58 protein-coding genes and 2 tRNA genes (1 of these 60 only partly in view) are annotated in these 55,302 nt (G+C 66.8%); 29 read left to right on the top strand and 31 right to left on the bottom strand.

The annotated features are described in order from the left end of the window. From BST15_RS07440 to leuC, 3 genes are all read right to left on the bottom strand, one after another. Positions 1–607: HU family DNA-binding protein (locus BST15_RS07440; RefSeq protein WP_083070884.1), on the bottom strand; the 607-nt coding region annotated here is incomplete at its 3' end. Between the two features lie 188 nt (positions 608–795). Then, entirely contained in the window at positions 796–1,392 is a 597-nt protein-coding gene (leuD, locus tag BST15_RS07435) for a 3-isopropylmalate dehydratase small subunit (RefSeq protein WP_046187787.1), read from the bottom strand. Positions 1,393–1,420: 28 nt separating this feature from the next. After that, positions 1,421–2,839, bottom strand: a complete 1,419-nt coding sequence (leuC, locus tag BST15_RS07430; protein WP_046187806.1) for a 3-isopropylmalate dehydratase large subunit — start codon at positions 2,837–2,839, stop codon at positions 1,421–1,423. Positions 2,840–2,893: 54 nt separating this feature from the next. Here leuC and BST15_RS07425 point away from each other — a divergent pair, with 54 nt between their 5' ends. After that, complete coding sequence (locus tag BST15_RS07425; protein ID WP_046187786.1) at positions 2,894–3,595, top strand: IclR family transcriptional regulator; 702 nt, start codon at positions 2,894–2,896, stop codon at positions 3,593–3,595. Between the two features lie 37 nt (positions 3,596–3,632). Next, positions 3,633–4,133 (top strand): PPOX class F420-dependent oxidoreductase, encoded by a 501-nt coding sequence (locus BST15_RS07420; RefSeq protein ID WP_046187785.1) that lies wholly within the window; start codon positions 3,633–3,635, stop codon positions 4,131–4,133. A 58-nt stretch (positions 4,134–4,191) separates the two neighbouring features. Here BST15_RS07420 and BST15_RS07415 read toward each other — a convergent pair. The 4 genes from BST15_RS07415 to BST15_RS07400 form a co-directional block, all read right to left on the bottom strand. Beyond that, positions 4,192–4,264 (bottom strand) — tRNA-Glu (locus tag BST15_RS07415). 73 nt (positions 4,265–4,337) lie between these two features. Beyond that, positions 4,338–4,409, bottom strand: a tRNA-Gln gene (locus BST15_RS07410). 99 nt (positions 4,410–4,508) lie between these two features. Next, positions 4,509–5,981, bottom strand: coding sequence for a glutamate--tRNA ligase (gene gltX, locus BST15_RS07405; RefSeq protein WP_046187784.1), 1,473 nt, complete (start codon positions 5,979–5,981; stop codon positions 4,509–4,511). Continuing rightward, positions 5,978–6,766: a fumarylacetoacetate hydrolase family protein gene (locus BST15_RS07400; protein WP_046187783.1), complete on the bottom strand. Its 789-nt coding sequence runs from the start codon at positions 6,764–6,766 to the stop codon at positions 5,978–5,980. Before BST15_RS07400 ends, gltX begins: the two co-directional genes overlap by 4 nt. 151 nt (positions 6,767–6,917) lie before the next feature. On the opposite strand from BST15_RS07400, the gene BST15_RS07395 reads away from it, so the two are divergent. From BST15_RS07395 to thpD, 5 genes are all read left to right on the top strand, one after another. Next, on the top strand, positions 6,918–8,174 hold the full coding sequence (locus tag BST15_RS07395; RefSeq protein WP_046187805.1) for an MFS transporter: 1,257 nt from the start codon (positions 6,918–6,920) through the stop codon (positions 8,172–8,174). Next, positions 8,171–8,710, top strand: a complete 540-nt coding sequence (gene ectA, locus BST15_RS07390; protein WP_442928565.1) for a diaminobutyrate acetyltransferase — start codon at positions 8,171–8,173, stop codon at positions 8,708–8,710. Before BST15_RS07395 ends, ectA begins: the two co-directional genes overlap by 4 nt. 184 nt (positions 8,711–8,894) lie before the next feature. Continuing rightward, a complete protein-coding gene (gene ectB, locus BST15_RS07385) occupies positions 8,895–10,172 on the top strand; it encodes a diaminobutyrate--2-oxoglutarate transaminase (RefSeq protein ID WP_046187781.1) in 1,278 nt (425 codons plus the stop codon). Continuing rightward, the gene (locus BST15_RS07380) at positions 10,169–10,576 is read left to right on the top strand and encodes an ectoine synthase (protein WP_046187780.1); all 408 of its coding nucleotides are present in this window, start codon (positions 10,169–10,171) and stop codon (positions 10,574–10,576) included. The genes ectB and BST15_RS07380 overlap by 4 nt, the downstream gene beginning before the upstream one ends. Continuing rightward, positions 10,573–11,475 carry an ectoine hydroxylase gene (gene thpD, locus BST15_RS07375; protein ID WP_046187779.1) on the top strand — a complete coding sequence of 301 codons (903 nt, stop codon included), beginning with the start codon at positions 10,573–10,575 and terminating at the stop codon, positions 11,473–11,475. The genes BST15_RS07380 and thpD overlap by 4 nt, the downstream gene beginning before the upstream one ends. A 25-nt stretch (positions 11,476–11,500) precedes the next feature. On the opposite strand, the gene BST15_RS07370 is transcribed toward thpD, so the two are convergent. Further along, positions 11,501–12,304, bottom strand: coding sequence for an IclR family transcriptional regulator (locus tag BST15_RS07370; RefSeq protein WP_046187778.1), 804 nt, complete (start codon positions 12,302–12,304; stop codon positions 11,501–11,503). 122 nt (positions 12,305–12,426) lie between these two features. Here BST15_RS07370 and BST15_RS07365 point away from each other — a divergent pair, with 122 nt between their 5' ends. Genes BST15_RS07365 through BST15_RS07315 form a run of 11 tightly spaced genes read left to right on the top strand, consistent with a single transcriptional unit; the run spans position 12,427 to position 21,264 of the window. Further along, the gene (locus BST15_RS07365; RefSeq protein ID WP_046187777.1) at positions 12,427–13,866 is read left to right on the top strand and encodes a Rieske 2Fe-2S domain-containing protein; all 1,440 of its coding nucleotides are present in this window, start codon (positions 12,427–12,429) and stop codon (positions 13,864–13,866) included. Beyond that, positions 13,863–14,489 (top strand): 3-phenylpropionate/cinnamic acid dioxygenase subunit beta, encoded by a 627-nt coding sequence (locus tag BST15_RS07360; protein WP_083070883.1) that lies wholly within the window; start codon positions 13,863–13,865, stop codon positions 14,487–14,489. Before BST15_RS07365 ends, BST15_RS07360 begins: the two co-directional genes overlap by 4 nt. After that, on the top strand, positions 14,486–14,746 hold the full coding sequence (locus BST15_RS07355) for a hypothetical protein (protein ID WP_046187776.1): 261 nt from the start codon (positions 14,486–14,488) through the stop codon (positions 14,744–14,746). The genes BST15_RS07360 and BST15_RS07355 overlap by 4 nt, the downstream gene beginning before the upstream one ends. Continuing rightward, a complete protein-coding gene (hcaB, locus tag BST15_RS07350; RefSeq protein ID WP_046187775.1) occupies positions 14,743–15,558 on the top strand; it encodes a 3-(cis-5,6-dihydroxycyclohexa-1,3-dien-1-yl)propanoate dehydrogenase in 816 nt (271 codons plus the stop codon). Before BST15_RS07355 ends, hcaB begins: the two co-directional genes overlap by 4 nt. A gap of 4 nt (positions 15,559–15,562) precedes the next feature. After that, positions 15,563–16,291, top strand: a complete 729-nt coding sequence (gene phtC, locus BST15_RS07345; RefSeq protein WP_046187803.1) for a 3,4-dihydroxyphthalate decarboxylase — start codon at positions 15,563–15,565, stop codon at positions 16,289–16,291. Next, positions 16,288–17,037 carry a protocatechuate 3,4-dioxygenase subunit beta gene (gene pcaH, locus BST15_RS07340; RefSeq protein WP_046187802.1) on the top strand — a complete coding sequence of 250 codons (750 nt, stop codon included), beginning with the start codon at positions 16,288–16,290 and terminating at the stop codon, positions 17,035–17,037. Before phtC ends, pcaH begins: the two co-directional genes overlap by 4 nt. Further along, a complete protein-coding gene (gene pcaG, locus BST15_RS07335; RefSeq protein ID WP_046187774.1) occupies positions 17,030–17,578 on the top strand; it encodes a protocatechuate 3,4-dioxygenase subunit alpha in 549 nt (182 codons plus the stop codon). Before pcaH ends, pcaG begins: the two co-directional genes overlap by 8 nt. Continuing rightward, positions 17,575–18,774, top strand: a complete 1,200-nt coding sequence (pcaB, locus tag BST15_RS07330; protein ID WP_046187773.1) for a 3-carboxy-cis,cis-muconate cycloisomerase — start codon at positions 17,575–17,577, stop codon at positions 18,772–18,774. Before pcaG ends, pcaB begins: the two co-directional genes overlap by 4 nt. Then, on the top strand, positions 18,771–19,928 hold the full coding sequence (gene pcaDC, locus BST15_RS07325; RefSeq protein ID WP_046187772.1) for a bifunctional 3-oxoadipate enol-lactonase/4-carboxymuconolactone decarboxylase PcaDC: 1,158 nt from the start codon (positions 18,771–18,773) through the stop codon (positions 19,926–19,928). The genes pcaB and pcaDC overlap by 4 nt, the downstream gene beginning before the upstream one ends. After that, the gene (locus BST15_RS07320) at positions 19,925–20,593 is read left to right on the top strand and encodes a 3-oxoacid CoA-transferase subunit A (RefSeq protein ID WP_046187771.1); all 669 of its coding nucleotides are present in this window, start codon (positions 19,925–19,927) and stop codon (positions 20,591–20,593) included. Before pcaDC ends, BST15_RS07320 begins: the two co-directional genes overlap by 4 nt. Further along, positions 20,590–21,264 (top strand): 3-oxoacid CoA-transferase subunit B, encoded by a 675-nt coding sequence (locus BST15_RS07315; protein WP_046187770.1) that lies wholly within the window; start codon positions 20,590–20,592, stop codon positions 21,262–21,264. Before BST15_RS07320 ends, BST15_RS07315 begins: the two co-directional genes overlap by 4 nt. A gap of 36 nt (positions 21,265–21,300) precedes the next feature. Here the strand turns inward: BST15_RS07315 and BST15_RS07310 are convergent, their stop codons facing one another. Both BST15_RS07310 and serA read right to left on the bottom strand, forming a co-directional pair. Beyond that, on the bottom strand, positions 21,301–22,317 hold the full coding sequence (locus BST15_RS07310) for a 3-isopropylmalate dehydrogenase (RefSeq protein ID WP_046187769.1): 1,017 nt from the start codon (positions 22,315–22,317) through the stop codon (positions 21,301–21,303). Further along, on the bottom strand, positions 22,314–23,900 hold the full coding sequence (gene serA, locus BST15_RS07305; protein ID WP_046187768.1) for a phosphoglycerate dehydrogenase: 1,587 nt from the start codon (positions 23,898–23,900) through the stop codon (positions 22,314–22,316). The genes BST15_RS07310 and serA overlap by 4 nt, the downstream gene beginning before the upstream one ends. A gap of 255 nt (positions 23,901–24,155) precedes the next feature. Here serA and BST15_RS07300 point away from each other — a divergent pair, with 255 nt between their 5' ends. The 3 genes from BST15_RS07300 (at position 24,156) to BST15_RS07290 (ending at position 26,867) form a co-directional block, all read left to right on the top strand. Beyond that, positions 24,156–24,626 (top strand): DUF4262 domain-containing protein, encoded by a 471-nt coding sequence (locus tag BST15_RS07300; protein WP_046187767.1) that lies wholly within the window; start codon positions 24,156–24,158, stop codon positions 24,624–24,626. Positions 24,627–24,652: 26 nt separating this feature from the next. Beyond that, positions 24,653–26,086, top strand: a complete 1,434-nt coding sequence (locus tag BST15_RS07295; protein ID WP_046187766.1) for a phytoene desaturase family protein — start codon at positions 24,653–24,655, stop codon at positions 26,084–26,086. Between the two features lie 193 nt (positions 26,087–26,279). After that, entirely contained in the window at positions 26,280–26,867 is a 588-nt protein-coding gene (locus BST15_RS07290; RefSeq protein WP_046187765.1) for a hypothetical protein, read from the top strand. Between the two features lie 128 nt (positions 26,868–26,995). On the opposite strand, the gene ilvC is transcribed toward BST15_RS07290, so the two are convergent. The 5 genes from ilvC to BST15_RS07265 form a co-directional block, all read right to left on the bottom strand. After that, positions 26,996–27,997 carry a ketol-acid reductoisomerase gene (gene ilvC / locus BST15_RS07285; RefSeq protein WP_188108957.1) on the bottom strand — a complete coding sequence of 334 codons (1,002 nt, stop codon included), beginning with the start codon at positions 27,995–27,997 and terminating at the stop codon, positions 26,996–26,998. 55 nt (positions 27,998–28,052) lie between these two features. Further along, positions 28,053–28,565: an acetolactate synthase small subunit gene (ilvN, locus tag BST15_RS07280; protein ID WP_046187763.1), complete on the bottom strand. Its 513-nt coding sequence runs from the start codon at positions 28,563–28,565 to the stop codon at positions 28,053–28,055. Beyond that, on the bottom strand, positions 28,565–30,439 hold the full coding sequence (locus tag BST15_RS07275; protein ID WP_083070882.1) for an acetolactate synthase large subunit: 1,875 nt from the start codon (positions 30,437–30,439) through the stop codon (positions 28,565–28,567). Before BST15_RS07275 ends, ilvN begins: the two co-directional genes overlap by 1 nt. Positions 30,440–30,640: 201 nt before the next feature. After that, positions 30,641–31,495 carry a metal-dependent hydrolase gene (locus BST15_RS07270; protein WP_046187761.1) on the bottom strand — a complete coding sequence of 285 codons (855 nt, stop codon included), beginning with the start codon at positions 31,493–31,495 and terminating at the stop codon, positions 30,641–30,643. Beyond that, a complete protein-coding gene (locus BST15_RS07265) occupies positions 31,492–32,142 on the bottom strand; it encodes a TetR/AcrR family transcriptional regulator (RefSeq protein WP_052751350.1) in 651 nt (216 codons plus the stop codon). Before BST15_RS07265 ends, BST15_RS07270 begins: the two co-directional genes overlap by 4 nt. Before the next feature lie 155 nt (positions 32,143–32,297). On the opposite strand from BST15_RS07265, the gene BST15_RS07260 reads away from it, so the two are divergent. Further along, entirely contained in the window at positions 32,298–32,636 is a 339-nt protein-coding gene (locus BST15_RS07260) for a PH domain-containing protein (RefSeq protein WP_046187801.1), read from the top strand. 27 nt (positions 32,637–32,663) lie between these two features. Here BST15_RS07260 and BST15_RS07255 read toward each other — a convergent pair whose 3' ends face one another. Further along, on the bottom strand, positions 32,664–33,479 hold the full coding sequence (locus BST15_RS07255; protein WP_046187759.1) for a DoxX family protein: 816 nt from the start codon (positions 33,477–33,479) through the stop codon (positions 32,664–32,666). A 133-nt stretch (positions 33,480–33,612) separates the two neighbouring features. Between BST15_RS07255 and BST15_RS07250 the strand changes: the two genes are divergently transcribed. Next, positions 33,613–34,734 carry a PQQ-dependent sugar dehydrogenase gene (locus BST15_RS07250; RefSeq protein WP_046187758.1) on the top strand — a complete coding sequence of 374 codons (1,122 nt, stop codon included), beginning with the start codon at positions 33,613–33,615 and terminating at the stop codon, positions 34,732–34,734. Positions 34,735–34,747: 13 nt separating this feature from the next. Here BST15_RS07250 and BST15_RS07245 read toward each other — a convergent pair whose 3' ends face one another. From BST15_RS07245 to tenA, 3 genes are all read right to left on the bottom strand, one after another. Further along, entirely contained in the window at positions 34,748–35,722 is a 975-nt protein-coding gene (locus BST15_RS07245; protein ID WP_046187757.1) for an IS481 family transposase, read from the bottom strand. Positions 35,723–36,095: 373 nt separating this feature from the next. Next, positions 36,096–37,598: an Asp-tRNA(Asn)/Glu-tRNA(Gln) amidotransferase subunit GatB gene (gene gatB, locus BST15_RS07240; RefSeq protein ID WP_046187756.1), complete on the bottom strand. Its 1,503-nt coding sequence runs from the start codon at positions 37,596–37,598 to the stop codon at positions 36,096–36,098. 38 nt (positions 37,599–37,636) lie between these two features. Further along, a complete protein-coding gene (tenA, locus tag BST15_RS07235) occupies positions 37,637–38,305 on the bottom strand; it encodes a thiaminase II (protein WP_046187755.1) in 669 nt (222 codons plus the stop codon). 36 nt (positions 38,306–38,341) lie between these two features. On the opposite strand from tenA, the gene BST15_RS07230 reads away from it, so the two are divergent. Next, positions 38,342–38,728, top strand: a complete 387-nt coding sequence (locus BST15_RS07230) for a DUF2237 family protein (RefSeq protein WP_046187754.1) — start codon at positions 38,342–38,344, stop codon at positions 38,726–38,728. Positions 38,729–38,746: 18 nt separating this feature from the next. Here the strand turns inward: BST15_RS07230 and BST15_RS07225 are convergent, their stop codons facing one another. The 4 genes from BST15_RS07225 to gatC form a co-directional block, all read right to left on the bottom strand. Further along, positions 38,747–39,085: a hypothetical protein gene (locus BST15_RS07225; protein WP_234708178.1), complete on the bottom strand. Its 339-nt coding sequence runs from the start codon at positions 39,083–39,085 to the stop codon at positions 38,747–38,749. Positions 39,086–39,185: 100 nt separating this feature from the next. Further along, positions 39,186–40,217, bottom strand: coding sequence for an ATP-dependent 6-phosphofructokinase (locus BST15_RS07220; RefSeq protein ID WP_046187752.1), 1,032 nt, complete (start codon positions 40,215–40,217; stop codon positions 39,186–39,188). 100 nt (positions 40,218–40,317) lie between these two features. Further along, complete coding sequence (gatA, locus tag BST15_RS07215; protein ID WP_046187751.1) at positions 40,318–41,799, bottom strand: Asp-tRNA(Asn)/Glu-tRNA(Gln) amidotransferase subunit GatA; 1,482 nt, start codon at positions 41,797–41,799, stop codon at positions 40,318–40,320. Then, complete coding sequence (gene gatC / locus BST15_RS07210) at positions 41,796–42,095, bottom strand: Asp-tRNA(Asn)/Glu-tRNA(Gln) amidotransferase subunit GatC (protein ID WP_046187750.1); 300 nt, start codon at positions 42,093–42,095, stop codon at positions 41,796–41,798. The genes gatA and gatC overlap by 4 nt, the downstream gene beginning before the upstream one ends. Before the next feature lie 102 nt (positions 42,096–42,197). On the opposite strand from gatC, the gene BST15_RS07205 reads away from it, so the two are divergent. After that, positions 42,198–42,863 carry an ACT domain-containing protein gene (locus BST15_RS07205; protein ID WP_046187749.1) on the top strand — a complete coding sequence of 222 codons (666 nt, stop codon included), beginning with the start codon at positions 42,198–42,200 and terminating at the stop codon, positions 42,861–42,863. 7 nt (positions 42,864–42,870) lie between these two features. Here the strand turns inward: BST15_RS07205 and ligA are convergent, their stop codons facing one another. Continuing rightward, a complete protein-coding gene (gene ligA, locus BST15_RS07200) occupies positions 42,871–44,961 on the bottom strand; it encodes an NAD-dependent DNA ligase LigA (protein WP_046187748.1) in 2,091 nt (696 codons plus the stop codon). A 33-nt stretch (positions 44,962–44,994) separates the two neighbouring features. Here ligA and BST15_RS07195 point away from each other — a divergent pair, with 33 nt between their 5' ends. Beyond that, positions 44,995–45,390: an MmcQ/YjbR family DNA-binding protein gene (locus BST15_RS07195; RefSeq protein WP_046187747.1), complete on the top strand. Its 396-nt coding sequence runs from the start codon at positions 44,995–44,997 to the stop codon at positions 45,388–45,390. Positions 45,391–45,415: 25 nt separating this feature from the next. Here BST15_RS07195 and BST15_RS07190 read toward each other — a convergent pair whose 3' ends face one another. After that, positions 45,416–46,429, bottom strand: coding sequence for a uroporphyrinogen decarboxylase/cobalamine-independent methonine synthase family protein (locus BST15_RS07190; RefSeq protein WP_046187746.1), 1,014 nt, complete (start codon positions 46,427–46,429; stop codon positions 45,416–45,418). A 56-nt stretch (positions 46,430–46,485) separates the two neighbouring features. On the opposite strand from BST15_RS07190, the gene BST15_RS07185 reads away from it, so the two are divergent. Next, the gene (locus tag BST15_RS07185) at positions 46,486–47,115 is read left to right on the top strand and encodes a sensor domain-containing protein (RefSeq protein ID WP_046187745.1); all 630 of its coding nucleotides are present in this window, start codon (positions 46,486–46,488) and stop codon (positions 47,113–47,115) included. A 5-nt stretch (positions 47,116–47,120) separates the two neighbouring features. On the opposite strand, the gene BST15_RS07180 is transcribed toward BST15_RS07185, so the two are convergent. Further along, complete coding sequence (locus tag BST15_RS07180) at positions 47,121–47,486, bottom strand: DUF4345 family protein (protein ID WP_046187744.1); 366 nt, start codon at positions 47,484–47,486, stop codon at positions 47,121–47,123. Between the two features lie 25 nt (positions 47,487–47,511). Continuing rightward, positions 47,512–48,156: a TetR/AcrR family transcriptional regulator gene (locus BST15_RS07175; protein ID WP_131701166.1), complete on the bottom strand. Its 645-nt coding sequence runs from the start codon at positions 48,154–48,156 to the stop codon at positions 47,512–47,514. A 172-nt stretch (positions 48,157–48,328) separates the two neighbouring features. Here BST15_RS07175 and BST15_RS07170 point away from each other — a divergent pair, with 172 nt between their 5' ends. Further along, positions 48,329–51,253: a DUF3500 domain-containing protein gene (locus BST15_RS07170; RefSeq protein WP_052751346.1), complete on the top strand. Its 2,925-nt coding sequence runs from the start codon at positions 48,329–48,331 to the stop codon at positions 51,251–51,253. After that, positions 51,240–52,073, top strand: coding sequence for an SDR family oxidoreductase (locus tag BST15_RS07165; RefSeq protein ID WP_234708179.1), 834 nt, complete (start codon positions 51,240–51,242; stop codon positions 52,071–52,073). Before BST15_RS07170 ends, BST15_RS07165 begins: the two co-directional genes overlap by 14 nt. 10 nt (positions 52,074–52,083) lie before the next feature. Here the strand turns inward: BST15_RS07165 and mnmA are convergent, their stop codons facing one another. From mnmA to BST15_RS07145, 4 genes are all read right to left on the bottom strand, one after another. Continuing rightward, the gene (mnmA, locus tag BST15_RS07160; RefSeq protein ID WP_046187743.1) at positions 52,084–53,157 is read right to left on the bottom strand and encodes a tRNA 2-thiouridine(34) synthase MnmA; all 1,074 of its coding nucleotides are present in this window, start codon (positions 53,155–53,157) and stop codon (positions 52,084–52,086) included. Further along, complete coding sequence (locus tag BST15_RS07155) at positions 53,154–54,338, bottom strand: cysteine desulfurase family protein (RefSeq protein WP_046187742.1); 1,185 nt, start codon at positions 54,336–54,338, stop codon at positions 53,154–53,156. Before BST15_RS07155 ends, mnmA begins: the two co-directional genes overlap by 4 nt. A gap of 62 nt (positions 54,339–54,400) precedes the next feature. Beyond that, positions 54,401–55,219: a lysophospholipid acyltransferase family protein gene (locus BST15_RS07150; RefSeq protein ID WP_083070881.1), complete on the bottom strand. Its 819-nt coding sequence runs from the start codon at positions 55,217–55,219 to the stop codon at positions 54,401–54,403. Beyond that, on the bottom strand, positions 55,216–55,302 hold the final stretch of the coding sequence (locus BST15_RS07145; RefSeq protein ID WP_046187741.1) for a GNAT family N-acetyltransferase. It continues 780 nt past the right edge of the window; the window shows 87 of its 867 coding nt (coding positions 781–867); its start codon lies off the right edge, out of view — the gene reads right to left on this strand; its stop codon occupies positions 55,216–55,218. Before BST15_RS07145 ends, BST15_RS07150 begins: the two co-directional genes overlap by 4 nt.

Here is a 55,302-nt window from a genome sequence, read left to right as displayed (position 1 = left end):
CCGGAGCCTTGGTGGCTGCCTTCTTGGCCACAACCTTCTTGGCCGGAGCCTTGGTAGCTGCCTTCTTGGCCACAACCTTCTTCGCCGGAGCCTTGGTCACGACCTTCTTGGCCGGAGCCTTGGTGGCTGCCTTCTTGGCCACAACCTTCTTGGCCGGAGCCTTGGTGGCTGTGGCCTTGGTGGCCTTGGTCGCCTTCGTTGCCTTGGCCACGGTCTTCTTTGCGGCGGCCTTGGTGGCCTTCTTGGCCGGGGCCTTCTTGGCGGCTTTCGCGGCGGTGGCGCTGGCGCCAGCGCCACGCTTGACGGCGAGGCCCTCGGACGGGACACGCTGCGCGCCCGAAACAATTGCCTTGAACTGCGCGCCGGGCCGGAAGGCGGGAACGGACGTCGGCTTCACCTTGACCGTTTCACCGGTGCGGGGATTGCGGGCGACGCGCGCGGCGCGACGGCGACGCTCAAAGACGCCGAACCCGGTGATGGTGACGCTCTCACCCTTGTGGACGGCGCGCACAATGGCATTGACGAAATGCTCGACGGCCTCGGTCGCCGACCGGCGGTCGGTGTCCAATTCCTTTGTGAGCACCTCGATGAGCTCTGCTTTGTTCATCCAATCCCTCCGAGACCAGTGGCCCTACTTGAGCCGACTAGAGCACACGGTAAACCCTGATAGCACTGATATCCAAGAGCCACGCGCAATTTCAGATGAGATTATGGGCGAATTCGGCAATCCGGTTACCGCCCTTAGACGCTGACGAGAGCGCCACGAAGACCGGAATTCAGCTCCGGCACAGGCCCTCAAGAAGTGGGCAGCGTGCGCGGTTTCCACTCCGGACGAGCCGCTTCGAAAGAATCGATCTGATCGAGTTTCCGCAGCGTAAGGCCTATATCGTCGAGACCTTCGGACAGTCTCCAGGCGGTGTAGTCGTCAATCGTGAACGCCACCACCACTGTTCCAGCGGTGATATTCCGATCTTGAAGATTGACAGTGATTTCCAGCCCGGGGCTCTGCTCGATAACTTTCCACAGCAGTTCCACATCATCTTGGGCAACCTGGGCTGCCAGCAGGCCCGCCTTGCCGGCATTGCCGCGGAAGATGTCGGCGAATCGCGAGGAGATGACCACCCGGAACCCGTAGTCGAGCAGCGCCCACACCGCGTGTTCACGTGACGACCCGGTGCCGAAGTCCGGCCCGGCCACCAGGACCGAACCCTGGTCGAAAGGGCTGAGATTCAGCACGAAGGACGGATCGGTGCGCCAGGTGGCGAACAGGCCGTCCTCAAATCCCGTCCGGGTGATCCGCTTCAAATAGACCGCCGGAATGATTTGGTCGGTGTCGACATTGGACCGCCGCAGCGGAACTCCGATTCCGGTATGGGTGTGGAAAGCTTCCATGACTAGGCTCCTTTAAATACCGTGTCGGTCAGTTCAAGTCGGAGGGGGACGACAGCGTCCCGCGGACGGCGGTTGCGGCGGCCACCACCGGCGACACCAGATGGGTCCGACCGCCCTTGCCCTGCCGCCCCTCGAAATTGCGATTGGACGTCGACGCCGAACGCTGTCCCGGCTCCAGCTGATCCGGGTTCATCCCCAGACACATCGAGCAGCCGGGCTGGCGCCATTCGGCCCCCGCCGCGGCGAAAACCTCGGCAAGCCCTTCTTCTTCGGCTTGATTGCGCACCCGCATCGAACCCGGAACCACCAGCATCCGCACTCCGTCGGCGACCCGCCGCCCGCGCAGCACACCGGCCACCGCCCGCAGGTCCTCGATGCGGCCGTTGGTGCACGACCCGACGAAGACGGTGTCCACCGCGACGTCGCGCATCGGCGTCCCCGGCGCAAGGTCCATGTACGCCAATGCCTTCTCCGCGGCGCGCCGCTCGTCCTCGTCGTTGATCGCCTCCGGGTCAGGCACCGCAGCACCCAGCGGGATCCCCTGGCCCGGGTTGGTGCCCCATGTCACGAACGGGGTCAGCGCATCCGCGTCCAGGTGGACCTCGGCGTCGAAGCTGGCCCCGGGGTCGGTGCGAAGACTGCTCCAATACGCCACCGCGGCGTCCCAATCCGCGCCGGTAGGCGCATGCGGGCGGCCCCGCAGATACTCGTAGGTGGTCTCATCGGGAGCGACCATGCCGGCGCGGGCGCCGGCCTCAATGCTCATGTTGCAGATAGTCATACGGGCCTCCATCGACAGAGCCTCGATGGCACTGCCCCGGTACTCGATGACATAGCCCTGACCGCCGCCGGTGCCGATCTGGGCGATCACCGCCAAGATGATGTCCTTGGCGGTCACTCCCTCGGCAAGCTGACCATCGACGTTGACCGCCATGGTCTTGAACGGCTTCAGCGGCAGCGTCTGGGTGGCCAGCACATGCTCGACCTCAGAGGTACCGATACCCATTGCCAGCGCTCCGAATGCGCCGTGCGTGGAGGTGTGACTGTCGCCGCAGACCACCGTTGTGCCGGGTTGGGTGAGCCCCAGCTGCGGCCCGATGATGTGCACGATGCCCTGATCGATGTCGCCCATGGGATGCAACCGGATACCGAACTCGGCGCAATTGTGCCGCAAGGTCTCGACCTGGGTACGTGACACCGGGTCCGCGATCGGCTTATCGATGTCGGCGGTCGGCACGTTGTGGTCTTCGGTGGCAATGGTCAGATCCGGGCGCCGGACGGGGCGGCCGGCCAGCCGCAGACCTTCGAAAGCCTGCGGACTGGTGACCTCGTGGACGAGGTGCAGATCGATATAGATGAGGTCGGGTTCGGTCCCGCCGCCGGATACCACTACATGGTCAGCCCAGACCTTCTCGGCCAGGGTGCGAGGCTGCTCGGTCTTGAACATCACTGCCATCCCTCAATCTGTCCATCTCATATGTTGAGACGCTAGTATCTGTATATGGGACAGCATAGCGGCATCGGCGTTCTGGACAAAGCGCTGGCAGTACTGCACGCCGTCGCCGAATCGCCATGCGGTCTGGCTGAACTGTGCGACCGCACCGGACTCCCGCGTGCCACCGCACACCGGTTGGCGGCAGGCCTGGAGATCCACCGCCTGCTTGGACGCGACACCGAGGGCCGCTGGCAGATCGGTCCGGCGGTCAGCGAGCTGGCGGCCCGCGGCGACGATCCGCTGCGAGCGGCCGGTGCGGCCGTGTTGCCGCGGCTGCGGGAGATCACCGGGGAAAGCGTGCAGCTGTACCGCCGCGAGGGCACCGAGCGGGTTTGCGTCGCGGCACTGGAACCGCCTGCAGGGCTGCGCGACACGGTTCCCGTCGGTGCGCGGCTGCCGATGACCGCCGGCTCGGGCGCCAAGGTGCTGCTGGCCTACGCCGATGCCGCCGTACAACAGGAGGTCTTGATGGCAGCCAAGTTCACCGGGCGCACCCTGTCCGACGTGCGGCGCCGCGGCTGGGCGCAAAGCGTCGCAGAACGCGAGCCCGGGGTGGCCAGCGTGTCGGCTCCGGTACACGACCAGCGTGGCACGGTGGTCGCGGCGATCTCGGTGTCGGGGCCGATCGATCGGATGGGTCCCCGCCCGGGCGCACGCTGGTCCGCAGACCTGCTCGCAGCGGCCCACGCGCTCACCGAGCGGCTCTGAGTCCTGGCGGGTCTGAACCGCCTGACAGACTGCAGAGATGGGAACCAAACAGCGCGCACAGATCGTTATGACCGACGCCGAAGTCGCCGACTTCGTCACCAATCACCGGACCGGGACCCTGGCCACCATCGGGCCCGACGGCCAGCCCCACCTGACCGCGATGTGGTACGCCGTGCTCGACGGCGAGATCTGGCTTGAGACCAAGGCCAAGTCCCAGAAGGCGGTGAACCTGCGCCGTGATCCACGGGTCACCTTCCTCCTGGAAGCCGGCCAGACCTACGACACTCTGCGCGGCGCGGCCTTCGAAGGCATCGCGGAGATCGTCGACGACCCGGATGCCATTTTCCGGGTGGGCGTCAGCGTCTGGGAGCGCTACACCGGCCCCTACACCGACGAGATGAAGCCGGGCGTGGACGCGATGATGAACAACCGGGTGGCTGTGCGCATCATCACACGGCGCACCCGCTCCTGGGATCACCGCAAGCTCGGTTTGCCCGCCATGCCGCTGTCCGGCTCCACCGCTCCGGCCGGCGAGTAAACAACTACCGCTGGAGAACAAAAGGCCCGCACCGTTATGGTGCGGGCCTTTTGCGATGTACCCCCGATGGGATTCGAACCCACGCTACCGCCGTGAGAGGGCGGCGTCCTAGGCCGCTAGACGACGGGGGCTAGAACATTTCCGGGTTGCCAGCATAGCTCAACCCGTGCAGACCGCCTAATCGCTTGCGGCGGACTGCTTTTGCTGGGGTACCAGGACTCGAACCTAGAATGGCTGAACCAGAATCAGCTGTGTTGCCAATTACACCATACCCCATTGGCCGGCCATTCCCGCTGGTCAGAGTGCCGGGTGAGCACCGCTGGCCAACCGTTCTTGGGCCGACGAGCAGACTACCAAACTTCTACGGGGAAGTTGTCATCGCGCTTCCCCAACGCCGTCGCGGGCACTCCGCAGCCTGGTCAGGCTGCGTGCCGAGCCGAGCAGTTCCAGCGACTCGAACAGCGGGGGGCTGACCAGTCCACCCGAGACCCCGACCCGGATCGGGCCGAAGGCTTTACGCGGCTTGAGCTCCAGGCCGTCCAGGAGCGCAGCTTTGAGCGCGGCCTCGATGTTGGCGGTGGTCCACTCTCCTACGCCGTCCAGAGCGGCGATGGCCGCGTCCAACACCGGAGCGGCGTCGGGACCCAACTCCTTGGCGGCGGCCCGCGGGTCCAGCTCGTAGTGCTCATCGTTGAAGAACTTCAGCAACCCCCAGGCGTCGCCGAGCACCACGATGCGGGTCTGCACCAGCGCAGCGGCCGTCGCAAAGCCGGCGTCGTCCAGGCCGGTGTCGTACCCGTGTCCGTCGAGATAACCCCGCAGCCGGTTGGTGAAGTCGTCCAGGTCGAGCATCCGGATGTGCTCTGCGTTGAGCGCGTCGGCCTTCTTCTGGTCGAATCGGGCCGGGTTGGAGTTGACGTTGACCACATCGAACGCCGCAACCATCTCATCAAGGCTGAACACGTCGCGGTCGTCCGCGATCGACCAGCCCAGGAGAGCCAGATAGTTCAGCAATCCCTCGGGAATGAAGCCCCGGTCTCGGTGAGCGAAGAGATTGGACTGGGGGTCTCGTTTGGACAGCTTCTTGGTGCCCTCCCCCAGAACGGTTGGCAGATGGCCGAATTCCGGGATCCGATCGGCTACTCCGATACGGATCAGAGCCTGATACAGCGCGATCTGTCGTGGCGTGGAGGGCAACAGATCCTCGCCGCGCAACACGTGAGTGATCTTCATCATGGCGTCGTCGACCGGGTTGACCAACGTGTACAGGGGATCACCATTGGCGCGGGTGAGCGCGAAGTCGGGCACCGTTCCCGCCGGAAATGACGTCGGCCCGCGCACCAGGTCCGCCCAGCCAAGCTCGGTGTCGGGCATCCGCAGTCGCACGACGGGCTTGCGGCCCTCGGCGAGGTATTCGGCCCGCTGCTGCGCGGTGAGTTCGCGATCGAAATTGTCGTAACCCAGCTTGGGGTTGCGGCCGGCGGCAAGGTGGCGGGCCTCAACCTCCTCGGGCGTCGAGAACGCCTCATAGGCCTCTCCGGCCGCCAGCAACTGCGCCACCACGTCCCGGTGCAGGTCGGCACGCTCGGACTGCCGGTAGGGGCCATAGGGCCCACCGACCTCGGGCCCCTCGTCCCAGTCCAGGTGCAGCCAGCGCAGCGCGTCCAGCAGCGCGAGGTAGCTTTCCTCGCTGTCGCGTTCGGCGTCGGTGTCCTCGACCCGGAAGACCAGGGTGCCGCCGGTGTGGCGGGCGTATGCCCAGTTGAACAGTGCGGTGCGGATCAGCCCGACGTGCGGCGTGCCGGTCGGCGATGGGCAGAACCGGACACGGACACCAGATGCGGTCACGACTTTCCTTTGCGAATTACCGGATTGGACAGGGTGCCAATGCCTTCGATGGAGATGGACACGGTATCGCCGTGCTCGATGGGACCAACCCCGTCGGGGGTGCCGGTCAGGATGATGTCGCCGGGCAGCAGAGTCATCACCGCGGAGATCCACTCCACAATGGCCCCGACGTCGTGCATCATCAGCGAGGTCCGGCTGTCCTGTTTGACCACGCCGTCGACCTCGGTGCGGATCGCCAGGTCGGCCGGGTCGAGGTCGGTGACGATCCACGGGCCGATCGGACAGAAGGTGTCGTGTCCCTTGGCCCGGGTCCACTGTCCGTCGGACTGCTGCTGATCACGGGCGGACACGTCGTTGCCGATGGTGTAGCCCAGGATGTTGTCCTTGGCCCGCGCGGCCGGAACATCTTTGCAGGGACGGGAGATGACCACGGCCAGCTCACCTTCGAAGTGAACCGGGGAGGCATTGGCGGGCAGCTGAATCGGGACGTTGGGTCCGATGATCGCGGTGTTGGGTTTGAGGAACATCATCGGGTTGGCCGGTGGGGCTCCCCCCATTTCGGCGATGTGGGCCGCGTAGTTCTTCCCGATGCAGACCACCTTGCTGGCCAGAATCGGCGCCAGCAGGCGCACGTCGGCCAGCGGCCACGACCTTCCGGTGAACTCCGGTGTGCCGAAGGGGTGCTCGGCGATCTCGCGGGCGGTCATCTCGTGTGGCCGGTCCGGGTCTCCTTCGAGGCTGACGAAGGCGACACCGTCCGGGCTGGCAATTCGGCCTAGGCGCATTCGAGCAAGCCTAATGGCGATCGCAAGCGCGGCGGAGCCGGGCGAAGCGGGTCGCCATCACAAGCACCGCCGATCGCAAGCGCGGCGGAGCCGGGCGAAGCGGGTCGCCATCACAAGCACCTGGCCGGCGCGGCTGTGCAAACATAGCCGGATGTCCGCCGAGCCGATCGGTACAGCCGCTCGCTGGTCCGTGGTGCTCGTCGCACTGATCGCCACACTGTGCTCGTTCGTCTTCATCAACGGCATCGCCTTCGTCATCCCGATGCTGGAGACCAAGCGCGAGACCAACCTGGCCATGGCCGGTCTGTTGGCTTCGATGCCCAGTTTCGGCATGGTGTTGACCTTGTTCGCCTGGGGTGCCCTGCTGGACCGCATCGGCGAGCGAATCGTGTTGACCGTCGGTTCGGCACTGACCGCGCTGGCAACATTCGCCGCTGCGTCCATGCAGTCGCTGGTCGCGGTGGGCGCCTTCCTCTTCCTGGGGGGCATGGCGGCCGCCAGTGCCAACAGTGCCAGCGGGCGGCTGGTGACGGGCTGGTTTCCGCCCCACCATCGCGGCCTGGTGATGGGTATCCGGCAGACCGCGCAGCCGCTGGGCATCGCGTTGGGGGCAAGCGTGATTCCCGAGTTGGCGGAGCACGGGCTGGCACGTGCCCTGATGTTCCCGGCGACGTTGTGTGCGGTGGCTGCGGTGGCGTGTGCGATCGGGGTGATCGATCCGCCGCGTGCGCCCCGTTCGGCGGCCACCGGCGCGGAACTTGCCAGCCCGTACAGCGGCTCGAAGGTGCTGTGGCGCATTCATCTGTCGTCGGCGCTGCTGATGGTTCCGCAGTCCGTGCTGGCAACCTTCATGTTGGTATGGCTGATCGTCGACACGCACTGGTCGATCGCCGCGGCGGGCGGGTTGGTGACGGTGTCGCAGCTGCTCGGCGCCGCCGGCCGGGTGGCGGCCGGCCGATGGTCGGACCGGGTGCGGTCTCGGCTGCGGCCCGTGCGCAGCCTCACGGTGGCCGGGGCGTTGGCGATGCTGGCGCTGGGGGCCGCCGATCACGCGCATTCCCCTGTCGCCGAGGCGGTGATGGTTGTCGCCGCGGTGATCACCGTGCTGGACAACGGATTGGCCTCCACCGCGGTCGCGGAGATCGCGGGGCCGTATTGGAGCGGTCGCGCGCTGGGCATCCAGAACACCACGCAGCGGTTGACAGCCGGGATCGCTCCCCCGGTATTCGGTGCGCTGATCGGCGCCGTCGGATATCCGCTGGCGTTTGCACTGTGCGGGCTGTTTCCGCTGGCCGCGCTGCGATTGGTGCCGGTGCGCGCGGAGCCCGCGGGGCGCACAGTCCGCGAGGCGCTGCGGACCCTGCGGGTGCCGCCAGGACCGCCGCCCAGCCCGCCGCCGCCACGCTGAGTCCGACGCCAAGTACCGTCGAAACGATGACGGATACCGATCATGTCCGGCTTCGGACACCGACTGTGGCGGACGGCCCGGCCCTGTGGCAGATGGCCGTCGACAGCGCGGCACTCGACGTGAATTCGCCCTATTCGTACCTTTTGTGGTGCCGCGATTTCGCGGCTACCTCGGTGGTCGCCGAGGTCGGCGGGGAGCCGGGCGGCTTCGTCACCGGCTACCGACGCCCCGAGCAGCCCCAGACTCTGATGGTCTGGCAGGTTGCCGTCAACGCCGCGCATCGAGGCGCGGGATTGGCGGGCCGGATGCTCGATCACCTGGTGCGCGCCCAGGCGATCGACGGTGTCACCCATGTTGAGACGTCAATCACACCGGACAACGAGGCCAGCCGGAGGCTTTTCGGTGCCTTCGCCCGGCGATGGGAAGCGCCGCTGGAATATTCGGAGCTGTTCGGCGCGGGTTTGTTCCCGGAATCGCATCTGGCCGAGGAACTGTTTCGCATCGGACCGCTGGGGGTATCCGCACGTCGCCACTGAGGGTCGCGATGTTGAGATCACAAAATGGTCTCGGTAGGGTAACGAACGCGCAAACGTGAGCCCCGGCTGACTTAGCTGGGGGCATCCGAGCGGGGTGGTAGGTCGAGCCGAGATCACCCGCGGCACACGCATGAATTCGACCTGTCGTTCCGTTCCGTTGTCATTTCCGACGGACGGAGGAACCATGACCATTTTTGAAACCCTTGAATCCGAGGTGCGAAGTTATTGCCGTTCCTGGCCGGTGACATTCAACCGCGCCAGTGGCTCGCGGATGTGGGATGTCGACGGCCGTGAGTACCTGGACTTTTTTGCAGGTGCCGGCGCGCTCAACTACGGCCACAACCATCCCGAGCTGCGGGAGCCGCTGCTGGAGTATCTGAGCGCAGACCGGGTGGTGCACAGCCTCGACATGAACACGGTGGCCAAGGCCGACTTCCTGGAGCGCTTCGAGCAGGTGATTCTCAAGCCGCGGGGACTCGACTACAAAGTCCAGTTCCCCGGTCCCACAGGAACTAACGCGGTGGAGTCGGCACTGAAGCTGGCGCGCAAGGTCACCGGCCGCGAGAGCATCATCAGCTTTACCAATGCTTTTCACGGAATGACGCTGGGATCGCTGAGCGTGACCGGCAATTCGATGAAGCGCGGCGGCGCTGGGATTCCGCTGGTGCACGCCACCCCCATGCCCTACGACAACTACCTCGACGGCGTGGTGCCCGACTTCTTGTGGTTTGAGCGCCTGCTCCAAGACAGCGGCAGTGGGCTGAACGATCCAGCAGCGGTCATTGTGGAGACCGTTCAGGGCGAAGGCGGCGTGAACGTGGCTCGCCTGGACTGGTTACGCGGGCTGGCGGATCTGTGCCGGCGTCACGAGTTGCTGCTGATCGTCGACGACGTCCAAATGGGTTGCGGACGTACCGGACCGTTCTTCAGCTTCGAGGCGGCGGGCATCACTCCAGACATCGTCTGCCTGTCCAAGTCGATCAGCGGGTACGGGCTCCCGATGGCGCTGACGCTGTTGAAGCCCGAGCTCGACGTGTGGGAACCCGGCGAGCACAACGGCACATTTCGCGGACAGAATCCGTCATTTATCACCGCCGCCGCGGCGTTGAACTTCTGGACCGACAACAGGTTGGAGAAGTCCGTGCTGCGCAAGGGCGAACTGATCGAGCAGGCGCTGACCGAAGTCGTCGATCCCATCGACGGCGTCAGCACGCGTGGCCGCGGCCTGATCCGCGGCGTGGCCTTCGATCGTCCGGAGCTGGCCGCAGCGGTGTGCCGGGAGGCGTTCGAACGCGGCCTGCTGCTGGAGACCTCGGGGCCGGATGGCGAGGTCGTAAAACTCATGCCGGCGTTGAATATTGACGACGCGGATCTGACCGAAGGTCTGACAATCGTCGCCGACTCGATCAAGGCCGTCACCGCCGGTGAACTCACCGCAACCACGTCAGGAGCCAGCCGATGATCGTTCGTACTCTCGCCGAGATCAAGGGCACCGATCGCGATGTCGCATCCAAGACCTGGAACAGCCAGCGACTGCTGCTGGCGCGCGACGGACAGCGATTCTCGCTGCACGAGACGATCCTTTACGCCGGCACCGAGACTGCGATGTGGTACGCCAACCACGTCGAAGCGGTGTATTGCGTCGGCGGCGAGGGTGAGCTGATCAACGACGAGACCGGCGAGGTGCACCCACTGAGTGACGGCACCCTCTACCTGCTCGATGGCCACGAGCACCACCGCGTCCTCGCCCACACGGACCTGCGCATGGTGTGTGTGTTCGACCCGCCGGTCACCGGGCGGGAGGTGCACGACGAGACCGGCGCCTATCCCCTGCTCGCTGAGCCCGTCCAGGAGGCGGTCCCGTGACGCCCGCCCTGACCGACCTCCGCATCGATCACTACCCCACCCGCAACCACGACACGATCGGGATCGAACGTCGTCGCCACCCGGTGGTGTGGACTCACCAACCGGCCGGTGGACCGCTGAGCGCGGCCGGTGTTGCGCAGTTCGACGCCGAGGGCTTTCTGGCGGTACGGACCTTGCTGGATGCCGATGTGGTGACCGACCTGCGCGATGAGTTGGACCGCCTGCGGTCCGACGCCGCATTGGCCGCCGACGAACGATCGGTCTGCGAACGCGACAGTGGGCAGATCAGATCGATCTTCGAGGTGCATCGCATCAGTCCGGCATTCGCTGCCCTGGTCGCCGACCCGCGCCTGGTGGGCCCGGCCCGTCAGCTGCTCGGCTCAGATGTGTACGTGCACCAAAGCCGAGTCAACTTCAAGCCGGGCTTCAATGGCCGGGAGTTCTACTGGCATTCCGATTTTGAGACGTGGCACGCCGAGGACGGCATGCCTGCTCCGCGCGCGGTCAGCGTTTCGGTGGCGCTCACCGAGAATCGGGACTGCAATGGATCGTTGATGATCATGCCCGGCTCGCACCGGTGGTTCGTGTCATGTCCGGGACGGACGCCTCCGGATCACTACCGTTCGTCGCTGAGGCAGCAGCAGATCGGCACGCCCGACGACGCGAGCCTGGCGTGGCTGGCCGACCAGCACGGGATCCGGCAGGTCACCGGCCCGGCAGGGTCGGCGGTGTTTTTCGACAGCAACTGCATGCACGGTTCGAGCAGCAACATCACGCCGTATGCGCGCTCGAACGTCTTCATCGTCTACAACAGCGTGGACAACGCATTGGTGGAACCGTTCGGCGCCGCCGCGCCGCGACCGACGTTCATCGCGAGCCGAGTCTTCGACCCGGTATAGATCTGCTGTCGCGTGCCGTTGCGGGCTAGCCGATCTGGTCGCCGATCTCTTTGGCCGCCTCCACCAGCACGGCGGCCACGGCCCGATACTGCGAACTGTGCAGCCGGTGTACCGGCGCGGCGGCATTGAGTGCCAGGAGTACGCCGGGCGCACGCGTGGGGATGGGGACGGCGACCGAGGCGACTCCTTCCTCACTCCCCTCGCGGTTCACCGCATATCCCTGGTGGCGAATTCGGCGCAGCTCGTTGCGCAGCTCTGTCCGGGTACCTACCGAATGTGCCGTGACGCGTTGGAGTTCCTCAACGGGGTACAGATGCGCGAGGTCGGCGTCGGAGAGACGGGCCAGCAGCGCCATCCCGGTCGATGTGCAGTGCGCGGGCATCGTGCGCCCGAGCCGGGACGCCACCCGAACCGCTGTCGGCCCCTCAGCGGCCGCGATGAAGCGGACCTGGGCGCCCTCAAGCATCCCCAAGTGGACTGATTCCCTGAGCTGTTCACTCACGCGGTGCAAGACAGGACTGGCGGCAGCCTCGATGTCGATGCGGTTGAACACCGACAGTGCCACGCTGAGCAGCGCGGGGCCTGGGTGGTACGCCTTGGAGGCCGGATCCTGACGCACGAAGCCCCGATATTGCAGCATGGCCAGCAACCGGTGGGCTGTGGATGACGCGACCTCCAGGTGCGTCGCTGCGTCGGTCAGGCGGACCTGGGGCTGTTGCGCGAAGAGCAGGATGAGCTTGAGCGCCCTGTCGACCGATCCGATCGGATACTGCGGAGCCACGGGGCCGGCGGCGTCACCGGCCGGCCACTCCGGATGATCACTCTGCATAGCAGAGACAGTACTCACCGTTATTGACCGCCAAACGGTCTTCCTGGCAGAGTTTTCGCGACGACACAGAGGTTTTCTCTGCATAACAGACATCACGGACCCCGAGACTGGAGTCGCAACACATGAGTGATCACCGGCAAGTCCTCGACGAGGTCCGGCGCGGAATGATCCCAGCCCACATCTACAACGACGCCGCGATCTTCGAACTGGAGAAAGAGCGCCTGTTCCGCCGCGCCTGGATGTTCGTCGCGCACGAGTCGGAGATCCCGCACGACGGCGACTACGTCGTACGGCGCGTACTCAACGACTCGTTCATCATCGCGCGCGATTCCAAGGGCGACGTGCGGGCCATGTTCAACATGTGCCTGCACCGGGGAATGCAGGTGTGCCGCGCCGAGATGGGCAATGCCTCGAATTTCCGGTGCCCCTACCACGGCTGGTCCTACCGCAACGACGGGCGGATCCTGGGCCTGCCCTTCCATCAGGAGGCCTACGGCGGCGATGCCGGTTTCCAGAAGCGGGGCCAGACGCTGCTGCCGGCACCCAACCTTGCCAGCTACAACGGAATGATCTTCATCAGCCTGGACCCGCAGGCGCCGCCGCTGGAGGAATTTCTCGGGGACTTCACGTTCTACCTCGACTTCTACACCAAGCAGAGCCGTGGCGGCCTGGAGGTGCGCGGCCCACAGCGCTGGCGAATCAAGGCGAACTGGAAGATCGGCGTCGAGAACTTCGCCGGCGACATGTATCACACACCGCACACCCACGCCTCGGTCGTCGACATCGGACTGTTTCGTGAGCCGAAAGCGCAGAAGCGCAAGGACGGCGCCACCTACTGGGCGACTTGCGGCGGAGGAACGACCTACAAGTTGCCGCCGGGCACCTTCGAAGAGCGGATGCGCTACGTCGGCTATCCCGACGAGATGGTGCAGCGCATCAAACAAGTGTGGTCACCGGACCACCAGCGCGTGGTCAGCGACGACGGCTTCATGATCTCGGCCGCATCGTGTTTCCCGAACATGAGCCTGGTGCACAACTGGCCCAAGATCCAAGACAGCGAAGAAGTGTTGCCGTTCATATCGATTCGCACCTGGCAACCGATCAGCGAGAACGAAACCGAGGTGTACTCATGGTTTGCGGTCGATGCCGCAGCCCCAGAACAGTTCAAGCAGGACTCCTACAAGGCCTATCTGATGTGCTTTGGCTCTACCGGAATGTTCGAGCAGGATGATGTGGAGAACTGGGTCTCGCTGACCAACACCGCGGCCGGGTCGATGGCCCGCCAACTGCTGCTCAACGGCCGGATGGGTCTGCTCGCCGATGACACGCCCGTGGTCAATGCCCTTTCCCCCGAGCAGTTCCACGGTCCAGGGACCGCGCAGGTCGGCTACAACGAGAACAATCAGCGGGCGATTCTTCGGATGTGGGCAGACCACCTCGAGATGCCTCCCGTGGCGACCACCACCGCAGCCATGGGCGTCCACCGCGACGGCATCACCCCGCTGGTACAGACCAACGGCACGTCGGCATGCGAGGCGACCTATGAGGAGGCCCCGGCATGACACCGGCGCAACACAGCGAGCGCCCTGGGTTCCCCCGACCGACCTCGACCCAGAGCCCCTGGGAGCTTGCGGTTCTGGGTGGGGATGCTCCCAAGCACGTCCGTATCGGCAATCCCCTGCCCTTCAACGACGCCCGCCATCTGCAGGCACATCAGTTCATGGTCGACGAGGCGTATCTGCTGGACGCGCAGCACTACACCGACTGGCTGGACACGCTGACCGACGACATCCACTACTTCATGCCGGTTCGGGTGACCACTGCCGCCGGCGCCGGATTCGACACCTCACCGGGAATGGCGCACTTCGATGAGAACAAGTACTCGCTGAACCGCCGCGTGGCACGCTTTCAGACCGAACACGCGTGGACCGAGGATCCGCCTTCACGCCTGCGCCACCACATCACCAACGTCCGCACCTTTGCCTGCGACGACGAAGCGCATCTGATCGTCGAGTCAGCGGAACTGCTGTTCCGCAGCCGCGGCGACGTCAACGAGGCGGCACTGGTCTCCTGCGGCCGCGAAGACCTACTCCGGCTGACCGAACACGGCTGGAAGTTGGCGCGCCGCACCATCTATGTCGACGAATCGGTCCTGCGCATGCAGAACCTGGCGGTGTTCCTGTGAGTGGACTCGATGACCTGATCGCCCGTTCGGTCGGTGACACCATCACCATCGCGAACGAGTTCACCGAAGTGACCGTGCGCCGCGTCGACACCCGCAATGGGTCACGGCTGCTGATCACCTCACCGAGATCTGGACAGTGGATCAGCCTCGATGCGCTCGAACTTGAGGCGGTGACGTGGCAGAACGCCTACACTCTGGCCGCGATGGTCGGCAACATGCACCAACCGCTGCTGTCAGACGACAGTGACCTGCCGTGACGCGATGGCTGGACGGTAAACGAGCGCTCGTGGTCGGCGCCGGTTCGGGCATCGGTCGCGCCGTCGTGGACGCATTTCTCGCAGAGGGCGCCCGTGTTGCGGTGTTGGAACGCGATCCCGACAAGTGCTCCCTGCTGCGCAGCCAGCTGCCCCAGGTCCCGGTGGTCCAGGGTGACGCCACCACAGCCGAGGCCAACGAACAGGCGGTAGCGGCCGCGGTCGCGGAGTTCGGTGGACTGGACACCTTGGTCACCTGTGTAGGAATCTTCGACTTCTACAAGGGGATCACCGACATCTCGACGCAGGAACTGGCCCCAGCCTTCGACGAGATGTTCACGACGAACGTGCTGAGTCATCTGCAGTCGGTGAAGGCCGCCGTACCTGCCCTACGGGACCAAACCGGATCCTCGATCGTCATCACGGAGTCGGCATCGTCGTACTACCCCGGCCGCGGCGGCGTGCTCTACGTAGCCTCGAAGTTCGCCGTTCGGGGTCTGGTCACCACCCTGGCCTACGAACTCGCCCCGCACATCCGGGTCAACGGTGTGGCGCCCGGCGGAACCCTCAACACCGACCTGCGGGGTCTGCAGAACCTGGCACTCGACCACATCCGGCTGGACGACACCCCCAACCGGGCCCGCGACCTCGCGGCGCGCACCCCGCTTCATGTGGCACTCACCCCGCAGGACCACGCCTGGAGCTACGTCTTTCTGGCCTCGGACCGCGCCCGTGGCATCACCGCGGGAAGCACGCACCCCGACGGTGGATTCGGCATGGGTCCAGCACGATCCGCTCCGCCGGCAGAAGGCTGAGAGCATGGCCCACAACGATCTGGCGCCGCTCCGGCACGACATTGCGCAGGCATGCCGAGTCGCCGCCGCCCGGGGGCTGGTGGACGGCATTCTCGGACACATCAGTGCACGTGTCGACGACGAGCACCTGCTCATCAGGTGCCGCAGCGACTCCGACGACGGCGTGGCGTTCACCCGTTCCGACGACATTCGCCTCATCCGCTTCGACGGAACCCCTGGAATGCCAGGCGAATTGGACGGATACCGGGTCCCCAACGAGCTGCCGATTCACGTCGAAACGCTGCTGGCTCATCCCGAACACCGAGCGGTGGCCCATCTGCATCCGCCCGCCGTGGTGGCCGCCGACTTGGCGGGCATCACCCTAGAGCCGATCTACGGAGCCTTCGACATCCCGGGCGCATGGCTCGCGCGCCGGGGCATTCCGGTGTACCCGCGAGCCGTTTTGATCCGTACCGCCGAACTCGGCAAGGAGATGGTCGCCGCCATGCGGGGCATGCCGGTGGTGATCTGTCGCGGCCACGGCATCACCAGTGCCGCCGCCACAGCGGCCCAGGCGGTGCTACAGGCGATCAGCCTGAATCAATTGGCTTCGATGTCACTGCGTATCCGCTCCGCGGGCGGCACGTGCACGCCCATCGACGAGGCCGATTGGGCCGATCTGCCTGACCTCGGCCCATCATTCACCGCGGACGCCGTGTGGCGCCACGAACTCGCCCGGCTGGAGTGGCGATGACCGGTCAGGCGGAGATCAGTGCAGAGATCGCGGCGATCCACGCCGATTACGAGCGCGCGGGCGTCGAAGAATGCCAACCCCGACTGGACTATCCGCCCTACCGCAGCAGCACGCTACGGCATCCCAGAAGGGCGCTACACCTCGCCGATCCAGAGGCCGCCGAGCTCCAGGCGCCCTGCTTCGGCGAGTGCGACATCACCCACCTCGACGCAGATCTGACGACCCAGCACGCCGGCGTACCGATCGGTGAGCGCACGGTGGTGACCGGACGGATCGTCGACGGCAACGGCAGGCCCGTGCGCCGTCAACTCGTCGAGATCTGGCAGGCCAACGCCAGCGGCCGCTACATCCACCAGGGCGATCAGCACCCCGCGCCGCTGGACCCCAACTTCACCGGAGCCGGGCGTTGCCTTACCGACGACGACGGCATCTACCGGTTCACCACGATCAAGCCCGGCCCGTACCCCTGGCGCAATCACCACAACGCCTGGCGGCCAGCGCATATCCACTTCTCCGTGTTCGGTACCGCTTTCACGCAGCGGATGATCACCCAGATGTATTTTCCGGGCGATCCACTGTTCGCGTTGGATCCGATCTATCAGTCGATCACCGACCAGAGGGCTCGTGATCGGCTCGTCGCGGTCTACGACCACGACCTCACCAGCCACGAGTGGGCCACCGGCTACCGGTGGGACATCGTGCTCACCGGCTCATCAGCAACGCCTTTCGAGGACAACCATGACTGAGCTGACGGCCACCCCCGGGCAGACCATCGGCCCGTTCTTCGGCTACGCCTTGCCATTCGATCGGGGCAACGAACTGGTGCCTCCCGGCTCAGCCGGCGCCATCGCGCTACACGGCATCGTCACCGACGGCGCGGGGGCGCCCGTTCCCGACGCGCTGGTGGAGATCTGGCAGGCAGACTCCAGCGGCTCCGTGCCCACCTCCAGTTCGCTTCGGCGCGACAGCGACATCTTCACCGGGTGGGGACGCGCGGCTACCGATGCCGACGGCCACTACAGCTTCACGACGGTGAAACCTGGTGCTCTGCAACGGTCGACACCGTTCATTGCCGTCGCCATCTTTGCGCGGGGCCTGCTGAACCGGTTGTTCACCCGTGCCTATTTTCCGGGCGATCAACTCGAGACAGACCCATTGTTGAACTCCGTGGCGGCTGACCGTCGTCATACCCTCATCACGGTGCCTGATGAGCATGGATTTCGGTTCGACATCAGACTGCAGGGCGCTGACGAGACGGTGTTCCTGCGCTATCGGGGGCAGCCATGACCGACCTGCTGTGGCCCGGCGACCACCGGGCCGGGCTGATCTTCAGCGACGACGCATACCTGGCTGCGATGCTGCGGGTCGAAAGCGCCTGGCTCGGCGCACTTGTCGAATCCGGTATCGCACCGGCGGCGGCGCGGGCAGACCTGAGCGCAGCAGTCTCGGCAACTGACGTGGAAGCGGTGGCCGTGGCGGCCGAGGCAGCCGGCAACCCGGTTCCTGGCCTGCTCGACCTACTCCGCGAACGCACCGGCGGCGAACCGGCGCGCTGGCTGCACCGCGGCCTGACCAGTCAGGACGTCATCGACACCGCCCTCATGCTCTGCCTGCGCGACGCCCTGGACCGCATAGACAGCGAAATGCGCTCCCAGATAAAGCGATTAGCACTGCTGGCCGATACCTACCGTGACAGCCCCATGCTTGCCCGCACCCTGGCCCAACCCGCGCTACCGACCACCGTAGGCATGAAGTTCGGCCAGTGGCTCAACGGACTACTGGACGCCGCCGACTGCGTCCGAGCCCTACCGGAACTGCCCGTGCAGGCCGGCGGTGCCACAGGCACCATGGCGGCCGCCACCGAACTGAGCGGTTCACCCGTCGCCGCAGGCGATCTGTCTCGGCAACTGGCCGACACACTCGGTCTCGCCAATAGCCGACCGTGGCACACCACCAGGTCGATCATCAGCCGTGCGGGCGACGCCTTGGTGACGTGCTGCGACGCCTGGGGCCATATCGCCAACGATGTCTCAGCCGGCAGCCGACCCGAGATCGGTGAGCTGGCCGAGGGGCGCGGCGGCGGGTCATCGACGATGCCACACAAGAGCAATCCGGTGCTATCAGTCTTGATTCGACGCGCCGCGCTGGTAGCCCCCGCACAAGCCGCCGCGCTGCACACCGCATCGGCGGCGAGCGTCGACGAGCGCGCCGATGGTGGCTGGCACGCCGAGTGGGCAACGCTGCGGACCCTGGGCCGCCATGCCGTGGTGGCCGCGGCGCAGACAACCGCCTTGCTGAGCGGGCTGACCGTCGACACCGATCGTGCCGCAGCGAATCTCGCCGATGCCGGCGACCTGCTGGGGGAACAGCGCGCCATGGCTGAGTTGACCGGAAGCACAGCCCGTCCCGACTACTCGGGGGCGGCAGGACACCTTATCGACGCCGCGCTGCGACGCGCGCACCACCTGTTGGAGGAGACATGAGCGTGCCGCAGCTTGTCGGCACCGACTTCGGCGGCCCACCGGACGCCGACCTCCTGCTGCTCGGGCCGTCCCTGGGTACGTCGGCCAGCGCGCTGTGGGGCCCGGCAGCCGAGCGGCTCTCCGAGCATCTTCGTGTGATCGCATGGGACCTTCCTGGCCACGGCCAGAGTCCGGCGGACACCTTTCGCATACCGGATCTGGCCGCCGGAGTGCTGTCACTGGCCGATGAGGTCTTACCCGGCAGGTCATTTCACTACGCCGGAAATTCCGTCGGTGGCGCGGTGGGCCTGCAGCTGCTGATCGATGCCCCGGCACGGCTGTTGAGTGCCACGCTGCTGTGCACCGGCGCCGCTATCGGCCGCGCCGAGGATTGGGCTGCTCGAGCTGCCTCGGTTCGCGCTTCGGGAACCGGCGCGCTCGTCGAGGCCTCTCTACAGCGGTGGCTCGCTCCCGGCTTCATTGACCGAGAACCGCAGCGTGCCGCCGCGCTGGCAGATGCATTGCGGTCCACCGACGACGAATCCTATGCCCAGGCCTGCGAGGCGCTAGCCGCCTTCGATGTCACCGCATCATTGGCGGAGATCGCTGCCCCGGTGCTGGCCGTTGCCGGGTCGCACGACGTCGCCACTCCCGCAGATTCGTTGCGGCGCATTGCCTCCGGTGTGCGCAACGGTCGCGTCGTGGTCCTTGACGGCGTTGCCCACCTAGCACCCGTCGAGGCGCCCACTGCGACCGCCAACCTCATTGCCGACCACGTGGTGGTGCGCGACCCGGTTCACACCGCGGGCATGTCGGTGCGCCGTGAGGTCCTCGGTGACACGCACGTCGACGGCGCGATCGCCCGAACCACCGAGTTCACCGCGGACTTTCAGGAGCTGATCACACGGTATGCGTGGGGCAGCATCTGGACCCGCGATGGCTTGGACCGGCGCAGCCGATCGATCGTGACTTTGACGGCGCTGGTGGCCCGCGGCCACCACGAAGAGCTGGCGATGCATCTGCGCGCGGCACGCCGTAACGGCTTGAGCAACGACGAGATCAAAGAGGTGTTGTTGCAGACGGCCGTCTATTGCGGTGTCCCCGAGGCCAATACCGCCTTCCGGATCGCCACGCAGGTTCTCGCCGACTACGACGGCGCGGGCGGTTCTGTGTGAGTAGCACCGTGATCTGCGATTCTGCAGCCGAGGCGGTGTCGGGCGTCGCCGACGGCGCAACGATTCTGGTGGGCGGATTCGGCATGGCCGGAATGCCCACCACGCTCATCAATGCGTTGATCGCTCAGGGCGCCGGTGATCTCACCGTCGTCAGCAACAATGCGGGCAATGCCGATACCGGCCTGGCGGCGTTGTTGGCCACCGGCCGAGTTCGTAAGGTGATCTGTTCGTTTCCGCGCCAAGCGGATTCCTACGTCTTCGACGGCCTCTATCGGGCCGGCAAGATCGCTCTGGAACTGGTGCCGCAGGGCAACCTGGCTGAACGCATCCGCGCTGCCGGCGCCGGCATTGGGGCGTTCTACTGCCCGACCGGCGTGGGCACTCTGCTCACCGAGGGCAAGGAGATTCGGACCATCAACGGTAGGGATTACGCCCTGGAGTACCCCATTCACGGAGATGTCGCCCTGATCCGTGCCCACACTGGGGATCGCGCGGGAAACCTGGTCTACCGCAAGACCGCACGGAACTTCGGTCCGGTGATGGCCAGTGCTGCCACGCTGACGATCGCCGAGGTGTCACGGGTCGTCGACACCGGACAGTTGGACCCCGAGGCGATTGTCACGCCCGGAATCTATGTCGACCGGGTCCTGGAGACCGACTCGTGACGCAGGTCCCAGCGACAGCCATCGAGTACCTGGACCGCGGCCCGCTGAACCGCGACGAGCTCGCCGCCGTCATCGCCCGTGACATCCCGGCGGGCTCATACGTCAATCTCGGGATCGGTCAGCCGACCCTGGTGGCTGATCACCTCTCGCCGGCGGACGCCGTGATCCTGCACACCGAGAACGGCATGCTCGGTATGGGGCCCGCGGCACGGGGTGAGGACATCGATCCCGACCTCACCAACGCCGGCAAGATTCCGGTCACCGAGCTGCCCGGGGCCTCGTATTTCCATCACGCCGACTCCTTCGCGATGATGCGCGGAGGGCACCTGGACGTGTGTGTGCTCGGTGCGCTGCAGGTCAGCCAGCACGGCGATCTGGCCAACTGGCACACCGGCGAGCCTGGGGCGATTCCGGCGGTAGGGGGTGCGATGGATCTGGCCATCGGCGCCAAGGACGTCTTCGTGATGATGGACCTGTTCACCAAGGACGGTGCCGCGAAACTGGTTCCGTCGTGCACCTACCCGCTGACCGGCCTGCGCTGTGTCAGCAGGGTCTATACCGAGTACGCAGTGATCGACATCGACACGGCGTCGGGAACGGCGCGCGTACGAGAAACCTTCGGCACCACCGCGGCAGACCTCGCGGCAAGACTGCCGGTCCGTTTCAGCTGACGCGGCGGAGCACCGATTGCGGGCGCCACTACCGCATCAGAGCAGGCTCAGGATCCGATCGCCGGCAGCGCTGGTCGACAACTTCTGGTCTCCCCGCGTCGCCAGGTGCTTCTCGACCGCGGCATCGACCCGCGCGGCGGCCTCCTGCTCGCCGATGTGGTCGAGCAGCATGGCCACCGATGTCACCGCGGCGGTCGGGTCGGCGATGCCCTGCCCGGCGATGTCGGGGGCACTGCCGTGCACCGGCTCGAACATCGAAGGGTTGACTCCGGTGGCGTCGATGTTGCCGCTGGCCGCCAGGCCGATACCACCGCAGACTGCACCCGCGAGGTCGGTGATGATGTCGCCGAACAGATTGTCGCTGACAATCACGTCGAAGCGGCCCGGATCGGTGACCATGTAGATGGTGGCGGCATCGACGTGGGTGTAGGCGGTCTCGACGTCCGGGTATTCCTTACCGATCTCGGCCACCGTGCGGGTCCACAGCGAGCCGGCGTAGGCCAGCACGTTGTTCTTATGCACCAGGGTGAGGTGCTTGCGCCGGGCGCGCGCCTTCTCGAAGGCGAAGCGCACCACCCGGGCCACGCCGAATGCGGTGTTGACGCTGACTTCGGTGGCGACTTCGTGCGGCGTGCCGACCCGGAGCGCTCCCCCGTTGCCGGTGTAGGGCCCCTCGGTGCCTTCGCGCACCACCAGGAAGTCGATCTCGGGCGGGTCGGCCAGCGGGCTGGCCACCCCCGGGTACAACCGGCTGGGACGCAGGTTGACGTGGTGGTCCAGCGCGAAACGCGCGCTCAGCAGTAGCCCACGCTCGAGCACGCCCGAGGGCACTGACGGGTCGCCGATGGCCCCGAGCAGGATCACATCGTGACCCCGGATCTCTTCAAGCACCGAACCCGGGAGAATCTCACCGGTGGCGTGATACCGCCTGGCGCCCAAGTCATATTCGGTCTTCTCGGTGCCCGGCAGCACCGCGTCGAGCACCTTGACTGCTTCGGCGATGACTTCCGGACCGATCCCGTCGCCGGGGATCACGGCAAGCTTGAGGCTCATGACAGGTCTACCTCTTCAATCTTGTTGGCGCCGACCGCTGCGGTGATCGCCGACTGCACGTCGGCGGGCACCTGACGGTCGACCCGCAGCAGCACCGTCGCGGCGGGGCCTTCGGCGTCCTCGGACAGCTGCGCGGCGTGGATGTTGATACCGGCTGCGCCCAGCAGAGTGCCGATCTTGCCCAGCGCACCGGGCTGGTCGGAGTAGTTGATGATCAGGTTGACACCCTGAGCCCGCAGGTCGAAGTGCCGACCATTGATCTCGACGATCTTCTCCACCTGCTGGGTGCCCGACAGTGTGCCGGCCACGGTGACCGCCGAGCCCTCTGCGGTGACCGCCCGGAGCTCAACGACGCTGCGGTAGTTGGGGCTTTCGGTGGAGGTGCCGATCTCGGCGTCCACGCCACGCTCGGCGGCCAGGGCCGGTGCGTTGACGAACGTCACCGGGTCTTCGATGACGGCCGAGAACAGTCCGCGCAACGCCGACAAGCGCAGCACCCCGACATCTTCGGCAGCCAATTCGCCGCGTACCTGCACCGACAGTGACACCGGCAGCCCGTCGGAAAGCGCCCCCGCCAGCAGCCCGAGTTTGCGTACCAGGTCCAGCCAGAGCGCAACTTCCTCACTGACCGCGCCACCGCCGACGTTGACGGCGTCGGGTACGAATTCGCCCGCCAGCGCCAGTTTCACGCTCTTGGCCACATCGGTTCCGGCCCGGTCCTGAGCTTCCGCGGTCGAGGCGCCCAGGTGCGGGGTCACCACCACCTGCGGCAGGTCGAACAGGGGCGAGTCGGTGCACGGCTCGGTGGCGAACACGTCCAGTCCGGCGGCCCGGACGTGGCCGCTGGTGATCGCCTCGGCCAGCGCCGCCTCGTCGATCAGTCCACCGCGGGCGGCGTTGACGATGATCACCCCGGGCTTGGTCTTGGCCAGGTTCTCCTTGCCGATCAGACCCGCGGTTTCCGGGGTCTTCGGCAAGTGCACCGAGATGAAGTCAGCGCGGCCGAGCAGCTCGTCGAGGGGCAGCAGCTCAATGCCGAGCTGGGCGGCGCGGGCGGCCGACACATAGGGGTCGTAGGCCACGATGTGCGCACCGAACGCAGCGAGCCGCTGGGCGACCAGCTGCCCGATGCGGCCCAGTCCGACCACCCCGACGGTGTGGTCGTAGATCTCGGTGCCGGAGAACGACGACCGCTTCCACTGCTTGCCGTGCAGCGAGGCGTCGGCTGCCGGGATCTCGCGGGCCGCGGCGAGCATGAGCGCGATCGCGTGCTCGGCGGCGCTGTGAATGTTCGAGGTCGGGGCGTTGACCACCAGCACGCCGCGGGCGGTTGCTGCCTCAACGTCGACGTTGTCGAGGCCGACACCGGCGCGGGCCACGATCTTGAGCTTGGTGCCGGCCGCGAGGACCTCCGCGTCGACGGTGGTGGCCGAGCGCACCAGCAGCGCATCGGCTTCGGGCACGGCGGCCAGCAGCTTCTCCCGGTCCGGGCCGTCCACCCAGCGAACCTCAACCTGGTCACCGAGGGCGGCGACGGTGGATTGGGCAAGTTTGTCAGCGATCAACACCACGGGCAGAGTCACCCGGACAGCCTAGTGGCCGGTCGCAAGCCCGGCGGAGCCGGGCGCAGCGGGCCGGCCACCCATCAACACAGCGCCGGTCGCAAGCCCGGCGGAGCCGGGCGCAGCGGGCCGGCCAGCCAGGCGGTGAGATTGCGCGGCGGGCCGACGCTACGCCGGTTTCTCCTGCCTGAGTGCAATCTCGCGACTAGGGAGCCACTTCCTGTCAGACCCCCGGCGCACCCTGAGGTCAATTGGACCCGAGGAAGGGGCGCACCTATGTGCTGGAAATGCGATCACCCGGACAGCACCGTCGAGCAGTGGCTGGACGCCATTCGTGCCACGGTGGACAAACACGGTTGGGCGGTGCAGTACGTGGAGAGTGACCGTGCGCCCTACGCGTACACGGTCGGCCTGCACGAACACGGGCTGCCCGAGCTGCTGGTGACGGGCCTGCCGCCGGAGCGGACGGCCCGGTTACTCAATAGTGTGGCCGGCTATTTGATGCGCGGCGGCCGGCCGCTGCCCGGCGAATGGATCGAGGCACCTGACGGCCAGCTGATCGCTGTGGTCGCGGTGGAGCATCCAGATGCACACATGAACGTGGCAATCGCCTTCTATGGCCGCAGTGTGCGGGCGCTGCAGCTGGTGTGGCCAGATGAGCGCGGCCACCGGCCGTGGTGCCCCGAGTTCGACAACGGTGGCGTCCGACAGCCGGTACTGGGGGTGCACCCGGATCTGGCCGCATAGCGCAGGGCGCTCCCTAGTATCGACGGATGGACGTCACCGTCGTAGGTAGTGGACCCAACGGCCTTGCAGCCGCCGTCATCTGTGCCCGTGCCGGCCTGTCGGTTCAGGTTCTGGAAGCTCAGCCCACTTTCGGCGGCGGTGCACGCACCGCCTCGGATCCGGAGTTCCCCGACGTCAGCCACGACATCTGCTCGGCTGTACATCCGCTGGGCCTGGCGTCGCCGTTCTTCACCGAGTTCGATCTTGCCGCCCGTGGCGTGCAACTGACGGCACCGGCGATCTCTTACGGCAATCCACTGGACGGCCGGCCCGCCGCGATCGCCTACCACGACCTGGACCGCACCTGCTCGGAGTTGGAGCATGGTTCGTCCTGGCGACGCCTGCTGGGACCGTTGGTCTCGCACAGCCAAGCCGTGGTGGAGTTTCTCCTGGGCGACAAACGTTCCGTGCCGTCGGGGATCGCAACCGTGGCTCGGTTGGGCGTGCGGATGGCCGAACAGGCCGGCCCGGCCTGGAATGCGACGCTGGCCGGCGACGACGCCCGTGCGCTCTACACCGGGGTCGCCGCCCACACGATCTCTCGACTGCCATCGGTGACCTCGGCCGGTGCCGGCATGATGCTGGCGACCCTGGGCCACACCGTCGGCTGGCCGATACCCGTCGGGGGCAGTCAGGCGATCACCGATGCCCTTATCGCGGACCTGACCGCGCATGGCGGCCAGCTGGCAGCGGAATCGCCGGTACGCACCCCGCCCGGCGGCGTGGTGCTGTATGACACCGCCCCGACCGAGCTGCTGTCGATCTATGGGGATGCCCTCCCAGGGCGGTATGCACGGGCACTGCGCCGGTACCGGTTCGGTGCTGCGGCGGCCAAAGTCGATTTCGTGCTCAGCGACGAAGTGCCGTGGCGCGATCCCCGCCTGGCACTGGCGCCCACGCTGCACCTCGGGGGTGATCGCACGCAGATGGCCCGGGCCGAAGCCGCGATCGCCGCCGGGCGGCATGCACAGCAGCCGATGATCCTGGCCGCGCTGCCGCATCTGGTCGACGCGTCCCGCATCGACACCGCGGGGCGCCGCCCGATGTGGGCGTATGCGCACGTTCCGGCCGGGTCACCCATCGACCAGGCCGAATCCGTCATCGCCGGTATCGAGAGGTTCGCTCCGGGATTCCGGGACATCGTGGTGGCGGTCCGGTCCGTCCCGGCCGCGCAGTTGCCCCACCACAACGCCAACTACGTGGGCGGAGACATCGCCGCCGGAGGCAACAACGCCTGGCGGGCTCTCGCCGGACCGACGCCTCGGCTGAACCCTTGGGCCACACCACTTCCCGGGGTCTACCTCTGTTCGGCAGCAACACCGCCCGGCGCCGGCGTCCATGGCATGGCGGGGTACTACGCCGCCCGCACACTGTTGCGGCGGGAGTTCGGATTCGACCGGCTGCCTAGCCTGGCGCCCTGACAGTCCGGCCCCTCGGGCGCGCGGCTTCCGCCAACCAGCGAATGCCAAGCTGAGCAAGCCTCAAACGCATTGCACATATTTTTCCCAGATAACTAGAGACTTTCTGTCAGCTTTGATATAGCCTCCAGCTAACTCGTGTCGGGCATCACAGCGTTTGCTCAAAGTGGCGCGAGTCATACCGTAAGGAGAGGCTATGCACACCACCCTTCGCCCGCTTGCCTTAGCGGGCGCCGCTGTCATCGGCGCCGGCGCAATCGCCGCCACTCCCGTGGTCGTCGCCCCCACGAACGTGCACATGCCGGCCATCGAGCTCACCGCCGACGGCAGCGGCCTGCTCGACGGCGTGGACTTCTCGGGCCTCTTCTCCGGCCTGGGTGACTTGCTGAGCGGCCTTGACCTGTCCGGCATCATCAACGACCTGTTCACCAACCTCGACCTGTCGGGCATCTTCAGTGACCTGTTCGCCAACCTCGACCTGTCGGGCATCTTCAGTGACCTGTTCACCAACCTCGATCTGTCCGGACTCTTCAGCGGACTGACCGACCTGTTCGCCAACTTCGACCTGTCCGGCATCATCAGCGACTTGTTCGCCAACTTCGACCTGTCCGGACTCTTCAGCGGACTGACCGACTTGTTCGCCAACTTCGACTTGTCCGGCATCTTCGGCAACTTCTTCGAGAACTTCGACCTGTCGGGGATCTTCGAGAACTTCGATTTGTCCGAGCTGTTCTCCGGGCTGGACCTGTCTGCCTTGTTTGACGGCCTGTTCGACGGCCTGTAACCACCGGCGCCGACGGATCGGGGCGGATGGGAGACCACCCCGATCACGTCGAACCGGTGCCATAAAGCGAGTGGCCCCTTCCGCGGAAGGGGCCACTCGTTCTTCTAGCTCTTCGTGCTCGCCGTTGGTCAGGCGGTTTCGGTGATGGGCCGATCCACCCAGCTCATCAGGTCGCGCAGCTTCTTGCCGGTGACCTCGATGGGGTGCTCGGCGTTCTCCTTGCGCAGACCTTCGAGTTCCTTGTTGCCACCCTCGACGTTGGCCACCAGCCGCTTGACGAAGGTGCCGTCCTGGATGTCGGAGAGGATGTCGCGCATCCGCTGCTTGGTGTCGGCGTCGATCACCCGCGGCCCGGACAGGTAGCCACCGAACTCCGCGGTGTCGGAAACGGAGTAGTTCATCCGGGCGATGCCGCCCTCATACATCAGGTCGACGATCAGCTTGAGCTCGTGCAGCACCTCGAAGTAGGCCATCTCCGGGGCGTAGCCCGCCTCGACCATGACCTCGAAACCGGCCTTGACCAGTTCTTCGGTGCCGCCACACAGCACGGCCTGCTCCCCGAAGAGGTCGGTCTCGGTCTCTTCCTTGAAGGTGGTCTTGATGACGCCGGCACGGGTGCCGCCGATGCCCTTGGCGTACGACAAGGCCAACGCCTCGCCCTCGCCGTTGGGGTCCTGCGCGACCGCGATCAGCGAGGGCACACCCTTGCCGTCGACGAACTGCCGGCGCACCAGGTGCCCGGGGCCCTTGGGCGCGACCATTCCGACGGTGATGTCGGCGGCCGGCTTGATCAGGCCGAAGTGGATGTTGAGGCCGTGGCCGAAGAACAACGCGTTGCCCGCCACCAGGTTCGGCTCGATGTCATTGGTGAAGATCTCGGCCTGCGCGGTGTCGGGGGCCAGCAGCATGATCACGTCTGCCCACTTGGCGACCTCGGCCGGCGTGTCGACCTCGAGGCCCTGCTCGGTGACCTTCTCGCGCGACTTTGAGCCTTCCTTGAGGCCCACCTTGACCTGCACACCGGAGTCCCGAAGGCTCAGCGAGTGCGCGTGGCCCTGGCTGCCGTAGCCGATAACTCCGACCTTGCGGCCCTGAATGATCGACAGGTCGGCGTCGTCGTCGTAGAACATCTCAACTGCCACTGGTTTTCTTCCTAACTATCTTTACTGGCTTTTTCTTGGGGGACTATTTGGTGGTGCCGATGCCGCGCGGACCGCGAGACAACGATACGAGACCCGATTGGACGATTTCGCGGATGCCATAGGGCTCCAGCACTCGCAGTAGCGCATCGAACTTGGCCGGGGTGCCAGTTGCCTCGACGATCAACGACTCGGGGGACACATCGATCACCCGGGCGCGGAACAGATTCACCGCCTCCACGATCTGCCCGCGGGTGCTGGCATCGGCACGGACTTTGATCAGCGCTATCTCACGGGAGACGGAGTTGTCCTCCTCCTGCTCGACGATCTTGATGACGTTGATCAGCTTGTTGAGCTGCTTGGTGATCTGCTCGAGCGGAGTGTCCTCCACCGAGACGACGATCGTCATGCGCGACATGTTCTTGGTCTCGGTGGCGCCGACGGCCAGCGACTCGATGTTGAAGCCACGCCGGGAGAACAGCGCGGCAACGCGAGCCAGCACGCCGGGCTTGTCTTCGACGAGCACCGAGAGGGTGTGGGTCTTCCATCCAGTCGACATCAGGCGTGCCCCTCGTTGTTCTCATCGTCGAACAGCGGCCGGATACCGCGCGCAGCCTGAATCTCGTCGTTGCTGGTGCCCGCGGCGACCATCGGCCACACCTGCGCATCCGCTCCGACGATGAAGTCGATCACCACCGGCCGGTCGGTGATCGCCTGCGCCGCCTTGATCACGTCTTCGACGTCTTCCTCACGCTCGCAACGCAATCCGACGCAACCGTATGCCTCAGCCAACATCACGAAATCCGGGATGCGGCGCGAGTGGGTGGCCAGGTCCGTCTGGCTATAGCGCTCCCCGTAAAACAGGGTCTGCCACTGCCGCACCATGCCCAGGTTGCCGTTGTTGATCAGCGCAACCTTGATCGGCACTCCTTCGATCGCGCAGGTCGCCAGCTCCTGATTGGTCATCTGGAAGCAGCCGTCTCCGTCGATCGCCCACACCTCGGCGTCCGGGCGGCCCATCTTGGCGCCCATGGCCGCGGGGATGGCAAAGCCCATGGTTCCCAGCCCCCCAGAGTTCAACCAGGTGCGCGGCTTGTCGTAAGTGACGAACTGCGCGGCCCACATCTGGTGCTGGCCGACGCCGGCGACATAGAGCGCGTCGGGGCCCGCGAGGCGGCCCAGCGTCTCGATGACGAATTCCGGCGACAGGCTGCCGTCGCTCTGCGGCCCGTAGCTCAGCGGGTAGGTCGAGCGCACCTCGTCGAGGTAGTTCCACCAGTCGGCGATGTCGAGCGAGTCCGCCGTCTTGTCCTGCCGCAGCACCTCGAGCAACTCGATGATCACCGCCTTGACATCCCCGACGATCGGGACGTCGGCGTGCCGGTTCTTGCCGATCTCGGCGGGGTCGATGTCGGCGTGAATCACCTTCGCATCCGGGGCGAAAGAGTCCAGCTGGCCAGTGACCCGGTCATCGAAGCGGGCGCCCAGGGTGATCAGCAGGTCCGAACGCTGCAATCCGGCCACGGCCGCGACCGTGCCGTGCATGCCGGGCATGCCCAGGTGCTGACGGTGGCTGTCGGGGAACGCGCCGCGGGCCATCAACGTGGTGACCACCGGGATGCCGGTCAGCTCGGCCAGTTCGGCCAGCTGCTCGCAGGCTTCGCCGCGGATCACCCCGCCGCCGACGTACAGCACCGGCCGGCGCGCCGCCGCGATCAGCTTGGCGGCCTCGCGGACCTGGCGGCTGTGCGGCTTGGTGGTCGGCTTGTAGCCGGGCAGGTCCAGCTGCGGCGGCCAGGCGAAGGTGCACTGGCCCTGCAACACGTCCTTGGGTATGTCGACCAACACGGCGCCCGGGCGTCCGGAGGCCGCGATGTGGAATGCCTCGGCCAGCGCACGCGGGATGTCGTCGCCGTTGCGCACCAGGAAGTTGTGCTTGGTGATCGGCATGGTGATGCCGGAGATGTCGGCCTCCTGGAAGGCATCGGTGCCGATCAACTGGCGGCCGACCTGGCCGGTGATCGCGACCACCGGGATGGAATCCATCTGGGCGTCGGCCAACGGGGTGACCAGGTTGGTTGCGCCCGGACCCGAGGTGGCCATGCACACCCCGACCCGGCCGGTGGCGTGGGCATAACCGCTGGCCGCGTGGCCGGCGCCCTGCTCATGGCGCACCAGCACATGGCGCAGCTTCTCCGAGTCGAACAGCGGGTCATAGACCGGCAGGACGGCGCCACCGGGAATGCCGAAGATCACGTCGACGTCGAGTTCCTCCAGGGAGCGGATGACCGACTGAGCGCCGGTCATCTGCTCTGGCGGGACTCGCTTGGCCGACGATGTGACCTTGGCGGCGGCCGTGTTGACGGCCGAGGCTCCGGTGCCGTCGTGCGGCGGTGCCGACCGCTCCGGCGGTCGAGTGGTGGGTGCGCTCACGGTTTCCTCTTCAATTCCTCTGGTGCTACAGAACTGGTGGCAACAAAAAACCCCCGCCAGCTCAGCTGCTGCACGAGGGTTGCGCGTTGGTGGTTGAGGTTCAGGCAACAACCAACGCGCAGTGGGCTACTACGAGCATGCCGTTGTCCATAGCACACGACGGTAGCCGCTGGACCGAGCGTGCGTCAAATGAGCGAGCCCTCAGTTCAGGTGGTCGACCAGGGAACCCTGCTCGCCGAACAGCTCGGCCTCCCAGTGCTGCAGCAGCGCTGTGTTGTCTTGGTCGTCGGGATGGAATCCCGGGCGCATGTACTCGGCCAGCCGGCTGAAGACGGCGCGGGTCAAAAACGGCGATCGCCGCAGGGCCGCAAAGCTGCGGACGGTTCGCACCGGGTTGTAGGCAGCCCGGTCTGCGAAGAGCGAGATGATGGTGTTCGCCACGACGGCAAGGGGAAAGGTGAACCGGATCACCTTCATCACCTTGATCCGGCGGGCCTCATCGCCTCCGACCGACCGATAGACATCGAACGCCACCGAGCGGTGCTCGGATTCCTCGATGGCGTGCCACAACAGCATGGACCGTACTTCGGTCGTGCCGAGCAGGGCCTGGGCCCGCTCGTCCGAGAGCAGGGTCTCGGCGAAGACAGCGGTGAAATGCTCCAGTGCGGCGGTGATCGCCAGGCACGTCAGCGGGGAGAACCGTGCTTCGATGGCCTTCTGGCGGCGGTTCACCAGCCGGTCGATCCTGCGGGTCGGGTAACCCATCTCGTGCAGGCGCTCATTGAGGGCTCGGTGCTCGCGCCCGTGGGTGACCTCCTGGCCAATGAATCCCTTGACCTGGTCTTTGAGGTCAGGGTCGGTGATCTGGTCGGCGTAGCGACGCACCGAACGAATGAAGAAGTCCTCGCCCTCGGGGAACACCGCCGACAGGTGCGCGATCATGTGACTCATCACCAGGTCGCCTTGAACGAAGTGACGATTCAGCGATGCCACCGGGTAGTTGAACCGGATGCGACGCGCCTTTACCACCGGGTGATTGTTCTCGTTGGCGGTCATGACTCTCTCTCGGGTTGTGGGTCTGCCAAGCCGGTAGCCAGTGGCCGGACCAGCGTCTTGAAGGCGTCGAGGATGTCCTCGGCCGCCAGCGGCTCATAGCCGGCGATTGACCGGGACATCGCCAGGCCGTTCATCAGGGCGAAGGTCATCTGCGGTCCGATCCGAGACGCCGGGGCGTCGGCCTGTGCGGTGTCGGTGGAAGCAAGTAGTTCGGTGTAGATCCGATCGCAGGCTTCGGAGAATTGCCGATCAGTCTCGATCACCGCGGGCGCCAGGTCGGGGTCGGTGCGAGCCGCTACCCACAGCTCTTGCGATGCGGTGAATGTCGGGCCGGAATACATCGACCACAACAGATCGATCGCCTCGTCCAGTTTGTCCGCGGAAGCGTCCAGTCCCGCCATCAGCACCTCGAACTCTTCGATGCGGCGGTTCAGCGCGAAGTCGATGGCGGCGGTCAGCAGGCCGACCTTGGTCGGAAAATGCCCCTGCAGCGCGCCCACCGAAACACCGGCGCGGCGGGCCACCTCGGTGGTGGTGGTTCCCTTGAACCCGACCTCGACCAGCGCGTCAAGTGTCGCGTCGAGCAACGCATGCCGGGTCTCGGCAGTACGTTCCGCCTGGGTACGGCGGGGCTTGGTGGGCGGCACGCGTTCATGATGCGCCATAAAAAATAAGTAGTCAATATTTATTGTTACCGGTGATGGAAACCTCCCGGCCACTCCCCCTGCACCGACGGTGACATCATGCGGGGGTGGCATCTCCATCACCCGAACCCGCGCCTCTGGTGATCCGCATCTCGCCGATGGCCCATTTCGCGGTGGGCTTCCTGACTCTCGGCCTGCTGATCCCGGTGACGACGTGGCCCGTGACCGCTCCCCTGCTGGCATTGCCGCTGTTGGCCTCCGCGCTCATCGTGCGGTGGCGAACGGTCGCCGACCCCCAACGGATCACGGTGCGGACGCTCCTGGGCAGCCGCTCGGTGGACTGGGACGCCATCGCCGGCTTGGGCTTCACGCGGGGATCCTGGGCTCGGGCACACCTGCGCGACGGCGAGGTCCTGCGCCTGCCTGCGGTGAGCTTCGCGACGCTGCCGCTGTTGACCGAGGCGAGCGGCGGGCGGGTACCGAACCCCTACCGCTGACCCGCCTGGGTGCCGCCGTGCCCGGATCTAGCCGAGCGGGTTCGCCCCATTGAGGAAGACCCACATCGCGATGCCGCCGGCGATCCCGAGCAGCAGTGCCGCGATGGATCCAAGGAATGGCCGCCGGGCCCAGCCACGATCGCCGTCGAGCCCATAACGGCCGGGGCCGACAAGCACGATCGCCACCGCGACCACGATGAGAAGAACGTGGAATTCATGCCCGTCGGGCAGGAAAAGCCCGAGCCGACCCTGGTTGTCCGACGAGACGCCGGTGAGAACCCCGTTGATGAAATAGGCCAGCGCGCCGGCGGCCGCCAGCGGGGTGAACAGTCCGAGCACCAGCAGCAGACCCGCTGCGATCTGACCTCCGCCGGCCACGTAGGTCAAGATGTCGGCGTGCTGGTAGCCCGCAGCCGCGATCGAACTCTTGAATCCGCTCAGGCCCTGGCCGCCCCACCAGCCGAACAGCTGGCGCAGCCCATGCGCCACCAACAGCACACCCAGGCCCATCCGTAGCACGAGCAGACCCAGATCCTGGGTTCCGCGCCGATCGACTGCCCGGAAGGGCTCATCGATGTCGGGGTCCGGGCCGATGGAGACTCCCACGCGACCCGGGCTGGCCTGTGGTTCTGCGTAGGGCAGCGGGTGGTAGCCGCCTGCCGCAACCCGGGCGCCGGTGGGGTCGTAGGCCGGGATGGCGGCGGTCTCGAAATCACCGGTGTAGGTCGGCGATGGCATGTCGTCCTCCGGATCTACCAGACGCGCCGACTGGGGACGTCCTTTGCCTGCGTCGGCAGTCTCACCCGGCCGTCGCCAGTGTGAGCCCTCACCATGACTGGTCACCCTGCAAGAGTAAGGGCAACCCCCGCGGTATTGGGGATTTGAACGGCTTCGTTAGCGAATCGAATCCCAGCTGGCGGGGCGGTGCGGTGGGCGTCGTGGCGCAACCTCACCCGGTGTCCGTAACCTGACGGGCATGCGGATGCGCGGGGCGGTTCACCGGGTGCCTGTCGTCTTGGGCGCGGCATTGCTGGCTCTGACCGGCTGCGCGCACTTCGATGACGCCCAGTCTCAACCATTCACCACCGTGCCGCGGCGCGGTATGGCGCCGGCCACGACTCCCCCACCACCGCCACCGCTGCCCGCCAACCCGTTCCCCAAACAGTGCCCGGCGCCCGGGGTGATGCAGGGCTGCCTGGAGAGCACCAGCGGCCTGATCATGCACGGCGACAGCAAATCGGCATTGGTCGCCGAACGGACCACCGGCGCCGTCAAGGAAGTCTCACTGACCGCCGAACCCAAGGTGAAGACGGTGATCGGCGTCGACCCCTCCGGCGACGGCGGGCTGATGGACATCGTGTTGTCGCCCACGTACACGCAGGACAGGCTGATGTACGCCTACATCAGCACCCCCACCGACAATCGGGTGATCCGGATCGCCGACGGTGATGTCCCGAAGGACATCCTGACCGGAATTCCCAAAGGCGCGATCGGCAACACCGGTGCGCTGATCTTCACCAGTCCGACCACCCTGGTGGTGCTCACCGGAGATGCGGGCAATCCGGCCGCGGCCGCGGATCCGGCGTCCACCGCCGGCAAAGTACTGCGCATCGAGCAACCCACGACCATCGACCAGGCAGCGCCGACCACCGCCCTGAGCGGGATGGGCTCCGGCGGCGGAATGTGCATCGACCACGTCGACGGTTCGCTCTACGTCACAGACCGCACACCCAGCGGCGACCGCCTGCAGCGCATCACCAAGGATTCCCGGGTCTCGACCGTGTGGACGTGGCCGGACAAGCCCGGCGTAGCGGGCTGCGCCGCGATGGACGGCGTCGTGCTGGTCAACCTGGTCAACACCAAGCAGACGGTGGCCGTGCGCTTGGCGGCCGGCACCGGGTCGGTCACCAGTGAGCCAGAGGTCATGCGCCAAGACACCCATGGCCACGTCTGGGCGGTCAAGATGTCGCCGGACGGCAATGTCTGGGGCGCCACGGTGAACAAAACCGCCGGGGACGCTGAGAAACTCGACGATGTGGTGTTCCCCCTGTTCCCCTCGGGCGGCGGATTCCCGCGCGCCAACGACGACAAGGACTAGGTGTATCCGGCAGTCAGGTTGGTGACAGTCGGCTGATCGGAGGTCGGTTTCCGATGGCTGAGTGGCGCCGTTGATTGTTGTAGTGCTCGAGCCACGGGGCAAGGGCGGCGCAACGGTCGGCGTTTGAGGTGAAGACTTGCCGGTAGGCCCACTCGGTCTGCAAGGTCCGGTTGTAGCGCTCCACCTTTCCGTTTTGCCAGGGGCAGTGCGGTTTGATGAAGAGATGTTTGGCGTCCATCGCAGCGATGACGGCAGCGACCTCGCGGGAGTGTCGGTAGCTGAAGTGATTGTCGGTGATGACGGCCTCAATGGTGGTGACGCCGTGGTCGGCGAAGTACTCGGCGGCACGGGCGAGGAACTGTGCGCAGGTTTGCCCCTTCTCATCGTCGAGGATCTCTGAGTACGCCAAGCGCGAGTGGTCATCGACGGCTGAATGGACGTAGTCGAATCCGATTCGGGCCTTCTTCTGCGCAAATGTCCTACTCATCCGCCGGCCATGTGCTTTCCAGCCGCCTCCGTCAGGAATGCGACCAATCTTTTTGACGTCCATGTGAATCAGCTCGCCTGGTCGGCAACGTTCGTAGCGCCGGGTAGTGGCTTGGGAGGCGCGGATGACCTCACCGGTCAGCGGATCGCAGTCTCGCAGGTAGGGCAGCTGATGGCGTCGAAGAACCGCCGAGACAGTCCGAGCGCACAGCCCGAGCTCGTCGCCGATCCACTGTTGGCCGCGCCGCTCGCTGAGCCGGAGTGCCACGATCGCGGCCTCGACATGTGCCGGTGTTCGGTTCGGGCAGCGGCGAGGTCGAGACGACCGATCCACTAGGCCAGCGGGGCCCTCCTCGCGGTATCGGCGCACCCAGCGATACGCGCACTGGCGGGACACGCCGAGTTCGGCAGCCACATGCGCAGGCTTGCGGCCATCGATGAGGACTCGATCAACGAGCAGTCGTCGGCCATGAACGGTCAACCGGGCATTAGCGTGGGGCACGAGGACCTCCGTGTGTGAGTAGAGACGTCAGACATCTCCACTAAGCCCGGAGGTCCTCCCTTCTCACAGCAGAATCGTCAACAACGTCCCTGCCGGATACAACTAGGCGCGGCGGCCCTTCGCTTGTGAGCGGGGCCACTTCCGTTGGGGCCGTCGGGGCATCGGTTCTCACAGAAGTATTACTGACTCCGCCCGAGTGCCTTAAATATGCGGCTTACCTTGGATCTCAGGTCGAGTGGTGACCACCCGACCACCTAGGGAAAAGGATGCCGACAATGCTGATCGATGTTCGGTGGCTGCGATTCATGTTCGACCACCGGAGCCACCAGCCAGTCCGCCAGCTGCCGTAGCCCTCCGACCGCGGGGGCTGCGGCTAGCTGCAGGCGGCGAGAACCAGTTCACGCACCCGAGCGGCGTCTGCCTGGCCTTTGGTCGCCTTCATCACCGCCCCCACGATGGCTCCGGCAGCCTGCACCTTTCCGCCCCGAATCTTTTCGGCCACATCAGGGTTGGCTGCCAACGCCTCATCGATGGCGGCCTGGATCACCGAGTCGTCGCGCACCACGACCAAGCCCCGGTCGGCCATCACCTGGGCAGGCTCCCCCTCGCCGGCCAGCACGCCCTCAACCACCTGTCGGGCCAGCTTGTTGGACAGCTCACCTGAGTCCACCAGCGCAACGACATCGGCGACCTGCTGGGGAGTGATAGCCAGTGCGTCCAGTTCGATACCGGCTTCGTTGGCCTTCTGCACCAGGAAGTTTCCCCACCAGGCCCGGGCCGCCTCGCTGGAGGCGCCGGCGGCCACGGTGGCCGCGACCAACTCGACCGCGCCTGCGTTGACCAGGTCACGCATCACCTCGTCGGAGACGCCCCACTGCTCCTGAATCTTCTTGCGGGACAGCCACGGTAGTTCCGGGATGGTGCTGCGCAGCTCGGCGACCAGCTCGGCCGACGGCGCCACCGGCTCCAGATCGGGTTCGGGGAAATAGCGGTAGTCCTCCGCGGTCTCCTTGGCCCGCCCCGGGCTGGTGTAGCCGGCCTCATGGAAGTGCCGGGTCTCCTGGACGACCGTGCCGCCGCTGGTCAGCACCGCGCCTTGGCGTCGCATCTCATAGCTCACCGCCACTTCGACGCTCTTGAGGGAGTTGACGTTCTTGGTCTCGGTTCGGGTTCCGAATTCGGCTGCACCGGTGGGCTTCAGCGATACGTTCGCGTCGCAGCGCATGGAACCTTGGTCCATGCGAACGTCGGAAACATCCAACGCCCGCAGCAGATCCCGCAGTGCGGTCACATAGGCCCGGGCGATCTGCGGTGCGCGCTCAGCGGCGCCGACGATCGGTTTGGTGACGATCTCGATCAGCGGGACACCGGCCCGGTTGTAGTCGACCAGGGATTCGGTGGCATCCCCGATCCGACCGCTCTCACCACCGAGGTGAGTGAGTTTGCCGGTGTCTTCTTCCATGTGGGCGCGTTCGATATCCACCCGCCACACCGAGCCGTCCTCCAGCGGCACGTCCAGGTAGCCGTTGAAGGCGATCGGCTCGTCGTACTGGGAGATCTGGTAGTTCTTCGGCTGGTCGGGGTAGAAGTAGTTCTTCCGGGCAAACCGGCACCAGGAGGCGATCTCGCAGTTGAGCGCGAGCCCGATCCGGATCGCCGATTCGACGGCGGTGGCATTGAGCACCGGCAGCGAGCCGGGCAGGCCCAGACACACCGGACACACCTGGGTGTTGGGCTCGGCGCCGAAAGCCGTCGAGCATCCGCAGAACATCTTGGTGGCCGTGGACAGCTCGACGTGCACTTCCAGGCCCAGAACCGGGTCGAAGCGGGCGAGGACGTCGTCGTAGTCAAGCAGTTCGGCGACAGCAGCGGTCATAGCTGCAAAGTCTAGGTGACTGCGTTGTCCCGGCTTGGTCACACCGGCCAGTCCTCCATCCGGTAGGCGGCGTCGAAGAACATCCATTCATAACGTGCGGCGGTGTGCAGATGCCCGAGCATGGCCTCCCATTCCGTGGCCGGCGCGAGTGCGCCGACCCGGTCGACGACGGCCAGCACGGCCTCGACCACCGCCTGGTACTCGTCACCGGCGTAGGTGTCGATCCAGCGCTGAAACAGCGGCTCCGGGGAACCGTGGCGCTGCAGGTGCTCGCCGACTCGGGCATAGATCCAGTAGCAAGGGAGCACCGCGGCGATGGCCTCGGAGTAGGAGCCTGATGCCGTGACGGACATCAGGTAACTGACGTAGGCGCGTGTTGTCGGGGTGAGCGGCTGCGCCGCGGCAGGCTCGACGCCGGGCGCCAACTCCGCGAGCAGCCCGGCATGCAGTTCTGCCTCTGCGGTGATCGCCACCTCGGCGTGCTCGGCGAACATCGCCCTTTCCGACGCGATCGGGGCCTTGGTCGCGCATCCCTCCAGCGCCCGCGCGTACCCCCGCAGGTAGTGGGCGTCCTGCACCAGATAGTGGTGAAACTGGTTGCGGCCCAGCGTCCCGTCGGTGAGGCCGGTGATGAACGGGTGCTCGCAGATCTGCTGGTAGATACCGTCGATGCGCTCCCACAACCGCTCACGATTCTTCTCGGCCATACCTCACCGTAGGCGACATCGCCTTAGACTGGCCCCATGCCCGACCGCAACGTACTGGGCGGCCCGCTGGAGCCGTGCGGCAACGACCCGATCACCGGTTTCTATCGCGATGGCTGTTGCTCGTCAGGGCCCGAGGACGTTGGGCTGCACACGATTTGCGCTGTCGTCACGAGCGAGTTCTTAGAACACCAGCGCTCGATCGGCAATGACCTGTCCACCCCGATGCCGGCCTACCGATTCCCCGGCCTCACGCCCGGAGATCGGTGGTGCGTCACCGCGCTGAACTGGCTGCGCGCCCATCGCGACGGCTGCGCCGCGCCGGTGGTGCTGGCCGCCACCGGTGAACGCACGCTCGACGTGGTCAGCCTTGAGGTGCTGGCCGATTACGCCGTGGACGTGCCAGACGACCCCAGCGACCTCTGACCGGCAGCGGCCCTGCGGTCAGGGTCCGAGCGTGACGCCGACACCCGGGCCGTTCTGCTGCCGGAGCCTTTCGTACAAGACGAATTCCTGCACCAGCGGGCCATCTTCGGGGCAGTCGGCGATCACCGAACTGGCCAATAGCCGCCCCGTCTGGTCCTCCGGCAGGCCGCTGGTCGCCAGGATGTGACTCACCGCGTGCTTGACGCCGGCCAAACTCGGCTGGTCGTTGATGAATGCGCAGACATCATTGCCGTGATCGGTGACGTAATCGCCGATCTGGTCGCCACTGGCGAAAGCCGGCGCGGCGAGCACCAGTCCCATCGGCAGTCCGCACAGCACCACGGCGGACAACGCCATCTTTCCCATACTCCACCCCCAGCCTTCGACCATCAGGCATCAGAAATCACAACCTCACCATTGTGCGGCCATTTCGCAGCGTTGTCACGCCACACGCGAACTAGCCGAAGAATGCCGCCGCGTCGTCGTAGCGGCTCTGCGGCACCACCTTGAGCTGGCGGACCGCGTCGGCCAACGCCACCCTGCCGATCTCCTGGCCGCGCAGCGACACCATCATGCCGTACTCGCCTGCGTGGGCGGCGTCAGCGGCGTTGACGCCGAATCGGGTTGCCAGGACCCGGTCGTAGGCGGTTGGCGTGCCACCGCGCTGCACATGTCCCAGCACGGTGGTGCGGACTTCTTTCTTGACGCGCTTCTCGATTTCGACGGCCAGTTGGGCGGCCACACCGGTGAACCGCTCGTGGCCGAACTCGTCGACGCCGCCGGAGCGCAGCTCCATGGACCCGGCAGCGGGCTTGGCTCCTTCGGCGACAACACAGATGAAGTGCGACGAGCCGTGCTGGAAGCGCTGCTTGACCAGTCGGCAGACCTCTTCGACGTCGAAGGGCTGCTCGGGGATCAGCGTCATGTGCGCGCCGGTGGCCAGGCCGGCGTTGAGCGCGATCCATCCGGCGTGGCGTCCCATCACCTCGACCAGCATCACCCGCTGGTGCGATTCGGCGGTGGAGTGCAGCCGGTCGATGGCATCGGTGGCAACCTGCAGCGCGGTGTCGTGACCGAAAGTGACGTCGGTGCAATCGATGTCGTTGTCGATGGTCTTGGGCACCCCGACCACCGGAACGTTCTCCTGCGACAACCAGTGCGCCGCAGTCAAAGTGCCCTCGCCGCCGATCGGAATGAGCACGTCGATGCCGTTGTCATCGAGGGTCTGCTTCACCTGATCCAGGCCGGCGCGCAGCTTGTCGGGGTTCACCCGCGCGGTGCCCAGCACGGTGCCGCCTTTGCCCAGCAGCCGATCATTGCGGTCGTCGTTGGCCAACTGGATGCGACGGTTCTCCAGCAGGCCGCGCCAGCCGTCCTGGAAACCCACCACCGTCGAGCCGTAGCGTGAGTCGCAGGTGCGTACCACCGCCCTGATCACCGCATTCAATCCGGGGCAGTCACCGCCGCCTGTGAGCACTCCGATCCGCATGGGACCATCTTGCCGGGTCGATCACTCCGAGACAGCGGTTAGTGGCGAGCTCCACTCGAACTTTTCCCTCGCCCGCCGCGGGCGCGGGGGTCAGACCAGCTCAGATCGCGGCGGGTAGCGCCCCGCGGGCCGCCTCGTACGCCGCACCCACTCGGTACAACCTGTCGTCGGCCAAGGCGGGGGCCATGATCTGGAGGCCGACCGGGAGCCCATCGTCGCCGGACAAGCCGGACGGCACCGACATACCGCAGTGCCCGGCCAGATTCAGCGGCAGGGTGCACAGGTCGAACAGGTACATCGCGAGGGGGTCATCGACCTTCTCCCCCAATCGGAACGCCGTCGTGGGAGTCGTCGGGGAGATCAGCACATCGACGGATTGATACGCCTCATCGAGGTCGCGGGCGATCAGGGTACGCACTTTTTGCGCCTGGTTGTAGTAGGCGTCGTAGTAACCCGCGGACAGCGCATAGGTGCCCAGCATGATCCGGCGTTTGACCTCAGGCCCGAATCCTGCCGCCCTCGTCAGCGCCATCACCTCCTCGGCACTGCGGGTCCCGTCGTCGCCGACACGCAGCCCGAAACGCATCGCGTCGAAGCGCGCCAGGTTGGACGAGACCTCCGAGGGCAGAATGAGGTAATACGCCGACAGCGAGTAGTCGAAGTGCGGGCAGTCCACTTCGGAGACCTGTGCACCCAACGCCTTGAGCTGGTCGACGGCGGCATTGAATGACGCCAGCACCCCCGGCTGGTAGCCCTCGCCGCTGTGCAGCTGGCGCACCACCCCGATCCGTACACCCGACAGGTCACCGGTTGCGCCGGCACGCGCAGCGCCGACGACGTCGGGCACCAGCGCGTCCACCGAGGTGGAGTCGCGCGGGTCGTGTCCGGCGATCACCTGGTGCAGCAGCGCAGTGTCGAGCACCGTGCGCGCGCAGGGCCCGCCCTGATCCAGTGAGGACGCGCACGCCACCAACCCGTAGCGACTCACGGTGCCGTAGGTGGGCTTGACGCCAACGGTTGCCGTCAGCGCAGCCGGTTGCCGGATCGAGCCGCCGGTGTCGGTGCCGATGGCCAGTGGGGCCTGGAACGCCGCCAGCGCCGCGGCACTACCGCCACCGGACCCTCCGGGCACCCGCTCCACGTCCCACGGGTTGCGCGTCGGGCCGAAGGCAGAGTTCTCGGTGGACGAGCCCATGGCGAACTCGTCCATGTTGGTCTTGCCCAGAATCGGGATGCCTGCCGCACGCAGCCGAGCGGTGACCGTCGCGTCGTAGGGGGCCTGCCAGCCTTCGAGGATCTTCGATCCGCAGGTGGTGGGCGAGTCGACGGTGGTGAAGACATCCTTGAGAGCCAATGGGACACCGGCCAGCGCCGAAGGGGCCTCGCCCGCGGCAATGGCCTTGTCCGCGGCTTCGGCTGCCCCCAGCGCCGTATCTGCGGCGACGTGCAGAAATGCCCCGTAGCGCTCATCGGTGGCGGCGATCTGGTCCAGGTGAGCGCGGGTGACCTCGACCGAGGAAACCTCGCGGGCGGCGATCTTGGCCGCCAGGGTGGCCGCGTCGAGGCGGATCAACTCGCTCACTGGCCCTCCCCCAGAATCTGCGGGACCGCAAAGCGGTTCTCGGCGGTGCGCGGCGCGGCGGCCAGCGCCTGAGCCTGGGTAAGCCCGGCGACGATCTCGTCGGGCCGGGTGACGTTGACGTCCTTGAGGGGATTGTCGGTGGCCTCGACGCCGGTGACGTCGACAGCCGCAATGGTGCTGACATGAGTCAGAATCGCATCGAGCTGGCCGGCGAAGCCGTCCAACTCGGCGTCGGTCAGCGCCAGCCGGGCCAACCGGGCCAGGTGCGCTACGTCGTCACGAGAGATCTGGGACACGGGTGCAAAGCCTAGTCGGCGCCGCTGAGGCCCCGTGCGGCGGCGAGCGTGAGACCGGCCTCACTTTCGGCGGCGCGGCCTGGCACTGTGGGAAAGTTGCGCATGCCTTCCTATCTGCTGCGCGTCGAACTCGACGACCGCCCCGGCAGCCTCGGCTCCCTCGCCGTGGGCCTGGGCTCGGTGGGGGCCGACATCTTGTCGCTGGATGTCGTCGACCGCGGCACCGGTTCGGCCATCGACGATCTGGTGGTCGAGTTGCCGCAGGGGTCGATGCCCGATGTGCTCATCACCGCCGCCGAGCGGTTGCCCGGAGTTCGGGTGCACAGCATTCGTCCGCACACCGGATTGCTGGATGCGCACCGTGAACTCGAGCTGATCGATCATGTCGCGGCGGCCGGGGACCGCAGCGCCAAACTGGCGAAACTCGCCAATGAGGCTCCCCGTGTGCTGCGGGTCAGCTGGTGTGTGGTGCTGCGCGCCGAGGGCTCCGAGGGAGGATTCCGTCGGCTCGCCGGCAGCCCAGGCACCCCGGAGACTCAGGTCGAAGCGGTGCCGTGGTTGCCGATCGAGCGCCCCACCGCCCTGGACAACACCGCCACATGGGTGCCTGCCGTGTGGCGGGACATGGATGTCGCGTTGGCCGCGGCGCCGCTGGGTAACCCGCGCACCGCGATCGTGCTCGGTCGTACCGGAGGACCGGATTTCTTGCCCGCCGAAGTGGTTCGGCTGGGTTATCTGGCGGGGATCGTGGCGACGTTGCTGCGCTGATCGGGCGCTAACCCTGCGGCTCCTGGTCGACGGTGTCTGCCGGCCCCTCGGACAGGAGCGTGACGAAGCCTTCTTCGTCCAGCACGGGGACCCCGAGTTCGACGGCCTTGTCATACTTCGACCCTGGCGCGTCACCGGCCACCACGTAGGCGGTCTTCTTCGACACCGAACCGGCCGCCCGGCCACCGCGCGCGATGATCGCCTCCTTGGCCTCATCGCGTGAGAAGCCGTTCAGCGAACCGGTCACCACAATGCTGAGCCCCTCGAGGGTGCGCCGGATGCTCTCGTCTCGCTCATCGGCCATCCGCACGCCCGCGGCCCGCCACTTGTCGACGATCGCGCGGTGCCAGTCGACGTCGAACCATTCGGTGACCGCCGCTGCGATGGTGGGCCCTACGCCTTCGACTGCGGCCAGCTGCTCGGTGGTGGCCGCCGTGATGGCGTCCAGGCTGCCGAATTCGGTGGCCAGGGCCCGCGCCGCGGTCGGACCCACGTGGCGGATGGACAAGGCCACCAACACCCGCCACAGGGGTTGCGTCTTGGCCTTGTCGAGGTTGGCCAGCAGCTGGCGACCGTTCTTCGACAGGGCGCCGTCCTTGGTGGTGAACAGGTCCGTGCGCAGCAGGTCCTCTTCGGTGAGGGTGAACAGATCTCCCTCGTCGGCGATGACTCCCGCACTCAACAGAGCGATCGCCGCCTCGTAACCCAGCGATTCGATATCGAAGGCACCGCGGCCGGCAACGTGGAACACCCGCTCTCGCAGCTGCGCCGGGCAGGACTGGGAGTTGGGACAGCGGATGTCTACGTCGGCCTCCTTCGCCGGCGCCAACGCGGTTCCGCATTCTGGGCAGTGGGTCGGCATGACGAACTCACGCTCACTGCCGTCGCGCAGGTCGACCACCGGGCCGAGCACCTCGGGAATGACGTCCCCGGCCTTGCGGATCACCACGGTGTCCCCGATCAGCACACCTTTGCGCTTGACTTCCGAGGCGTTGTGCAAGGTGGCCAGCGACACCGTGGAGCCGGCGACCTTGACCGGGGTCATGTGAGCGAAGGGAGTCACCCGACCGGTCCGCCCGACACTGACCCGGATATCGAGCAGGGTGGTCTGTGCCTCTTCGGGCGGGTACTTGTAGGCCACCGCCCAGCGCGGGACCCGGGAGGTGGCGCCGAGTCGGCGCTGCAGGGCCCGGTCGTCGACCTTGACCACGACCCCGTCGATCTCGTGTTCGACGGCGTGGCGGTGTTCGCCCCAGTAGGTGATGCGCTCGGCGACCGCGGCCACCCCCTCGACACGCGCGGTGTGCGAAGAGACCGGCAGCCCCCAGGCCTTCATCGCGGTGTACGCGTCGTGCAGGGTCTCCGGGTTGAATCCCTCTGCGTAGCCGAGTCCGTGGCAGACCATGCGCAGGTTGCGCCGGGCGGTGATCGCCGGGTTCTTCTGCCGCAGCGATCCGGCGGCACTGTTGCGGGGGTTGGCGAACGGCGGCTTTCCTTCGGCCACCAGCCCTGCATTGAGAGCTTCGAAGTCTTCCAGCCGGAAGTAGACCTCGCCGCGTACCTCCAGCACGGCAGGGACCGGGAATTCAGCGCTGGCGGTGAGGTATTCGGGAATGTCGACGATGGTTCGCGCATTGAGGGTCACGTCTTCGCCCACCCGGCCGTCGCCACGGGTGGCCCCACCGCTCAACCGGCCGTCGCGGTACACCAGCCCCAGCGCCACCCCGTCGACCTTGAGTTCACACAGGTAACTGGTGTCGCCGCCGATCTCACCCGCGACACGGCCCGCCCACGCCATCAGCTCCTCGGGTGAGAACACGTCTTCCAACGAGAGCATGCGCTCAAGATGCTCAGCGGGGGCGAACTCCGTGGTGAACCCGGCGCCTCCCACCAGCTGAGTCGGCGAGTCGGGGGTGCGCAGCTCCGGATGGGCCTCCTCCAGGGCGAGCAGCCGGTTGAACAGCTCGTCGAACTCGCCGTCGGTGATGATCGGCGCGTCTTTGACGTAGTAGCGGAACTGGTGTTCGCGCACCTCGTCAGCCAGGTCGTGCCACTGCCGCCGGAGGTCGGGGGGCACGCTGTCGGCCTCAGGACTCACCTCCGCAGGCTATCTGCTCGCTACGCTGGCGGCATGGCGCACCCAGTCATGTTCCGCGACGGCGATCCCGGTCTGGCGGAGCTGCGCAGAGTCGCGCTGGGCTTTCCCGAGGCGTTCGAGAAGATCTCGCACGGTCGCCCGGTGTTCTGTGCCCCCAAGATGTTCGCCGTCTATGGCGGCGCCAGCAAGGCCACCGGCACGATGGTGCGCTATCCCCATGCACTGCTGGTCAAGGTCGACGAATCCGAGCGACGGGCACTGGAGCAGGATCGGAGGTTCTTCTCACCGATGTATCTGGGTCCGTCCGGTTGGCTGGGAATGGATTTCGATGCAGCTGAGGTGGATTGGGATGAGGTGCACGAGTTGATCGATGCCTCGTTTCGGCTGATCGCGCCGCAGCGATTGATTCGGAGCCTGGACGGACCCTGATCCCGACCGGCGGCCTTCGGTGCCGCTAAATCGCGCCGGGGTCCTCGACCAGCGCCTCCCCTACCTTGCGCACCAGCCCCGATGCGGTGCGCGCCCATGCCGCGCTTGCACCGGCCATGCCGCAGACCGGGCTGATTCCCACCCGCTCGGCCAATATCGAGCGGGCGAATCCGATCCGGTCGGTGATCGCCGCCACCGAGGCCGCGAGCTCTTCCACGGCGGGGACCCGCGCCGGGGCCAGGGCGGGAACCAGCCCCATGACCACGGTGCGGCCAGAATCGACGAATGCACCGATCTGGTCATAGTCGGCGGAGTCCAACGCGGTGCAGTCCAAAGCCAGTGCAGTGATCGTACTGCGCTGCAACACGTTCCACGGCAGATCCGATGCGCAGCTGTGCACCAAGACCTCGCCACCGATCGCCTCCACGCAGGTGTCGAGCAGCGCGGTGGCCACCGCCTCGTCAATGGGGGCCACCGGGCTCAATGCGGTCACACCGGCTAAGCGGCCGGTCACCGCGGCGGTCAGCGACGGTTCATCGAGCTGCACCACCACGGGAGCGTCCAGTCGGCGAGACAGGTCGGCCCGGTGCGTCTTGAGCCCTTCGGCCAGTGACGCGGCCAGGTCCCGCACCGCTCCCGGATCGGTGATCGCCCGGTGGCCGTTGGCCAGTTCCACCTGCGCAGCCAGAGTCAGCGGCCCGGCCGCCTGGACCTTGACCGGGTGCGAGCTCCCTCGTAGCCCAGCGACCTCCCACGCTTCTTCCAAGGCGTCGACGTCCTCGCCGAGCAGGCTCGCCGCGCGGCGACTCACCGCACCGGGGCGCGCCACCAACCGATACCCACGCGGGGCGGTGTCGACGGCGATGTCGACCAGCAGTGCGCCGGCCCGGCCGATCATGTCTGCGCCCACGCCACGACCCGGCAACTCGACCAGATGAGCCAGGCTCCCACCCAACTCACCGACCACCACCTCGGCCGCCGCGCGCGCCGAGGTGCCCGGCCACGATCCCAGTCCAGTCCCGGTGGCGAAAGCACTCACCGGACAACCGTATTGAAGTGGCGTTGCTCTGAGGACGGCGGGGCTAGCCTTCGGTGGTGAGAAAGTGGCGGCTGGTTCCGATCTGGGCGGTGATTGCGGCGGTGGCGAGCTGCAGCCGCGTGGTCGGCGGAACGGCCCTGCCCCTGGCGGCACCGCCCACGTCCGACGGGGGCGTGCAGCTGGGCCGGATCATGCTCGGCACAGCGCGGATGCGGGCCATCCTCGGCGCTGACGAACAGCTGAGCATCATCCCCACCATGGATTCAGGCTCGCCGACAGACATCGATGACCTGGCCGCCACCGTCCCCCCACCGTGCCACTTCATCTTCGCCGATACGGAGGTGTTCGGTTCGGCTACAACGCATTTCCACAAGACCACCTACCAGTACCCACCCCAGGCCGCCATGATCTCCGAGGGGGCCGCCGTCTACCCCGACGCCGACGCCTCCCACCATGCCTTCGACGCACTGCTGGCCGCCGTCGCCGGGTGCGCCGACACCGCGGCCGGGCCGGGTTTGGTCGGCGAGTGGGCCGGCGACGAACAATCTCTGCACACCAGCGCCGGCGCCTGCGGCCGGGCCTACCAGCTCAAGTCGGTGGTTCTCTTGGAGGTCACCTACTGTGGCTTCTCGCCCTCAGACAGCGACCTGGTTCTCACCAACTTGGCGGCCAATGTACCCGGGTGACACAGTCACGCCGCGGCAAGCAGTACCGCCCCGCCGGCGACCTCAACCCAGAAGTAGAACCACGCCGGGTAGAACCCAGAGGGTCGCTCAAACAACCTGGCTACCAGCCGGCCGAAAGCCATCCCCAGAAGGCTGGCCGCGACAGCGACAACTGCTCCGGGACGCAGCCCTGGGACGCCGAACGCGGCCAGCGCCAACAGTACCGCGATCGCAACGCCGAACCCGCCGTATACGGCACGCACTTCGCCTCTGCCTTCGGCTCCGCCCAGCACGATGCCGAACGGGGCAACCAAAGCCGTCGGTGCGGCCAAACCAAACAGGCCCATAGCAAGGAACAGCAAGGCCATAACCGTTATCGCAGCAGTCGCCATACCCCCACAGTGACACGTACCGCGGTCAGCCGTGCGACAACCCGGACATGGCGCGTGCTCGTGCCGCGATGCCGTCGGCACGCCGGCGGGAAACACCGAGCACACGCAGATGGGCCGCCGCGACCTCCTCGCCGGTGTCATCGGGTTCCGCCCCAGCCAGGACCGCCCGGGCGCCGACCGCGAGAGTCGCTACCAGGATGTCGACCACCAGCTGACGCGGGCCGTTGATGTCGAACTCACCGGCCTCGACACCGGCACGGACGTCATCGTCGATCTGGACCGACGAGCGCCGTGCCGCGTCGTGATGCTGTTCCAGGTATTGCGTCATGATCGCGCCGAGCTCCCGGTTGGCCGCGATCGCCCTCATGGTCCCGACCGCGCCTATGGCAATACGGGCCGAATAACTTCCGCTCCGCTGCACCTCGGCCAGGCGCGCCACATGGTCGCCCAGCACCACCAGGGCCACCGCGTCCTCGAGCTCCTGCTTGTTGGAAAAATAGTGGTAGAAAATGCCGTTGGAGACCCCGGCCGCCTGCGTGAGCCGCAGGATCGAGGTAGCTGCCACGCCTTCTTCGGCGAACATGGCAATCGCGGTTCGGATCAGGTGATCACGACGTTGATCGGGAGTGAGGCGGGCCCGCTTCCGCGCGTCGCCAGCAGAGCTGGGCACAGCCACTCCTTCCCTGAGGTGAAAACCAGGATCACCCCGATGTGAAGGCTACCAACAACGCCTGCCCGCACCGGGGGTTCCGTCACCTTTGTTGAGATGATCGTCAATAGCTATTGAGATACATCTCAACAGTAGCTACGGTGGAGTCGTCGCCATAGCGAAAGGACGTCAGATGGCTGCCACAGATGTTCAGGAACGCGTGCCGGTCGTCGTGGCCGGCGGCGGGATCGTCGGGGTGACCCTCGCGCTGCTGCTGGCACGGCGCGGGGTCGCGACCGTGGTACTCGAGCGGGACGAACAGCCCCGCACGCTGCCCCGCGCGCACGCGGTCAACCCCCGCACCATCGAGATCCTGCGCGAGCTCTCCGTGGATGTCGATGCGCTGCGCGCTATCTCCGCGCCCGCGGAGTTGACCAGCGAGGTCCGATTTGTCACCACCTTGAGCGGGGTGTGTTTCGGGTCGTTGCGCTACGAACGGCAAGGGGACGACATCGGCACGCTCGCCGCAACGGGGACACTGAACATCCCACAGCCTGAACTGGAATCCGTGCTGTTCGATCGTGCTGCGGCCGAGCCGCTGATCGATCTGCGCCGTGGCCACGAGTGGGTCTCGGCCCAGCAGAGCGACGGCCAGGTCACCAGCACCGTGCACGGACCGGGCGGACTCTATCGCGTCACTTCACCCTTTCTGGTGGCCTGCGACGGCGCCGGCAGCACGGTGCGCGCCGCGCTGGGTGTGCCGATGTCGGGGGTTGCCGATATCGCATCCGCGGTGTCAATGACCTTCGCGGCTGACCTGACCGAGGTGGTGCGCACCCGCCCCGGAGTGCTGAACTGGGTCCTGGCCCCGTCCTTGAAGGGCACCCTGCTGGCCTACCAACCCGCAGGGCTGTGGACCTATAACGTGGCATTGCCCCCAGGACGGGTCGACATGTCCGGCTTCACCCCGGAGCTGGCCCTCGGGCATATCCGGGCGGCCCTGGGTCCCGGCGCCGAGCACATCGCCGTCGAGGTCATCGCGTGCACCCCCTGGACCCTCAACGCCGAAGTGGCGCAGAACTATCGGATAGGGAACATCTTTCTGGCCGGTGACGCGGCACATCGATTCCCGCCTACCGGAGGCCTGGGCCTCAACACCGGGCTCCAGGACGCCCACAATCTGGCGTGGAAGCTCTCCGCCGTCCTGGGCGGCTGGGCACCGTCGTCGCTGCTCAATACCTACCAGGCCGAACGGCAGCAGGTGGCGCGACGCAACGCCGACCAGAGCCTGACCAATCTCGGAGCGATCCGGGCACTCGACATCTTCAACCCGGTCGCCCAAGACGACAGTGCCGCCGCGGCCTTCACAGCCGATCCGGCAAACGCAGAAGTCATCGCGGAAGTCATTGAGCGTCAACGCCCTCACTTCGACTCGGTGGCACTGCAACTGGGCTTCTCCTACGATCCGGACGAGCCCGGCATCACCGACGTCACCGATTTCCAGCCCCGCGCCATCACCGGGCGGCGATTGCCGCACGGCTGGCTCGACGCGGGCGGAAGCCGGACGGCGGTCCTCGATCTGGTAGAGAGCGCGGCCTTCACCGTGCTGCTGCTCGACTCGGCCACAGCACCGGCGATCAACCCCCGATATCCGGTTACCGTCGTGCGCCTGGACCGCGACGCACCCGACGTCGCCGACTGGATCAAGGCGGTCGAACTCACCGACGTGACGGCGCTGCTGATTCGCCCCGACGGACACATCCTCGCCGTCGCCCACCAGCCCGCGGAGCTGGCAGGCTTCGAACCGGCCATCCATCGGCTGCTCGACGGTCCCGCGGCTGACGAATCGACGCCGTGCGCTCCGCCCCCGGAGGGCTTCCGTCGGCATCTCTACCCGCCCAATCACCCCCGGCTGGCCGGCCTCGACCACTACGACGCCGCCGGCTACACCGATGCCATGTGTCATGCCCCGCTGCTCGGCGATGCCCTCAAATGGTGGAAGCAGCTGTTCGAGTCCGGCACTTTCCACGGCATCACCACCGACGGCACCCGCCGCGACGGCCTCTACCCGTTGGGCGGTCACGAGGGCGCACCCACCGGCGAGGCCCTCACCGCCGCCAACGCATTGATCGAGGCCGTTTCCGAGACCGACCGCCAACGGCTGGTACACCCGTTGAACAGCAAGGTGTGGCGGGCGTGGATGAATCCGGAGTTCTACCTGAACCGGTTCGGGCTACGCCTCGAAGAGCACGATGACGCCATCCGGGCTCGCGCGCACGCGTTGATCCGGTCCAGCGTCAGCGCACAGGGCTACGAGCTGATCCGTAACATCATGGCCACCAACGGCTTTCTCGGCGAGCTGGTCCGGCTTCCCCGGCTGCTCAACGAGAACAGCTACAACATCAACATCTTCGGCACCCCGTCGGCCGACGAACCATGGGGCTGGAACCTCTACGGCCACCATCTGTGCCTCAACTGCCTGTTCATCGGTGACCAGCAGGTGTTCACTCCGATCTTCCTCGGCGCCGAACCCAATGAGATCGACACCGGCGTCCACGCCGGTACCGTGCTGTTCACCGAACACCAGCAGGGCGGGCTGGACCTGATTCGAGCGCTACCCGCCGAACTTGCCGATCAGGCGATTCTTTACCACGCCAAGCGTGATCCGGCGATGCCTGCGGGCCGGGTGCACCCCGCTGACGAGCTTCATCTGGCCGGCATGTTCCAGGACAATCGCGAGATCCCCTATGAAGGGCTGAACCTGGCTGACTGCCCGGACCACCTGCGCGAAGCCACGCTGGAGCTGGTCGAGGTGTTCTTGCGGTATCAGCCCGACGGGCCGCGGAACGCCCGGCTGAACAGCGTCCGCGAACACCTCGACCAGACCTGGTTCTGCTGGATCGGCGGCACCGACGACAGCTCCCCGTTCTATTACCGGATCCAAAGCCCGGTCATCCTGATCGAGTTCGATCATCACGCGGGCGTGTTCTTGAGTAACAGCGAGCCCGAGCGCTTCCATATCCACACCGTGGTGCGTACCCCCAACGGCAACGACTACGGCGCCGAGCTGGTCCGCCGCCGCACCGGCAGCCCCCAGTCGCTCGATGGACCGCAGTGACGTCGACCATGCCGCACAACACCGGAAGGCCACTCTCATGGACCTAGGTATCGCCGGCCGCTGGGCGGTAGTCTGCGCGTCCAGTAAAGGGCTGGGCCGCGCCTGCGCCGAAGCCCTTGCCGCCGAAGGGGTCAACGTCGTGATCAACGGCCGCGACCAGGCATCGCTGGACGCCACTTCGGCCAAGCTGTCCGCCGCCCATCCCGACATCGCCGTCCGCGCGGTGACCGCGGACCTGAGCACTTCGTCGGGTCGCGCTGAGCTGCTCGGCGCATGCCCCCAACCAGACATCCTGGTGACCAACAACGCAGGGCCGCAACCGGGCTCGCTGCTCGACACCGACGACGCGGCATTCAGCCTTGCCCTCGAGGGACACTTCTTTGCCCCGATCGCTCTCGTTCGGGCCGTGATCGGCGGCATGCGCGATCGGCGTTTCGGTCGCGTCGTCAACATCACCTCGGCGATGGTGGCCAGTCCCAACCCGCTGATGGCCGCTTCCTCGGGTGCCCGCACGGGTCTGACTGCGGTGATGAAGGGCCTGCAACGCCTGACGGTTGCCGACAACGTGACGATCAACCAACTGCTGCCGGAGCGTATCGACTCCGGGCGCCAGCAGCAGCTGGCCGCCCTGGAAGCCGCAGCGCTGGGGATCAGTGTGGACGCTGCCCGGCAACGCCAAGCGGCGTCGATCGCCGCCGGTCGCCTTGGACGGCCCGCCGAAGTGGGTGCCGCGTGCGCGTTTCTGTGCAGCGCGCACGCCGGCTATATCTCCGGAGTCAGCCTGCGCCTTGACGGCGGCAGCTTTCCGGGACTTCTGTGAGGCCGGTCGGCTAGGCCGTGTCTCCGATGGTCGCGCTGGCGATCACCTCGTCGCCGTCCGCGTCCGGGCGGTAGCAGGCCAGGGTCTGCCCACGGGCCACGCCCCGCAACGGCTCACGCAGCTGAACCCGCAACATGTCATCCACCAGTTCGGCGACCGCGCCGACAGCCTCACCGTGAGCGCGCACCTGCACCTCGCACTCGACTGGGCCGCGCCACGGCTGCCCAGAGGTGAACACCGGTGCCCGCCCGATCAGCTCGATCACGTTCAAGTCGGTGGCCGACCCGACGGTGACGGTGCCGGTCGCGGCATCGATACCGGTGACATAGCGCGGCTGACCGTCCGGGCCGGGGCCGGCGATACCCAGGCCCTTGCGTTGGCCGATGGTGAAACCGTGCACCCCGTCATGCTGCGCCAACACCGAGCCCCCGGTGTCGACCACGGCGCCGGGCCGCACTCCGATGTGGCCACCGAGGAAGGTGCGGGTGTCGCCCGTCGGGATGAAGCAGATGTCGTGACTGTCGGGCTTGCTCGCCACCGCCAGGCCGCGTTCGGCGGCTTCGGCGCGGATCTGCGGCTTGGGCGTGTCCCCGATCGGAAACGCGGCGTGACGGAGCTGTTGGGCCGAGAGCACCGCGAGCACGTAGGACTGATCCTTGTCGGCGTCCACCGCGCGGCGCAGTCGACCGTCGGCGAGCCGCGCGTAATGACCGGTGGCCACCATGTCGAAGCCGAGTGCGAGGGCTCGTGCGGCCAGCGCGGAGAACTTGATCTTCTCGTTGCACCGCATACAGGGATTGGGGGTCTCGCCGCGGGCGTAGGACTCGACGAAGTCGTCGATCACCTCGTCCTTGAACTGCTCGGAGAAGTCCCACACGTAGAACGGGATGCCCAGTACATCGGCAACGCGGCGGGCGTCGTCGGAGTCCTCTCGCGAGCAACAGCCCCGCGATCCGGTCCGCAGAGTGCCCGGGTTGCGTGACAGGGCCAGATGCACGCCGACCACGTCGTGCCCGGCATCGACCATGCGGGCCGCCGCCACCGAGGAGTCCACTCCGCCGCTCATCGCGGCGACCACCTTCATCGCGATACCCCCGCCGCGGCCAGCATTGCGTGCCGAGCCCGGTCCACCGCGCCGGGAAGTACCGACAGCACCGCGTCCACGTCGCTGTCCACGCTGGTATGGCCCAGCGACAGCCGCAGTGAGCCGCGGGCGGCCACCGGGTCAGCACCCATCGCGGTGAGCACGTGTGAGGGTTGCGGCACACCGGCGGTGCAGGCCGATCCGGTGGAGCACTCAATACCGTTGGCGTCCAACAACATCAGCAGGGAATCACCCTCGCAGCCGGAAAAGGTGAAGTGCGCATTGCCCGGCAGCCGGTGAGTTCGCGATCCGTTGATGCGGGCGTCGTCGATGCTGGTCAGCACGCCCTCGATGAGCCGGTCCCGCAGCGCCGCGACCCGCCCGGAGGTTTCCGCCAACGAACCCACAGCAAGATCCAGCGCTGCGGCCATCCCGACCGCACCGGCGACGTCGGGTGTGCCCGAACGGATGTCGCGTTCCTGGCCCCCACCGTGTGTCAGCGGAACGCAGGACACATCGCGACGAATCAGCAGTGCCCCGGTGCCGCAGGGCCCGCCGAACTTGTGGGCGGTCAGGCTCAACGCCGACAGTCCGCTGGCCCCGAAGTCGACCGGCAGCTGCCCGACGGCCTGGACGGCGTCGGAGTGCATCGGCACCCCGAATTCAGCAGCGATAGCGGCCAGTTCGGTGACCGGCAACACCGTGCCGACTTCGTTGTTGGCCCACATCGCCGTCACCAGGGCGACATCCTCGGCTCGGCCGCCGTCTAACTCCGCCCGCAACGCGTCCGGCGAGACCGACCCCTGCGCGTCGGTGGGTAGCCAGGTGATCTCGGCGCCCTCGTGGTCGGCAAGCCAGCCCACCGAATCCAGCACCGCATGGTGCTCGACCTCGGTGGTGATGATCCGGCGGCGCCGCGCATCGGCATCGCGGCGCGCCCAGTAGATGCCCTTGACTGCCACGTTGTCGCCGTCGGTACCGCCCGCGGTGAACACCACTTCCGAGGGGCGCGTACCGAGCTGTGCTGCGATGGACTCCCGGGACTCCTCCATCCGGCGGCGGGCGGCGCGGCCGGCCGCATGCAGCGAGGACGCGTTTCCCACCGTGCCCAGCACAGCCGCCATCGCCTCGATGGCTTGCGGGTGCATCGGGGTGGTGGCGGCGTGATCCAGATAGACCATGACCTGCCCAGGATACCGGGAAGCCGCCGACACCCCGGCGCAGCGGCGGGCAGCCGCGCAGCTCAACAGGCGACGCGCGCCCGCCGGCGCCGCCGCACCCGCGATCCCGCCGCCGCCTGGCAGCGGGCGGCCAGCTCACGCCGGTCGTTTCCGGGCAGCTGCAGGGCCGCGACGTGAACGTGCGCGACCGTGCGTCGCGCAGTGATCAGTCGGCGCATCGAGGCGACCAGGGTGTCGTCGCCGACGAAGGCCGGCACGGTCGACACAGCCCCGTCGTGGTGGTGGTAGCTCAGCTGCAGGGGCTGCACTGGCCGGGCGGCATCGACGGCGGCCTGGAACATCGCCGGATAGAACCGCCCGTGGGCCCGGCCACACCAGGTGGTGCCCTCCGGGAACGCCACGACGGTGCGGCCGGCCCGCAACCGATCCGCCACGGTCTGCACCACCACCGGCAGCCCGCGCAGGCTGTCGCGCTCGATAGGAACGATGCGCATCAGCCGGGCCAGTGTTCCGATACCGGGCCAGCTGATGAGGTCGGCGCGCGCCACAAACGTTCCCGGCGATATCGCGCCGATCACGAACACGTCCAGCCACGACACGTGCGCGCTGACCACCAACATGCCGCGCAGATTGCGGACCGGCCCGCCGGTCGTCGTCACCCGCACCCCGAAAACCCGCAACACCAGCAGGCAACAACCACGCTGGAGGCGCACACGGCCCGGGATCGGTACCGCCAGCAGCGGCAGCAGCGGCGCCACCAGGATCACCAGCGCCGCCCGCAGCGCCACCACACCCGGGAACGGCCGGTCGCCACCGCCGCGCACACAGCTGGGCGTACAGACCGACTGAGGTGTCCAGGCGCTGACCGCGCCGGGGCTCACGCCGGCACCGTGGGGTCGGCAGCCTGCCCATCCCCCGCCACTGCCGATGCCGCGGAGACCGAACGCAGCCGCCGCAGGTAGCG

Origin of the sequence: Mycolicibacter arupensis, from assembly GCF_002086515.1 — a bacterium.
Lineage (GTDB): Bacteria > Actinomycetota > Actinomycetes > Mycobacteriales > Mycobacteriaceae > Mycobacterium > Mycobacterium arupense.
Note: the sequence above shows the minus strand (reverse complement) of the source record. Positions and strands in the feature narration are given on the sequence as shown.

What these genes read in the sequence shown, in the direction of transcription:
- BST15_RS07180 (WP_046187744.1), bottom strand. Translation starts at nt 47,486, where the DNA reads ATGGCGACTGCTGCGATAACGGTTATGGCCTTGCTGTTCCTTGCTATG.
- ilvN (WP_046187763.1), bottom strand. Translation starts at nt 28,565, where the DNA reads ATGTCGACTGGATGGAAGACCCACACCCTCTCGGTGCTCGTCGAAGAC.
- BST15_RS07270 (WP_046187761.1), bottom strand. Translation starts at nt 31,495, where the DNA reads ATGACCGCCAACGAGAACAATCACCCGGTGGTAAAGGCGCGTCGCATC.
- pcaG (WP_046187774.1), top strand. Translation starts at nt 17,030, where the DNA reads ATGACTGAGCTGACGGCCACCCCCGGGCAGACCATCGGCCCGTTCTTC.
- pcaB (WP_046187773.1), top strand. Translation starts at nt 17,575, where the DNA reads ATGACCGACCTGCTGTGGCCCGGCGACCACCGGGCCGGGCTGATCTTC.
- gatB (WP_046187756.1), bottom strand. Translation starts at nt 37,598, where the DNA reads ATGACCGCTGCTGTCGCCGAACTGCTTGACTACGACGACGTCCTCGCC.
- pcaDC (WP_046187772.1), top strand. Translation starts at nt 18,771, where the DNA reads ATGAGCGTGCCGCAGCTTGTCGGCACCGACTTCGGCGGCCCACCGGAC.
- ilvC (WP_188108957.1), bottom strand. Translation starts at nt 27,997, where the DNA reads ATGTTCTACGACGACGACGCCGACCTGTCGATCATTCAGGGCCGCAAG.
- BST15_RS07290 (WP_046187765.1), top strand. Translation starts at nt 26,280, where the DNA reads ATGCACACCACCCTTCGCCCGCTTGCCTTAGCGGGCGCCGCTGTCATC.
- BST15_RS07300 (WP_046187767.1), top strand. Translation starts at nt 24,156, where the DNA reads ATGTGCTGGAAATGCGATCACCCGGACAGCACCGTCGAGCAGTGGCTG.
- BST15_RS07260 (WP_046187801.1), top strand. Translation starts at nt 32,298, where the DNA reads ATGGCCCATTTCGCGGTGGGCTTCCTGACTCTCGGCCTGCTGATCCCG.
- BST15_RS07230 (WP_046187754.1), top strand. Translation starts at nt 38,342, where the DNA reads ATGCCCGACCGCAACGTACTGGGCGGCCCGCTGGAGCCGTGCGGCAAC.
- pcaH (WP_046187802.1), top strand. Translation starts at nt 16,288, where the DNA reads ATGACCGGTCAGGCGGAGATCAGTGCAGAGATCGCGGCGATCCACGCC.
- BST15_RS07295 (WP_046187766.1), top strand. Translation starts at nt 24,653, where the DNA reads ATGGACGTCACCGTCGTAGGTAGTGGACCCAACGGCCTTGCAGCCGCC.
- mnmA (WP_046187743.1), bottom strand. Translation starts at nt 53,157, where the DNA reads ATGAAGGTGGTCGCCGCGATGAGCGGCGGAGTGGACTCCTCGGTGGCG.
- BST15_RS07225 (WP_234708178.1), bottom strand. Translation starts at nt 39,085, where the DNA reads ATGGCGTTGTCCGCCGTGGTGCTGTGCGGACTGCCGATGGGACTGGTG.
- BST15_RS07365 (WP_046187777.1), top strand. Translation starts at nt 12,427, where the DNA reads ATGAGTGATCACCGGCAAGTCCTCGACGAGGTCCGGCGCGGAATGATC.
- BST15_RS07360 (WP_083070883.1), top strand. Translation starts at nt 13,863, where the DNA reads ATGACACCGGCGCAACACAGCGAGCGCCCTGGGTTCCCCCGACCGACC.
- phtC (WP_046187803.1), top strand. Translation starts at nt 15,563, where the DNA reads ATGGCCCACAACGATCTGGCGCCGCTCCGGCACGACATTGCGCAGGCA.
- BST15_RS07170 (WP_052751346.1), top strand. Translation starts at nt 48,329, where the DNA reads ATGGCTGCCACAGATGTTCAGGAACGCGTGCCGGTCGTCGTGGCCGGC.
- BST15_RS07220 (WP_046187752.1), bottom strand. Translation starts at nt 40,217, where the DNA reads ATGCGGATCGGAGTGCTCACAGGCGGCGGTGACTGCCCCGGATTGAAT.
- tenA (WP_046187755.1), bottom strand. Translation starts at nt 38,305, where the DNA reads ATGGCCGAGAAGAATCGTGAGCGGTTGTGGGAGCGCATCGACGGTATC.
- leuC (WP_046187806.1), bottom strand. Translation starts at nt 2,839, where the DNA reads ATGTTCAAGACCGAGCAGCCTCGCACCCTGGCCGAGAAGGTCTGGGCT.
- BST15_RS07165 (WP_234708179.1), top strand. Translation starts at nt 51,240, where the DNA reads ATGGACCGCAGTGACGTCGACCATGCCGCACAACACCGGAAGGCCACT.
- BST15_RS07395 (WP_046187805.1), top strand. Translation starts at nt 6,918, where the DNA reads ATGTCCGCCGAGCCGATCGGTACAGCCGCTCGCTGGTCCGTGGTGCTC.
- BST15_RS07425 (WP_046187786.1), top strand. Translation starts at nt 2,894, where the DNA reads ATGGGACAGCATAGCGGCATCGGCGTTCTGGACAAAGCGCTGGCAGTA.
- BST15_RS07250 (WP_046187758.1), top strand. Translation starts at nt 33,613, where the DNA reads ATGCGGATGCGCGGGGCGGTTCACCGGGTGCCTGTCGTCTTGGGCGCG.
- BST15_RS07310 (WP_046187769.1), bottom strand. Translation starts at nt 22,317, where the DNA reads ATGAGCCTCAAGCTTGCCGTGATCCCCGGCGACGGGATCGGTCCGGAA.
- ectB (WP_046187781.1), top strand. Translation starts at nt 8,895, where the DNA reads ATGACCATTTTTGAAACCCTTGAATCCGAGGTGCGAAGTTATTGCCGT.
- BST15_RS07400 (WP_046187783.1), bottom strand. Translation starts at nt 6,766, where the DNA reads ATGCGCCTAGGCCGAATTGCCAGCCCGGACGGTGTCGCCTTCGTCAGC.
- BST15_RS07420 (WP_046187785.1), top strand. Translation starts at nt 3,633, where the DNA reads ATGGGAACCAAACAGCGCGCACAGATCGTTATGACCGACGCCGAAGTC.
- BST15_RS07155 (WP_046187742.1), bottom strand. Translation starts at nt 54,338, where the DNA reads ATGGTCTATCTGGATCACGCCGCCACCACCCCGATGCACCCGCAAGCC.
- BST15_RS07195 (WP_046187747.1), top strand. Translation starts at nt 44,995, where the DNA reads ATGGCGCACCCAGTCATGTTCCGCGACGGCGATCCCGGTCTGGCGGAG.
- leuD (WP_046187787.1), bottom strand. Translation starts at nt 1,392, where the DNA reads ATGGAAGCTTTCCACACCCATACCGGAATCGGAGTTCCGCTGCGGCGG.
- BST15_RS07370 (WP_046187778.1), bottom strand. Translation starts at nt 12,304, where the DNA reads ATGCAGAGTGATCATCCGGAGTGGCCGGCCGGTGACGCCGCCGGCCCC.
- BST15_RS07380 (WP_046187780.1), top strand. Translation starts at nt 10,169, where the DNA reads ATGATCGTTCGTACTCTCGCCGAGATCAAGGGCACCGATCGCGATGTC.
- BST15_RS07205 (WP_046187749.1), top strand. Translation starts at nt 42,198, where the DNA reads ATGCCTTCCTATCTGCTGCGCGTCGAACTCGACGACCGCCCCGGCAGC.